The sequence below is a fragment of the Streptomyces sp. NPDC050743 genome (genome assembly GCF_044456925.1).
Lineage (GTDB): Bacteria > Actinomycetota > Actinomycetes > Streptomycetales > Streptomycetaceae > Streptomyces.
The window spans coordinates 1-56,481 of the sequence record NZ_JBITGJ010000038.1 but is presented as its reverse complement, the minus strand read 5'-3'; the positions used below and the strand labels follow the sequence as shown (position 1 = coordinate 56,481).

General features: G+C 70.9%; 51 protein-coding genes, 1 pseudogene and 2 riboswitches (1 of these 54 only partly in view). Of the genes and pseudogenes, 12 read left to right on the top strand and 40 right to left on the bottom strand.

What is annotated here, in order from left to right; all coding sequences use genetic code 11:
- From ACIBJF_RS30070 to ACIBJF_RS30050, 5 genes are all read right to left on the bottom strand, one after another.
- A protein-coding gene (locus ACIBJF_RS30070) for a putative bifunctional diguanylate cyclase/phosphodiesterase (RefSeq protein WP_399178364.1) crosses the window boundary here: on the bottom strand, positions 1-1,069 show its start. 1,172 nt of this gene lie to the left of the window's left edge; 1,069 of the gene's 2,241 nt are visible here — the first part of the coding sequence; it begins with the start codon at positions 1,067-1,069; its stop codon lies off the left edge, out of view.
- Positions 1,070-1,331: 262 nt separating this feature from the next.
- The gene (ligA, locus tag ACIBJF_RS30065) at positions 1,332-3,524 is read right to left on the bottom strand and encodes an NAD-dependent DNA ligase LigA (protein ID WP_399178363.1); all 2,193 of its coding nucleotides are present in this window, start codon (positions 3,522-3,524) and stop codon (positions 1,332-1,334) included.
- A 15-nt stretch (positions 3,525-3,539) separates the two neighbouring features.
- Positions 3,540-4,547, bottom strand: coding sequence for a methionine synthase (locus ACIBJF_RS30060; protein ID WP_399178361.1), 1,008 nt, complete (start codon positions 4,545-4,547; stop codon positions 3,540-3,542).
- Positions 4,548-4,578: 31 nt separating this feature from the next.
- Positions 4,579-5,277, bottom strand: a complete 699-nt coding sequence (locus tag ACIBJF_RS30055; RefSeq protein ID WP_399178359.1) for an SDR family oxidoreductase — start codon at positions 5,275-5,277, stop codon at positions 4,579-4,581.
- 7 nt (positions 5,278-5,284) lie between these two features.
- The gene (locus ACIBJF_RS30050; protein WP_399178357.1) at positions 5,285-5,824 is read right to left on the bottom strand and encodes a TIGR00730 family Rossman fold protein; all 540 of its coding nucleotides are present in this window, start codon (positions 5,822-5,824) and stop codon (positions 5,285-5,287) included.
- A 75-nt stretch (positions 5,825-5,899) separates the two neighbouring features.
- On the opposite strand from ACIBJF_RS30050, the gene ACIBJF_RS30045 reads away from it, so the two are divergent.
- Both ACIBJF_RS30045 and ACIBJF_RS30040 read left to right on the top strand, forming a co-directional pair.
- Positions 5,900-6,223 (top strand): DUF427 domain-containing protein, encoded by a 324-nt coding sequence (locus ACIBJF_RS30045; RefSeq protein ID WP_399178355.1) that lies wholly within the window; start codon positions 5,900-5,902, stop codon positions 6,221-6,223.
- A 37-nt stretch (positions 6,224-6,260) separates the two neighbouring features.
- Positions 6,261-7,043, top strand: a complete 783-nt coding sequence (locus ACIBJF_RS30040; RefSeq protein ID WP_399178353.1) for an alpha/beta fold hydrolase — start codon at positions 6,261-6,263, stop codon at positions 7,041-7,043.
- A 19-nt stretch (positions 7,044-7,062) separates the two neighbouring features.
- On the opposite strand, the gene mnmA is transcribed toward ACIBJF_RS30040, so the two are convergent.
- The gene (gene mnmA / locus ACIBJF_RS30035) at positions 7,063-8,187 is read right to left on the bottom strand and encodes a tRNA 2-thiouridine(34) synthase MnmA (RefSeq protein ID WP_399178351.1); all 1,125 of its coding nucleotides are present in this window, start codon (positions 8,185-8,187) and stop codon (positions 7,063-7,065) included.
- Between the two features lie 134 nt (positions 8,188-8,321).
- Between mnmA and ACIBJF_RS30030 the strand changes: the two genes are divergently transcribed.
- The gene (locus ACIBJF_RS30030) at positions 8,322-8,975 is read left to right on the top strand and encodes an N-acetylmuramoyl-L-alanine amidase (protein WP_399178349.1); all 654 of its coding nucleotides are present in this window, start codon (positions 8,322-8,324) and stop codon (positions 8,973-8,975) included.
- A 47-nt stretch (positions 8,976-9,022) separates the two neighbouring features.
- Positions 9,023-9,231: riboswitch (TPP riboswitch) on the top strand.
- A gap of 30 nt (positions 9,232-9,261) precedes the next feature.
- Here the strand turns inward: ACIBJF_RS30030 and ACIBJF_RS30025 are convergent.
- The 3 genes from ACIBJF_RS30025 to ACIBJF_RS30015 form a co-directional block, all read right to left on the bottom strand.
- Positions 9,262-10,431, bottom strand: a complete 1,170-nt coding sequence (locus ACIBJF_RS30025) for a cysteine desulfurase family protein (protein ID WP_399178348.1) — start codon at positions 10,429-10,431, stop codon at positions 9,262-9,264.
- A 376-nt stretch (positions 10,432-10,807) separates the two neighbouring features.
- Complete coding sequence (locus ACIBJF_RS30020; protein ID WP_399178346.1) at positions 10,808-11,086, bottom strand: DUF4190 domain-containing protein; 279 nt, start codon at positions 11,084-11,086, stop codon at positions 10,808-10,810.
- Between the two features lie 32 nt (positions 11,087-11,118).
- Positions 11,119-11,286, bottom strand: a complete 168-nt coding sequence (locus tag ACIBJF_RS30015; protein WP_351810329.1) for a hypothetical protein — start codon at positions 11,284-11,286, stop codon at positions 11,119-11,121.
- 145 nt (positions 11,287-11,431) lie between these two features.
- Between ACIBJF_RS30015 and ACIBJF_RS30010 the strand changes: the two genes are divergently transcribed.
- Positions 11,432-12,058, top strand: coding sequence for a TetR family transcriptional regulator (locus tag ACIBJF_RS30010; RefSeq protein ID WP_356315322.1), 627 nt, complete (start codon positions 11,432-11,434; stop codon positions 12,056-12,058).
- A gap of 121 nt (positions 12,059-12,179) precedes the next feature.
- On the opposite strand, the gene ACIBJF_RS30005 is transcribed toward ACIBJF_RS30010, so the two are convergent.
- Together ACIBJF_RS30005 and ACIBJF_RS30000 are read right to left on the bottom strand one after the other, a co-directional pair.
- Positions 12,180-12,560 (bottom strand): hypothetical protein, encoded by a 381-nt coding sequence (locus tag ACIBJF_RS30005; RefSeq protein WP_399178343.1) that lies wholly within the window; start codon positions 12,558-12,560, stop codon positions 12,180-12,182.
- 95 nt (positions 12,561-12,655) lie between these two features.
- Positions 12,656-13,636 (bottom strand): helix-turn-helix transcriptional regulator, encoded by a 981-nt coding sequence (locus ACIBJF_RS30000; protein WP_399178341.1) that lies wholly within the window; start codon positions 13,634-13,636, stop codon positions 12,656-12,658.
- Between the two features lie 131 nt (positions 13,637-13,767).
- Between ACIBJF_RS30000 and ACIBJF_RS29995 the strand changes: the two genes are divergently transcribed.
- Positions 13,768-14,367 carry a TIGR03086 family metal-binding protein gene (locus ACIBJF_RS29995; protein WP_399178339.1) on the top strand — a complete coding sequence of 200 codons (600 nt, stop codon included), beginning with the start codon at positions 13,768-13,770 and terminating at the stop codon, positions 14,365-14,367.
- 192 nt (positions 14,368-14,559) lie between these two features.
- On the opposite strand, the gene ACIBJF_RS29990 is transcribed toward ACIBJF_RS29995, so the two are convergent.
- Complete coding sequence (locus ACIBJF_RS29990; RefSeq protein ID WP_399178337.1) at positions 14,560-15,423, bottom strand: thioesterase family protein; 864 nt, start codon at positions 15,421-15,423, stop codon at positions 14,560-14,562.
- 161 nt (positions 15,424-15,584) lie between these two features.
- Between ACIBJF_RS29990 and ACIBJF_RS29985 the strand changes: the two genes are divergently transcribed.
- Positions 15,585-16,889: an alpha/beta hydrolase gene (locus tag ACIBJF_RS29985; RefSeq protein WP_399178336.1), complete on the top strand. Its 1,305-nt coding sequence runs from the start codon at positions 15,585-15,587 to the stop codon at positions 16,887-16,889.
- Here ACIBJF_RS29985 and ACIBJF_RS29980 read toward each other — a convergent pair.
- From ACIBJF_RS29980 to ACIBJF_RS29935, 10 genes are all read right to left on the bottom strand, one after another.
- Positions 16,798-17,457 carry a trimeric intracellular cation channel family protein gene (locus tag ACIBJF_RS29980; protein WP_399178334.1) on the bottom strand — a complete coding sequence of 220 codons (660 nt, stop codon included), beginning with the start codon at positions 17,455-17,457 and terminating at the stop codon, positions 16,798-16,800. The genes ACIBJF_RS29985 and ACIBJF_RS29980 overlap by 92 nt on opposite strands.
- A gap of 46 nt (positions 17,458-17,503) precedes the next feature.
- Complete coding sequence (locus ACIBJF_RS29975; protein ID WP_399178332.1) at positions 17,504-18,895, bottom strand: M1 family metallopeptidase; 1,392 nt, start codon at positions 18,893-18,895, stop codon at positions 17,504-17,506.
- Positions 18,896-18,993: 98 nt separating this feature from the next.
- A complete protein-coding gene (locus ACIBJF_RS29970) occupies positions 18,994-20,295 on the bottom strand; it encodes an ABC transporter ATP-binding protein (protein ID WP_399178330.1) in 1,302 nt (433 codons plus the stop codon).
- Between the two features lie 14 nt (positions 20,296-20,309).
- Positions 20,310-21,407 (bottom strand): ABC transporter ATP-binding protein, encoded by a 1,098-nt coding sequence (locus tag ACIBJF_RS29965; RefSeq protein ID WP_399178328.1) that lies wholly within the window; start codon positions 21,405-21,407, stop codon positions 20,310-20,312.
- Complete coding sequence (locus ACIBJF_RS29960) at positions 21,404-22,402, bottom strand: ABC transporter permease (protein WP_399178326.1); 999 nt, start codon at positions 22,400-22,402, stop codon at positions 21,404-21,406. The genes ACIBJF_RS29965 and ACIBJF_RS29960 overlap by 4 nt, the downstream gene beginning before the upstream one ends.
- Positions 22,403-22,511: 109 nt before the next feature.
- Complete coding sequence (locus ACIBJF_RS29955; protein WP_399178325.1) at positions 22,512-24,311, bottom strand: ABC transporter substrate-binding protein; 1,800 nt, start codon at positions 24,309-24,311, stop codon at positions 22,512-22,514.
- Between the two features lie 70 nt (positions 24,312-24,381).
- Entirely contained in the window at positions 24,382-25,389 is a 1,008-nt protein-coding gene (locus ACIBJF_RS29950) for an ABC transporter permease (protein ID WP_399178323.1), read from the bottom strand.
- A gap of 278 nt (positions 25,390-25,667) precedes the next feature.
- Complete coding sequence (locus ACIBJF_RS29945; RefSeq protein ID WP_399178321.1) at positions 25,668-26,486, bottom strand: enhanced serine sensitivity protein SseB C-terminal domain-containing protein; 819 nt, start codon at positions 26,484-26,486, stop codon at positions 25,668-25,670.
- A gap of 154 nt (positions 26,487-26,640) precedes the next feature.
- Positions 26,641-27,432: an enhanced serine sensitivity protein SseB gene (locus ACIBJF_RS29940; protein ID WP_399178319.1), complete on the bottom strand. Its 792-nt coding sequence runs from the start codon at positions 27,430-27,432 to the stop codon at positions 26,641-26,643.
- A 66-nt stretch (positions 27,433-27,498) separates the two neighbouring features.
- Positions 27,499-28,143, bottom strand: coding sequence for an AAA family ATPase (locus tag ACIBJF_RS29935; protein WP_399178317.1), 645 nt, complete (start codon positions 28,141-28,143; stop codon positions 27,499-27,501).
- A gap of 162 nt (positions 28,144-28,305) precedes the next feature.
- Positions 28,306-28,403, top strand: a riboswitch (glycine riboswitch).
- 184 nt (positions 28,404-28,587) lie between these two features.
- Here ACIBJF_RS29935 and gcvT point away from each other — a divergent pair.
- The 4 genes from gcvT to ACIBJF_RS29915 all read left to right on the top strand — a co-directional run bounded on the left by gcvT (position 28,588) and on the right by ACIBJF_RS29915 (position 33,103).
- Positions 28,588-29,706, top strand: a complete 1,119-nt coding sequence (gene gcvT, locus ACIBJF_RS29930; RefSeq protein WP_399178315.1) for a glycine cleavage system aminomethyltransferase GcvT — start codon at positions 28,588-28,590, stop codon at positions 29,704-29,706.
- 284 nt (positions 29,707-29,990) lie between these two features.
- Positions 29,991-30,368 (top strand): glycine cleavage system protein GcvH, encoded by a 378-nt coding sequence (gene gcvH / locus ACIBJF_RS29925; RefSeq protein WP_399178314.1) that lies wholly within the window; start codon positions 29,991-29,993, stop codon positions 30,366-30,368.
- A gap of 14 nt (positions 30,369-30,382) precedes the next feature.
- Positions 30,383-31,651, top strand: coding sequence for a serine hydroxymethyltransferase (gene glyA, locus ACIBJF_RS29920; protein ID WP_365718283.1), 1,269 nt, complete (start codon positions 30,383-30,385; stop codon positions 31,649-31,651).
- 84 nt (positions 31,652-31,735) lie between these two features.
- The gene (locus ACIBJF_RS29915) at positions 31,736-33,103 is read left to right on the top strand and encodes an L-serine ammonia-lyase (protein WP_399178312.1); all 1,368 of its coding nucleotides are present in this window, start codon (positions 31,736-31,738) and stop codon (positions 33,101-33,103) included.
- Between the two features lie 386 nt (positions 33,104-33,489).
- On the opposite strand, the gene ACIBJF_RS29910 is transcribed toward ACIBJF_RS29915, so the two are convergent.
- The 8 genes from ACIBJF_RS29910 to ACIBJF_RS29875 all read right to left on the bottom strand — a co-directional run bounded on the left by ACIBJF_RS29910 (position 33,490) and on the right by ACIBJF_RS29875 (position 45,224).
- Positions 33,490-33,723, bottom strand: coding sequence for a hypothetical protein (locus ACIBJF_RS29910; protein ID WP_399178310.1), 234 nt, complete (start codon positions 33,721-33,723; stop codon positions 33,490-33,492).
- A gap of 984 nt (positions 33,724-34,707) precedes the next feature.
- Complete coding sequence (locus ACIBJF_RS29905; RefSeq protein WP_399178308.1) at positions 34,708-35,985, bottom strand: TIGR02679 family protein; 1,278 nt, start codon at positions 35,983-35,985, stop codon at positions 34,708-34,710.
- Positions 35,975-40,084 carry a TIGR02680 family protein gene (locus ACIBJF_RS29900; protein WP_399178307.1) on the bottom strand — a complete coding sequence of 1,370 codons (4,110 nt, stop codon included), beginning with the start codon at positions 40,082-40,084 and terminating at the stop codon, positions 35,975-35,977. The genes ACIBJF_RS29905 and ACIBJF_RS29900 overlap by 11 nt, the downstream gene beginning before the upstream one ends.
- On the bottom strand, positions 40,081-41,523 hold the full coding sequence (locus tag ACIBJF_RS29895; protein WP_399178305.1) for a TIGR02678 family protein: 1,443 nt from the start codon (positions 41,521-41,523) through the stop codon (positions 40,081-40,083). Before ACIBJF_RS29895 ends, ACIBJF_RS29900 begins: the two co-directional genes overlap by 4 nt.
- 51 nt (positions 41,524-41,574) lie before the next feature.
- Positions 41,575-43,152, bottom strand: a complete 1,578-nt coding sequence (locus ACIBJF_RS29890) for a TIGR02677 family protein (protein ID WP_399178303.1) — start codon at positions 43,150-43,152, stop codon at positions 41,575-41,577.
- A 668-nt stretch (positions 43,153-43,820) separates the two neighbouring features.
- Positions 43,821-44,681 (bottom strand): class I SAM-dependent methyltransferase, encoded by an 861-nt coding sequence (locus ACIBJF_RS29885; RefSeq protein WP_399178301.1) that lies wholly within the window; start codon positions 44,679-44,681, stop codon positions 43,821-43,823.
- Between the two features lie 17 nt (positions 44,682-44,698).
- The gene (locus ACIBJF_RS29880; protein WP_399178299.1) at positions 44,699-45,043 is read right to left on the bottom strand and encodes a VOC family protein; all 345 of its coding nucleotides are present in this window, start codon (positions 45,041-45,043) and stop codon (positions 44,699-44,701) included.
- A 1-nt stretch (position 45,044) separates the two neighbouring features.
- The gene (locus tag ACIBJF_RS29875) at positions 45,045-45,224 is read right to left on the bottom strand and encodes a CopG family transcriptional regulator (RefSeq protein WP_351810396.1); all 180 of its coding nucleotides are present in this window, start codon (positions 45,222-45,224) and stop codon (positions 45,045-45,047) included.
- A 153-nt stretch (positions 45,225-45,377) separates the two neighbouring features.
- Between ACIBJF_RS29875 and ACIBJF_RS29870 the strand changes: the two genes are divergently transcribed.
- Both ACIBJF_RS29870 and ACIBJF_RS29865 read left to right on the top strand, forming a co-directional pair.
- A complete protein-coding gene (locus tag ACIBJF_RS29870) occupies positions 45,378-46,415 on the top strand; it encodes a phosphatidylinositol-specific phospholipase C domain-containing protein (RefSeq protein ID WP_399178298.1) in 1,038 nt (345 codons plus the stop codon).
- A 36-nt stretch (positions 46,416-46,451) separates the two neighbouring features.
- On the top strand, positions 46,452-47,009 hold the full coding sequence (locus ACIBJF_RS29865) for a glycoside hydrolase family 25 protein (RefSeq protein ID WP_399178296.1): 558 nt from the start codon (positions 46,452-46,454) through the stop codon (positions 47,007-47,009).
- Positions 47,010-47,013: 4 nt separating this feature from the next.
- On the opposite strand, the gene ACIBJF_RS29860 is transcribed toward ACIBJF_RS29865, so the two are convergent.
- The 10 genes and pseudogenes from ACIBJF_RS29860 to ACIBJF_RS29815 form a co-directional block, all read right to left on the bottom strand.
- Positions 47,014-47,460: an endonuclease domain-containing protein gene (locus ACIBJF_RS29860; RefSeq protein ID WP_399178393.1), complete on the bottom strand. Its 447-nt coding sequence runs from the start codon at positions 47,458-47,460 to the stop codon at positions 47,014-47,016.
- Between the two features lie 420 nt (positions 47,461-47,880).
- Entirely contained in the window at positions 47,881-48,543 is a 663-nt protein-coding gene (locus tag ACIBJF_RS29855) for an NADPH-dependent F420 reductase (protein WP_399178294.1), read from the bottom strand.
- Positions 48,544-49,008: 465 nt separating this feature from the next.
- Positions 49,009-49,221: an EF-hand domain-containing protein gene (locus ACIBJF_RS29850; RefSeq protein WP_399178392.1), complete on the bottom strand. Its 213-nt coding sequence runs from the start codon at positions 49,219-49,221 to the stop codon at positions 49,009-49,011.
- A 59-nt stretch (positions 49,222-49,280) separates the two neighbouring features.
- Positions 49,281-50,192 (bottom strand): MerR family transcriptional regulator, encoded by a 912-nt coding sequence (locus ACIBJF_RS29845; protein ID WP_399178292.1) that lies wholly within the window; start codon positions 50,190-50,192, stop codon positions 49,281-49,283.
- 130 nt (positions 50,193-50,322) lie between these two features.
- Complete coding sequence (locus ACIBJF_RS29840; protein WP_399178291.1) at positions 50,323-51,510, bottom strand: hypothetical protein; 1,188 nt, start codon at positions 51,508-51,510, stop codon at positions 50,323-50,325.
- Positions 51,510-52,304, bottom strand: coding sequence for a polysaccharide deacetylase family protein (locus tag ACIBJF_RS29835; protein ID WP_399178289.1), 795 nt, complete (start codon positions 52,302-52,304; stop codon positions 51,510-51,512). The genes ACIBJF_RS29840 and ACIBJF_RS29835 overlap by 1 nt, the downstream gene beginning before the upstream one ends.
- Before the next feature lie 84 nt (positions 52,305-52,388).
- A complete protein-coding gene (locus tag ACIBJF_RS29830; protein ID WP_399178287.1) occupies positions 52,389-52,892 on the bottom strand; it encodes an ATP-binding protein in 504 nt (167 codons plus the stop codon).
- Between the two features lie 297 nt (positions 52,893-53,189).
- On the bottom strand, positions 53,190-53,957 hold the full coding sequence (locus ACIBJF_RS29825) for an enoyl-CoA hydratase/isomerase family protein (RefSeq protein ID WP_399178286.1): 768 nt from the start codon (positions 53,955-53,957) through the stop codon (positions 53,190-53,192).
- 79 nt (positions 53,958-54,036) lie between these two features.
- Entirely contained in the window at positions 54,037-55,266 is a 1,230-nt protein-coding gene (locus ACIBJF_RS29820; protein WP_399178284.1) for an Ig-like domain-containing protein, read from the bottom strand.
- Between the two features lie 156 nt (positions 55,267-55,422).
- A pseudogene (locus ACIBJF_RS29815) lies at positions 55,423-56,382 on the bottom strand (Ig-like domain-containing protein); the annotation flags it as partial.
- Positions 56,383-56,481: the final 99 nt, after the last annotated feature.

Sequence of the window (56,481 nt, the reverse complement as noted above, 5' to 3'; positions counted from 1 at the left end):
GGGTGTCGTTCACCGACCGGAAACGGTCGAGGTCGATCAGCATGAGGGCGGAACGGGCGCCGATGCGTTCGGCGTCGTCGAGGGCCGTCCAGATCCGCTCCAGCAGCCACTGCCGGTTGGGCAGCCCGGTGAGCGGGTCGCGCAGCTGCTCCTCGGCACGCGCGCGTGCCATCCACAGGGTGGAGTCCAGCGCGATGAGCGGGATGGCGAACAGCGGGAGCAGGACCGGCTGGGCGTCGGCGACGACGCACAGCAGCGGTGCGATGCCGAGCAGCGCCACGCCGACCAGGCCCTGTCTCACCAGGGCGGTACGGGCCACAGTGGGCACTCCGCCGCCGCGCGGCGCGTACAGGTACCACTGCAGGCCGCGGCTGACCCCCAGGTAGGCGACGGCGGCGAGGACCACCTCGGGCGCGGTGGCGAAGCTCCAGGTGTCCGGCCGCCAGGGCGTCTCGACGCTGGGGACACGGCCGAACAGGCCGAGCAGCAGCGCGCCGGCGCCGATGCCGAGGATGTCCACCGCGCCGTGCAGCACGCCCTGCCGCCAGTGGTGGCGCCGGGCGATGCCGACCAGGACGACCACGGTGAGGCTGACCATGCCGGCTGGCACCCAGCCGTAGAGCAGCAGCACGGCGAGGGTGAGCGCGGCGCCGGAGCCGGTTCCGCGCCACCAGTGGGCGCGGCCCAGCATGACGAGGTGGCCGACGATCACACCGGTGAGCAGGGCGAGCGCCCAGCCGACCGTGCCGCTCGGGAAGAGGGCGTGGGGGCCGGAGAAGGCGCGGAAGAAGCCGGCGCCGAGGACGAACACGGCGGCGGCCACGACGGCCGCGGGCAGGGTGGGCCAGGACAGGTGCCGTTCGGGGTCGGCGCCGGTCAGTGCGGGGGCGGGCTCGATGGCCTGGGGTATCGGCGGGCGGGCGTCGGTGGCGGTGCCCGGTCCGGCCGCGCGGGCCCGGCCGCCCGTGCGCCCGCGGCCCCGCCCCGTCCACCGGGGCGCCCGCCAGGTGCACGCGCGCCGGCGCAGCCGCAGCCGTGAGTCCGGGGCGACACTCTCGGTCGGTTCCATTCCCGTCCCTCTCACAGCCGGCGGTGCCCACGCCACGCGGCCCGATGTCCGACAGCCATCAGCAGCTCCGCGTTGAAGAAACCTTCCCCGCACGCCGGAAGCGCACGGAGATGCCCCAACCGCAGCTGGGCACGGCAGGTGCACATCTCAACAGTAGGCCGCGGAAGGCTTCCACGGGCACCGGTCGTCGACGGTTGCCCGAATGCGCCCGAGCCACCCGTATGCAACTGATATGCACCGAACGGGTGGCCTTCAACCGCTCCTACTCGGCCGGAAGCGCGACTTCGGCCGCCGCTTCGGGGCCCTGCTCCAAAAGGACGCCGAAACCGTCCTCGTTCAGGACCGGAACCTTCAATTGCATTGCTTTGTCGTACTTTGATCCCGGATTGTCGCCCACAACGACGAACGAGGTCTTCTTCGAGACCGATCCGGTCACCTTCGCGCCCCGGCTCTGCAGTGCCTCCTTCGCGCCGTCGCGGGTGAAGTTCTCCAGCGTGCCGGTGACGACGACCGTGAGCCCCTCCAGCGGGCGCGGGCCCTCGTCCTCGCCGGTCGAGGCGTCCTCCAGCGGGACTCCGGCGGCCTTCCACTTGCGGACGATCTCGCGGTGCCAGTCCTCGGCGAACCACTCCTTGAGCGCGGCGGCGATGATCGGGCCGACGCCGTCGGTGGTCGCGAGCTCTTCCTCGGTGGCCTGTTCGATGCGGTCGATGGAGCGGAACTCGCGGGCGAGGGCCTGTGCGGCGACCGGTCCGACGTGCCGGATGGACAGTCCGTTCAGGAAGCGCGCGAGCGGGCGGGACTTGGCGGCCTCGATGTTCTCCAGCAGGGCGAGGGTGTTCTTCTTCGGCTCGCCCTTCTGGTTGGCGAAGACCGTGACGACCTTCTCCTCGCCCGTCTTGGGGTCCCGCTTGGGCAGACCGCTGTCGGGGTCGAGGACGTAGGCCTTGATGGGCAGCAGCTTCTCCACCGTCAGGTCGAACAGGTCGCCCTCGTCCACCAGCGGCGGGTCGGCCGGCTCCAGCGGGCGGGTGAGCGCGGCGGCGGCCACCGCGCCGAAGTGCTCGATGTCCAGGCACTCGCGGCCGGCGAGGTAGGAGACGCGCTCGCGCAACTGGGCCGGGCAGGTGCGGGCGTTGGGGCAGCGCAGGTCGACGTCGCCCTCCTTCATGGGCCTGAGCGGGGTGCCGCACTCGGGGCACTCGCCCGGCATCACGAACTCCCGCTCGCTGCCATCGCGCAGGTCGACCACCGGGCCGAGGATCTCCGGGATGACGTCACCGGCCTTGCGCAGGACGACCGTGTCCCCGATGAGGACGCCCTTGGCCTTGACGACCTCCTGGTTGTGCAGGGTGGCGAACTCGACCTCGCTGCCGGCGACCGTGACCGGCTCGACCTGGGCGTACGGCGTGACCCGGCCGGTGCGGCCGACGCCCACCTTGATGTCGATGAGCTTGGTGTTGACCTCTTCCGGCGCGTACTTGTAGGCGATCGCCCAGCGCGGGGCACGCGCGGTGGAGCCGAGCCGGCCCTGCAGGCGGATCTCGTCCAGCTTGACGACGACACCGTCGATCTCGTGCTCCACGGAGTGGCGGTTCTCGCCGTAGTGGGCGATGAACTCGCGTACGCCGTCGAGGTCGTCGACCACGCGGTTGTGCGGGGAGGTGGGCAGGCCCCACGTCTTCAGCAGGTCGTAGGCCTGGGACAGGCGGGTCAGGCCGGTGAAGCCCTCCAGGGCGCCGATGCCGTGGACGACCATGTGCAGCGGGCGGGTGGCGGTGACGCGCGGGTCCTTCTGGCGCAGCGAACCGGCGGCGGCGTTACGGGGGTTGGCGAACGGCTTGTCCCCGGCGGCGACCAGGCGTTCGTTCAGTTCAAGGAACTTCTCCATCGGGAAGTAGACCTCGCCGCGGATCTCCACGAGCTCGGGCACCTTGTCGCCCCCCAGGCGGTCCGGGATCTCCGCGATCGTCCGGACGTTCGGGGTGATGTCCTCGCCGGTGCGGCCGTCGCCGCGCGTTGCCGCGCGCGTGAGCCGGCCGTGCTCGTAGGTGAGGTTGACCGCGAGGCCGTCCACCTTCAGCTCGCACAGGAAGTGGTACTTCTGGTCGCCGAGTTCGCGCACGATGCGGTCGACCCAGGCGGCCAGTTCCTCGTCGTTGAAGGTGTTGTCGAGGGACAGCATCCGCTGGCGGTGCTCGACCGCGGTGAACTCCGTCTCGTACGACCCCGCGACCTTCTGGGTCGGCGAGTCCGGGGTGCGCAGCTCCGGATACTGCTCCTCCATGGCCTGAAGAGTCTTCAGGAGCTCGTCGAACTCCGCGTCACTGATGACGGGAGCGTCCTTCACGTAGTACCGGAAGCGGTGCTCCTCGATCTGCTCAGCGAGCTGCGCGTGCTTGTCACGTGCCTCGGCGGGCACTGCCGTCTCCGCCTGCTGCTTGTCGCCGGCCACCGTGTTGTCCTCCCGTTACTCTGGGTTGTCCGCGAGGGATCTCGCCGCCCGGACGCAGTGGGCGAGCGCCTGCCGTGCGTAGGCGGGGGAAGCGCCCGCCAGACCGCACGCCGGGGTGACCGTGACCGCCTGGGCGAGCAGCCCCGGATGCAGTCCCAGCCTGCGCCACAGCGTCCTGACACCCATGACGCTACCGGCAGGGTCTGACAATGGGCCGTCCGTGCCCGGCACGACGCCGGCGAACAGCCGGGTGCCGCCCTCGACGGCCTCGCCGATCGCGTCGTCGTCACGTTCGGTGAGCAGCGAGAAGTCGAAGGAGACGCCGGCCACGCCGGCCCGCCGCAGCAGGGCGAACGGCACGTCGGGCGCGCAGGAGTGCACGACAACGGGCCCGCCGCCGTGGGCCCCGATCACGTCGCGCAGGGTGGCCTCCACGATCTGCCGGTCCACGGCCCGGTGCGTGCGGTAGCCGCTCGCGGTGCGGACCTGTCCGCGCAGGACGGCGGTCAGTGAGGGCTCGTCGAGCTGGAGCACGAGCCGGGCGCCGGGGATCCGGCGCCCGACCTCGGCCAGGTGCAGCCGCAGCCCCTCGGCGAGGGAGGCGGCGAGATCACGGCAGGCACCGGGGTCGCAGAGCGCGGCCTCGCCGTTCTTCAGCTCCAGGGCGGCGGCCAGGGTCCACGGCCCGACCGCCTGCACCTTCAGGTCGCCCTCGTACCCCTGGGTGAACTCCTCCAGGGCGTCCAGGTCCTCCCCCAGCCAGGACCGCGCCCGCTTCGTGTCCCGGCCCGGCCGGTCCCCGATGCGCCAGCCGCTGGGCTCCACGCGCGCGTACAGCTCGACGAGCATCCCGGCGGTACGGCCGATCATGTCGGCGCCGGGTCCGCGCGCGGGCAGCTCTGCCAGATACGGAAAGTCCTCGAAGCTGCCGGTGACGGTCTTGGCGGCTTCCCTGGCGTCGCCGCCGGGCATGGACCCGATTCCGGTGGCGCCCGGGAACCTGAACTGGCTGTTTTCGCTCACCCCGGAAGCCTACGGAACCCTTCGGCCGGGGTCAGCGCCCCGGGCGCACCGTCAGGTCGTTGACCTCCGCGTCCCCGGGCAGGTCCAGGGCCATCAGGATCGTCGTGGCGACCGACTCGGGGTCGATCCACTTCGAGGCGTCGTAGTCCTTGCCCTCCTGCCGGTGGACCTTGGCCTGCATCGGGCTGGCCGTACGGCCGGGGTAGACCGAGGTGACCCGGACGCCGTTCGCGTGCTCCTCGTGGCGCAGGGAGTCGGCGAGGGCCTTCAGGCCGTGCTTGGAGGCGGCGTACGCGGACCAGCCCGCGTGGGCGCTCAGGCCGGCGCCGGAGTTGACGAAGATCACATGGCCGCGGGCCGCACGCAGCTGGGGCAGGAAGTGCCGGGTCAGCTCGGCGGGGGCGACCAGGTTGACGTTGAGCTGGTGGTGCCAGGACCTGGGGGTCAGGTCGCCGACCTCGCCCAGGTCGACGACACCGGCGATGTGCAGCAGCGAGTCCACACGGTCCGGGAGGGTCTGGTGGGAGAACGCCCAGGACAGCTTGTCCGGGTCCGCGAGGTCGCCCACCAGGGTGCGGGCGCCGGGGAACTCCGCCGCGAGTTCCTTCGCGCGGCCCGCGTCACGCGCGTGCAGGAAGAGTTCGTCCCCGCGCGCCTGCAGCCTGCGGGCGACGGCCGCGCCGATGCCGGACCCGGCACCGGTGATCACATGAGTAGCCATGCCCGCCATGCTCGCATCAGCGGATGCCGGACGAGTCCTCCAGGTAGGCCAGCGCGCCGACCGGCTCCTCGGCGAAGAACACCAGCTCGGACAGCGGCCGCGGCAGGAAGCCCTCGTCCTCCATGCGGCGGAACTGCTGCTCGAGGCCGTCGTAGAAGCCCGCGGTGTTCAGCAGGACGACCGGCTTGCCGGTGCGGCCGTGCTTCTTCAGCTCCAGGATCTCGGTGGCCTCGTCCAGCGTGCCGGTCCCGCCCACCATGATCACCACGGCGTCGGCCTTCTCCAGCAGCAGCCTCTTGCGTTCGGCGAGGTCGGCGGCGATGACCATCTCGTCGGCGCCGGGCCGCGCCTTGGCGGCGAGGAACTCCACGGACACGCCCAGCAGCCTGCCGCCCGCCTGGTGCACCCCGTCCGCGACGACCTTCATCAGACCGACGTCGGAACCGCCCCACACCAGGGTGTGGCCGGCCTTGCCGATCAGTTCCGCGAACTCGCGCGCGGGGCGCGTGTAACGCTCGTCGAGGTCGGCGGCGGACAGGAAGACGCAGATGTTCATGGCCCCTACCGTACGGCCCGCCGCACCGCCGGTACCGGGCGGGAAGATTCACGGGTCCGGCGGTGCTGTCCCTGTATGGCCCAAGGACACACGATCACCATCGACAAGAGCGAGCAGCACGTGCGCGTGGTGCACGGCGACCAGGTGCTCGCGGAGACCGACCGACCGCTGGTGCTGCGCGAGACGGGCTCTCCGGTGCGGTACTACATCCCCGCCGAGGACGTACGCCTCGATCTGCTGACCCCCTCCGAGACGCACACCGTGTGCCCCTTCAAGGGCACGGCGTCCTACTGGTCCCTGCCGGACGCGCCGGACCTGGTGTGGGCGTACCCGGAGCCGAAACCGGGGGTGGCGGAGATCAAGGATCACTTCTGCTTCTACGACGTCGACGTGTCGTGAGCGATGAGCCCGTGCCGGTACGGCAGTCTGCACCGACATGGACAAGAAGACGACTTCGCGGGACGGAACGGCCCTCGCGTACCAAGTGACCGGTCAGGGGCCGACGGTGATCCTGGTGAGCGGCGCGATGTCCACCGGCGGCACCGTGGCGCCCCTGGCGCAGCGGCTCGCGGGACGCTGCACGGCCGTCGTCTACGACCGGCGGGGCCGCGGCGAGAGCGGTGACACGAAGCCGTACGCGGTCGAGCGCGAGGTGGAGGACCTGGCCGCGCTGATCGACGCCGTGGGAGGCGAGGCGGCGCTGTTCGGGGTCTCCTCGGGCGGCGCGCTGGTGCTGCGGGCGGTGGCGAGCGGGCTGCCGGCCGGCCGGGCCGCCGTGTACGAGGTGCCCTACGCGGACTTTCTTCAGGGGGGCGCCGAGCGGGAGGCCACGTACAAGGAGCAGTTGAACAAGGCGCTCTCGGAGGACCGGCGCGGGGACGCGGTGGAGCTGTTCCTGCGGCTGACGGGCCTGGCCGAGGAGATGATCCAGCGCGCCCGCCAGTCGCCGATGTGGGTCGGCATGGAGGCCGTCGCGCCGAGTCTCGCCTACGACGACACGGTCATGGGCGACGGCCTGGTCCCCCGGGACCGGCTCGCCGCGATCTCCGTGCCGGTGCTGGCGGTCGCGGGCGGCGCGAGCCCGGAGTGGATGCGTGAGGCGTCCCGGGAGGTCTCCAGGGCCGTGCCCGACGGCGTCTACCGCGAGCTGGCGGGCCAGACGCACATGGTGGAGCCGGACGTCCTGGGGCCGGTGCTCGCGGAGTTCTTCGCGGGCTAGGCGGCTGTCGCCTTGTCGACTACACCGCCGCGGCCGTCGCGCGCGTGGTCGACGCGATCGTCGCCGAGCCGACCACGCGCGTGCCGTCGTACAGGACGATCGCCTGGCCGTGGGCGACGCCGCGGACCGGTTCGGTGAAGGTGACGCGCAGTTCTCCGTCGACCGGCTCGGCGGTGACCTCCGTCTCGCCGCCGTGGGCGCGCAGCTGGGCGGTGTAGGTGCCCGGGCCGTCGGGAGCGGTGCCGCACCAGCGGGGCTTGATCGCGGTGAGGGCGGTGACGTCCAGGGCGGCGGCGGGGCCGACGGTGACGGTGTTGCTGACCGGCGAGATGTCGAGGACGTAGCGGGGCTTGCCGTCGGGGGCCGGGGTGCCGATCCTGAGGCCCTTGCGCTGGCCGATGGTGAAGCCGTACGCGCCCTCGTGCGTGCCCAGCTTTGCGCCGGACTCGTCGACGATGTCGCCCTCCGCCTTGCCGAGCCGCTGGGCGAGGAAGCCCTGGGTGTCGCCGTCGGCGATGAAGCAGATGTCGTGCGAGTCGGGCTTCTTGGCGACCGCGAGACCGCGGCGCTCGGCCTCGGCGCGGATCTCCTCCTTGGTGGTGACCGTGTCGCCGAGCGGGAACATCGCGTGGGCGAGCTGCTTCTCGTCCAGCACACCGAGGACGTACGACTGGTCCTTCGCCATGTCGGAGGCGCGGTGCAGCTCGCGGGAGCCGTCCTCACGGACGATCACCTTGGCGTAGTGACCGGTGCAGACCGCGTCGAAGCCGAGGGCCAGCGCCTTGTCGAGCAGCGCGGCGAACTTGATCTTCTCGTTGCAGCGCAGGCACGGGTTGGGGGTGCGGCCGGCCTCGTACTCGGCGATGAAGTCCTCGACCACGTCCTCGCGGAAGCGGTCGGCGAGGTCCCAGACGTAGAAGGGGATGCCGATGACGTCGGCCGCCCGGCGGGCGTCACGCGAGTCCTCGATGGTGCAACAGCCCCGCGCGCCGGTACGGAACGACTGCGGGTTCGCGGAGAGCGCGAGGTGGACGCCGGTGACGTCGTGGCCGGCTTCCGCGGCACGCGCGGCGGCGACGGCGGAGTCGACTCCACCGGACATGGCGGCGAGGACGCGGAGGGGGCGCTGCGGGGTCTCAGTCATAACCCTTCCAGGGTACGGGGCCGTGGGAACCGGGACCGCCGGATATCCGTTGACGATCACGAGGGGCGGAACAGGGTGGAGCCGGGCGGCCAGGACGGACAGGCCGGGCAGGACGGACTGCGGAGGGGGCGGGCGTGAGTGCCACGGATCGACGGCTCGAGGGCGACACCGATCGGCGGCTGGGGCGGCGGGCCCTGCTCGTCGGCGGTGCGGCGGCCGCCATCGGCGCGGCCGCGCTGGCCCGCGAGGAGCTGACGCACCTGTGGTGGCGGCTGCCCGGCGTGGAGAAGCCCCGGGTGGCGGGTGCCGTGGACTTCCGGGGCGCGCGCTGGGTGCCGGCCTCCCCGGCCAACTACCGGCGGGCGGACCGGCCGGACGACTACACGGTCGACCGGGTCGTCATCCATGTCACGCAGGGCGGCTACGCGAGCGCGGTGAAGGTCTTCCAGGACCCTGCGCACGGCGCGGCGGCGCACTACATCGTGCGCAAGGACGGCCGCATCACCCAGCTGATACGGGAGCTGGACGTGGCCTTCCACGCGGGCAACCGGGAGTACAACGAGCGCAGTGTCGGTATCGAGCACGAGGGCTTCGTGGAGGACGCGTCCTCCTTCACGGACGCCATGTACGCGTCCTCGGCGCGGCTGACGGCGGCGATATGCGGGCGGTACGGCATACCCGTGGACCGTGAGCACATCGTCGGACATGTGGAGGTGCCGGGGACGGACCACACCGATCCCGGGCCGCACTGGGACTGGGAGAGATATCTCGAAAAAATCAAGAACTAGGCCCTTTTTGTCTGGTATGGGCCGCTCTATGCTGAAGGCAAGACCTACGAGACGAGTGAGGGAGCCCAAGCGGAGTAGCCGACTTCAGCGCGAGATATCTGTTCTCTTCAAGGAGAGGTACACCGTTTCCGCTGGTGCCGACATCGACGCTCGGGCTGAGAGGCCGGAAAGTCACAGTCATTAAGACTGGACCGGAAGGCGACCCCCAGAACCTGATCCGGACAATGCCGGCGAAGGGAACCCGCCTCGTAGGTCGCTTCCTTGTCCCGGCGCCTCGCTCGCGTCCTCAGCTGAGCCCCGCCGCCCGGGCACGCTCCACCGCCGGGCCGATCGCCTTGGCGACCGCCTCGACGTCCGCCTCCGTGGAGGTGTGGCCGAGGGAGAAGCGCAGGGTGCCGCGGGCCAGGTCCGGGTCGGTGCCGGTGGCGAGCAGGACATGGCTGGGCTGGGCGACGCCCGCGGTGCAGGCGGAACCGGTCGAGCACTCGATGCCCTGGGCGTCCAGCAGGAGCAGCAGGGAATCGCCCTCGCAGCCGGGGAAGGTGAAGTGCGCGTTGGCCGGCAGGCGGCCCTCCGCCGCCGGGTCGCCGCCGAGGATCGCGTCCGGGACGGCGCCGCGGACGGCCGCGATCAGCTGGTCGCGCAGCGCGCCGATCTCCCTGGCGAACCACTCCCGCCGCTCGGTGGCGAGCCGTCCGGCGACGGCGAAGGAGGCGATGGCGGGCACGTCGAGGGTGCCGGAGCGCACATGCCGCTCCTGACCGCCGCCGTGCAGGACGGGTACGGGGGTCTGGTCGCGGCCCAGCAGCAGGGCGCCGATGCCGTACGGGCCGCCGATCTTGTGGCCGGAGACGGTCATCGCGGCGAGGCCGGAGGCGGCGAAGTCGACCGGGACCTGACCGAAGGCCTGGACCGCGTCGGCGTGCATGGGGATGCCGAACTCGGCGGCCGCCTCGGCGAGTTCACGGACCGGCAGGATCGTGCCGATCTCGTTGTTGGCCCACATCACGGTGACCAGGGCGACGTCGTCGGGGTTGCGGGCGATGGCCTCGCGCAGGGCGTCGGGGTGGACGCGGCCGTAGGAGTCGACGGGGAGGTACTCGATCGTCGCGCCCTCGCGCTCGCCGAGCCAGTGGACGGCGTCGAGGACGGCGTGGTGTTCGACGGGGCTGGCCAGGACGCGGGTGCGGGCCGGGTGGGCGTCGCGGCGGGACCAGTACAGGCCCTTCACCGCGAGGTTGTCGGCCTCGGTGCCGCCCGAGGTGAAGACGACCTCGCTGGGGCGGGCGCCGAGCGCTTCGGCGAGGGTTTCGCGGGATTCCTCGACCGTGCGGCGCGCCTGCCGGCCGGATGCATGGAGTGAGGAGGCGTTGCCCGTGATGCTCAACTGGGCGGACAGGGCCTCTGCCGCCTCCGGGAGCATCGGGGTTGTCGCGGCGTGGTCGAGGTAAGCCATGGTGCCCTGATTCTACGGCCCCCTCGCAGTCGACTTCGGCCGTGCGCCCTTCGCCGGCCGCACCCGGGGGCCTGATGGCGAGGCGCCCCGCCCTGGGCTTGCCGTGCGCCCTGCCCACGGCGGTGGCGGGCCCCACGGCGAGCGCGACGGTGCCAGTGGCGGCGGGCCCAGTCTCCCACGGCGAGAACAGCGATGGCCGAGGCGGGGCGGCTACCCCACGGCGGTATCAGTGCTGGCCGGGGCGGCTGGCCGGCGGTGGGAACAGGGCCGCGGCGGCAAATCGCTGACTGGCGGCGTGAACCGCGTGGTGTTCGTGGTTCGGCCGGTGGCCCCGTCGTCCTCGGGGCCCTGGCCGGTCAGGGGGTGGTTCGGTGGGTCACAGGCTCCACGACAGGGTGTGGGAGACCTGCATGGCGATCACCAGGACGGCCAGGTCGGCCACGCCCAGGGTCAGGCCCAGGAGGGCCCGGCCACGGCGGGTGGTGCCGCGCCAGAGGGCGACGGCGGCCAGGACGATGGCGATCGGGCCGAGGAAGATGTTGAGGACGAGCAGGCCGAGAAGGCCCAGGATGAAGGACGCCACGGCCATGCCGTCGGCGTCGCGCGCGGCCGGGCGGGTGTCGCTGCCGCTCGTGACCGGTGCGGTGAGTTGCATGGTGCTCAGCTCCTGGAAGTCGTGGCGGACGGTCAGTTGGCCGGCGTACGGCGCCGGCGGCCGAGCCGCTCGCGGATCGCGAAAACGCCGAGCCAGACGGCGATGACGGCGGCGATGGCGGCGGTGACGGTCAGCGGTGCGTGGGCCACGGTGCCCAGCACGACACCGAGCAGCATGAGTGCGGCGACGAGGAACAGCATGGGATCGGATCCCCCCTCCTAGATACCTCGTATCGGGCCGGTGTGAAGTTTCGGTGAACAGTTGTAGTAACAGTTGTTCACTGACTTCTACTGTAGCGCGCTTCCCGGCTTCCCAATTCCAGAGAACAGTTGTTAACTGGATGACATGAGTCACACCCTCGGCATCCGGCAGGCGCAGAAGCAGAAGACCCGGCAGGCGTTCCTCGACGCCGCGCTCGCGCTGCTGGAGGAGCAGAGCCTGAGCAGCCTGGGTCTGCGTGAGGTCACCCGGGCCGTCGGCGTCGCGCCGACCGCGTTCTACCGGCACTTCCGCTCGACCGCCGACCTCGGTGTGGCGCTGGTCGACGAGGCGCTGGGCAGCCTGCACCCGATGGTGCGGACGACGGTGTCCACGGCGGGCGGCAGCGAGGAGCGCATCACGCGCGCCATCGAGCTGATCGCCCGTCACGTGGACGAGTACCCCGCACATGTCCGGTTCATCGCCCGGGAACGGCATGGCGGTGTGCAGCCGGTGCGGGAGGCCATCCGGGCCCAACTGGTCCGGTTCGCCGAGGAGGTGAAGGCCGAGCTGGCCAAGGACACCGAGGCCGCGGGCTGGAGCGACGACGACCTGCTGATGCTGGCGCACCTCTACGTCGACCAGATGCTGATCACGGCCTCGCTGTTCCTGGAGGCCCTGGAGGCGCCGGCGGAGGAGCGCGAGCGCGTCACCCAGCTCGCCACCCGGCAGCTGCGGCTCATCTCCATCGGCCGCGGCCACTGGCTGGACTGAGCCGCCCCGGGCAGAGGGCAGGGGCGGCACGCCCGGTGCGCGCCGCCCCTTTCGCCGTACGCCCCTGCCCTTTCGCCGTACGCCCCGCCCTTCGGGCGTACGACCCCGGTCCCGCCCTGACTCAGCCCTGCTGAGCCTGCCCGCCGGGCTGCCCCGCGACCTGTCCCCCGGCCTGTCCCCCGGCCGGACCGCCACAGCCGCCGCCGGGACCGCCCTGGCCGCCGGGCGCGCCGCTCGGCATGCCCAAGGGCGCACCGCTGGGTGTGCCGGTCGGCCGCACGGTGGACGCGCCCGACGGCGCACCCGAAGGCGCGCCGGACGGCATCCCGCTCGGCCGGCGGCCGGCACCGCCGGTGGGCATGCCGGACGGCGCCTGACAGGCCTGCTGCCGGCTGGAGTCGCCGCCGGAGGAGGTGGACGAGTCGCCCGAGCCGCAGGCGGTCAGCAGCAGCGGGGACAGCGCCAGCAGGGCGACGGCCGGGACGAGACGGGCACGCTTCATGAGGGTCAGCTCCGATGAGGATGAGGAAGTCCTGAGGAGCCGCACTCAACCAACGCCGCCTTGGCGGTACTTGGGCTCGTCCTGTCCGCCGGCTGTCAATCCCGGGGCAAGGGGCCCTCCTGGTACAAGGCCGTGACAGAACGGGCCGCCGCCAGCAGCTCCGCGCGGGCCTCGGGCGGGTCCAGCAGCTCCACCTGGTCCGAGAAGGCGAGGAGTTGGCGGACCGCGCGCCGCACCGGGAAGGTCAGCCGGGCCGTGACCCAGTCGCTCTCCCCGTCGTCGTCGGGGAGTTCGGTGAGCTGCGCCGCCATCACGCGCTGGAACATGTCGAGGCGCGCCCGCCGCACCCGGACCGTGACGTCGATCCCGTCCTCGGGCCGGTCCTCCACCTGGCGGCGCAGCACCTCCCAGACGTCGGCGAGTTCGACGCCCGGCCGGCGCCGCACCGGCTCGTCGAGCGGCCGGGCCGAACGGATCCGGTCGGCCCGGAACAGCCGGGGCGCTCCCCGCCGGTCGGCGACCAGGTACCAGACCCCGGCCTTGGCGACCAGGCCGTACGGGTCCACGGTGTACGTCCGCGGCTCCCGATCCCCGCTGTGCCGGTAGCGCAGCCTAAGACGCCGGTCGGCGAAGACCGCGTCCTGCAGGACCTCCAGGTCGACGGCCTGCCGGGGCCCGCTCTTCCAGCGGGTGGCGTCGACCAGGATCCGGCGGCTGGTCACCTCGGCGGCGGGCCGGTGCGGCGCGGGCAGCGCGGCCATCACCTTGCGCAGGGCGGAGCCTAGGGCCGCGTCGAGGCCGAGCGCGGCGTGGGCGCCCTGGGCGGCCAGGATGAACAGGGCGCGGGACTCGTCGGCGGTCAGTCCGGTGACGTCGGTGCGGAAGCCGGCGAGCAGTTCGATGCCGCCGTGCCGGCCGCGCTCGGCGTACACCGGGACGCCGGAGGCGGACAGCGCCTCGACGTCCCGGTAGATGGTGCGGACCGACACCTCCAGCCGGTCGGCGAGTTCGTGCGCGGGGACACGGCCCCGGGTCTGCAGGAGCAGCAGGATCGACAGCAGCCGGTCGGACTTCACGCGCTCAGAATCCCGCCCTCGGCGAGCTTCTCGCAAATGTTGACGGGGGATGTCAGGTTATCCCGCGATCCTCTTCCCACCGGCTCGCGAAGACGCCCTCCCGAGTCGCGTCATACACAGAGAGGCACACCATGACCACCACCGCTTTCACCGACCCGCGCCCCGTCTACGCCCGTGCCACCGAGCAGGCGGCGGCCCTCATCAAGACCGTGCGACCCGAGGACCTCACCGGTCCGACCCCCTGTTCCGAGTTCGACGTACGGGCCCTGCTGGGCCACATCGTCGGCGGCACCCGGCGGATCGCGGTGGTCGGGGAGGGCGGCGACGGAACGGCGGTGGAGCCGACCGCTCCCGGGGTCCCGGACGACGGCTGGGCGGCGGCCTACGACGAGGTACGCGTCCGCGTCCTGAAGGCCTGGGAGAGCGACGAGCGGATGACGTCCCCGGTGCGGGTGCCGTGGGGCGAGGTGCCGGGCCACGGGGCGCTCTCCGGCTATGTCATGGAGCTCGTGACCCACACCTGGGACCTCGCCGAGTCCCTCGGTCACCCGCTCGAACTCGACCCGGAGCTCGCCGAGTTCGCCCTCGCCACCGCGCGCAAGGTCCTGCCGGACTCCCGGCCGCGGGACGCCGAGACGCCCTTCGACACCCGCCGCGAGGCCCCCACGGGCGCCGACGCCTACGGGGAACTGGCGGCCTGGCTGGGCCGCACCCCGCTCAGCCGAGCCTGAGTGCGGCCCCGCACCACCGCAGTCGCGGGCGCGGGACTGTGTCGATGTGCGGCTCCGCCGCGTGGGCGCGACCAGCCACAACGCGCCCGGCACCCGGAAGACGGCCGGCGGCCGCACCCGCCTTCACGCGGGCGCCTGCGGCCGCCCGACGCGGACCCGGGCCCGATCCGGCCGAACCGCCGGTGACGTGCGTCAGCCGAGCCTCACCCTGGCGAGCTGGCGGGACTGGGCGACCAGGTGATCGTGGGTGTCCCAGACCTCGGCGTCCTCCTCCAGGAAGCCGCCGGCCAGGTTGCGGGTGGTGATGGACACCCGCAGCGGGCCGGGGGCCGGGCGGCGGCGGACGTGGACGGTGAGTTCCACGGTGGGGACCCAGCCCTTGAGGCCGAGTTCGAAGGCCGTGGGCGGCAGGGCGTCCACCGCCAGCAGCAGGGACAGGGGGTCGGGGTCGCGGCCGTCGGCCAGGCCGAACCAGGCGCGCATCTCTCCCTTGCCGGAGGGGGCGCCGAGGGCCCAGCCGAGGGTGGTCGGGTCCAGCTTGAGCATCAGGCGGCCGGCGATGGCCGAGCTGCCGTCGACCGGGGCGGGGCCGTCCTCGGGTCCGAAGCACTGGTCCACGGGAGGGATCGGCGGCGGTGTCGCCGTCGTACGGACGTCGTCGGGGAGGGCGGTGAGGTCGCCGTAGGAGGCGAGGACGCGGATGCGTTCGACCTCGTTGCCCTCGTCGTCGTACTGGTACAGGGACGCCTGGCCGGTGGACAGGGTGCGGCCGGTGCGGACCGTCTCGGTGCGGACGACCGCCGGGCCGGGCTGGGAGGCGGTCAGGTAGTGCGCGGAGATGGTGAAGGGGTCCGGGTGCGGGAGCGTGTCCGCGAGGGCCCGGCCCAGCACGGCCAGCAGATACCCGCCGTTGACGGCGTTGATGATGGTCCAGCCGGCGGAGAGGTCGATGTCGTAGACACCGGGTTCGCGCCGGCTGACCGCGGTGTCGCGGTCGAACTCGCTGTCGCCGATCACGGCCCGCGACGGGGAGGGTGCGGAAGCTGCTTCTGGCATGGATGAACGGTACAACAAGAAACTACTAAGCGGTAGCTTTTCTGCTTCCATCAGCCGTTCCGCCGGGATGGCTCCGCCTCCCGGGTGAGGTTCCGGCAATTTCTAAGTAAGTGTCCGGACACGTCCACAACCCAGGGTCGCGGTTCTCCCTCTATGGGGACATGAGCCTCACCGGGACTCCGTTCCTCTACACGACCATCGTGCTGGCCGTGGTCGCACTGATACTGCCGCTCGTCCTGTGGTCGCGGGTGCGCGGGCCCAAGCCCCTGCGCACCTCGGCCCGGCTGCTGATGCTCCTGTTCGCCCAGGGCACCGCCGTCACGCTGATCTTCGTGCTGGTCAACAACCAGAACAACCTGTACGACAACTGGGCCGACCTGCTCGGCACCGGCAACCACGTCCAGCAGGCCCAGGACCTGGGCAGCGACGGGACCGGCGGAATAGCGGTGAAACGGTTGCCCAAGGTCAGGCAGACCTTCACGGCGGCCGACGGTCCCGGCATGCACGCGGCCGGCGGAGTGCGGGTCACCCAGCTCAGGGGCCGGGTCTCCGGTGTGAACGCCGAGGTCTACGTCTGGCTGCCGCCGCAGTACGACGAGCCTGCCTACCGCAACAAGAGGTTCCCGGTGGTGGAACTGCTGCCCGGCTATCCCGGTTCGGCGAAGGCGTGGTTCGGGGCGATGAAGGCCCATGAGCAGCTGCTGCCGCTGATGAGGAGCGGGCAGGTGGCGCCCTTCATCCTGGTCGCCCCGCGCACCAACCTGCTGGCCGGCGTGGACACCGGCTGCGCGAACATCCCCGGACAGGTCAACGCCGACACCTGGCTCAGCATCGACGTGCCGAAGATGGTCATGGACAACTTCCGGGCCCAGCCGGCGCCGCAGGGCTGGGCCGTCGCCGGCTACTCGGCGGGGGCGCACTGCGCGGTCAAGCTGGCCGTGGCCCACCCGGACCGCTACCGGGCCGCCGTGAGCCTGTCCGGCTACAACGACCCGATCGGCGAGCGCAACTCCCTCGCCTCGCAGACCCCTGCCCTGCGCAGCGAGAACAACCCCTACCTGCTGCTGAAGAAGGCCGCGGTGCCGCCCCGGATCGCGCTCTACATCTCCGGTGAGTCCGGTGACGGCTATCAGGCGGGCGTGGCCCTGCAGGCCATCGCCAAGGCGCCCACGACCGTGCACGTGGTGTTCCTGCCGCGCAGCGCGGGCGGCCACAACATGGCGCTGTGGCGGCCCCAGGTCGACACGGTGTTCCGCTGGCTGACCCTGCAGATGGGCCAGAACCACGCCAGGGGCCAGGACCGGTCTCTTACCGGAACCACCGGTGCCCTTACCGGCGACGCCGCCGGAACCACCGGAACCGGAACCACCGGGACTACTCCTCGGTCACCGTTGACCGGCGGTTCCACGCGCGCGGCGCTCGCCAGTGGAACCGCATCGCGAGCAGGCGCAGCGCAAAAGCGGTGACGGCCGCGAGCCCACTGGTGAGGGGGGTCAGGACGTCGTAGCGGATGCACAGCACCACCATCGTGGCGCCGACGATCGCTGGGACCGCGTACAGGTCGCGGTCCCAGCGCAGCAGTGAGGGCACCTCGTTGGCGAGCACGTCCCGCAGGACACCGCCGCCGACGGCGGTGGCGAGGCCCAGGGTCGCCGACGCGGTCAGGTTGAGGCCGTAGCTGTACGCCTTCGTCGTACCGCTGACGCAGAACAGGCCGAGGCCGGCCGCGTCGAAGACCAGCACCGCCACCTGGATGCGTTCCACGTGCGGGTGCAGGAAGAAGACGACGAGCGCGGCGAGCAGCGGGGTCAGGAAGTACCCGAGGTCGGTGAAGGCGGCCGGGGGAACGGCCCCGATGACCACGTCGCGGAACAGTCCCCCGCCCAGCGCGGTGACCTCGGCGAGCACGGCGATGCCGAAGATGTCGAAGTTCTTCCGGACGGCCAGCAGCGCGCCGGAGATCGCGAACACGAAGATGCCGATGACATCGAGCGTGTGCTGGACGGAGGGACTGAAGAGTTGCTGGAGCTGCACCCCTACATTCTCGCCTGTCGAAGGGTGTGAACCTTACAAAGGCAGGTCACAGGGCGGGTTTCCCTGTGGTGAACAGCCAGGTGCGGAAGAGGTCGCCCAGTTTCTGTCCGCTGACGCGCTCGGCGAGGCGGATGAAGTCGGCGGTGTCCGCGTTGCCGTACCGGTGCAGCCCGGTCCAGGCGGGCAGCAGTCGGAAGAAGGCCCGGTCGCCGATCCGCTCCCGGAGCATCTGCAGCGTCATCGCGCCGCGCTGGTAGACGGCGGAGGCGAACATCGTGTCGCGCTGCGGGTCGGCGACCTCGGTCTGCCAGAAGGACGAGTCGGCGGGGCGGGCGTCGTAGGCGGCGCGGAAGGAGTCGTGCGCCGACCTGGTCCCCTGGTGCTCCGCCCACAGCCACTGGGCGTAGGTGGCGAAGCCCTCGTTGAGCCAGATGTCCTTCCACCGCGCCACGCTCACCGAGTCGCCGAACCACTGGTGGGCCAGCTCGTGCACGATGGTGGTCTCGCTGCGCACGGCCGAGTAGGCGGGCTTACTCTGCACCTCCAGCGAGAACCCGGCCTCGGGCATGTCGTCCACGATCGCGCCGGTCTCCTCGAACGGGTACGGCCCGAAGACCTGCGACCAGTAGTCGGTGGCGGCGGCGGTGACGGCGTACACGTCGACGCTGTTGCCGTCCTTCAGCACCGGGTCGATCGCGACGTAGACCGGGATACCGCCGGGGGTCCGTCCGGTGCGCACGTCGAACTTCCCGACGGTGGCCGAGGCGAGGTAGGTCGCCATCGGCCTCGACTCGCGCCAGTGGGTGTACGTCGAGCCGCCCTTGTCGTACGTCGAGACCAGCCGGCCGTTGGAGACGCCCGTCAGGCCCTTCGGCGCCTTGATCCGGATGTCGTAGGTGGCCTTGTCGGCGGGGTGGTCGCTGGAGGGGAACCAGGTAGAGGCGGCGTTGGGCTCACAGGCGACGAAGACCCCGTCGGGGGTCTTCATCCAGCCGTACTTGGAGCCGAACACGATGGGCCCGCCGAGAGGTTGGGGTATGCCGCCGTAGGTGACGCTCACCCGGAAGGTGCGGCCCCGGGCGAGGGTGTGGCGCGGGGTGATGACGAGTTCGTCCCCGGTGCGCGTGAACTCGGCGCGCATGCCGTCGACTTCGACGCCGCTGACGTCCAGCTGCTGGAGGTCCAGGTCGAAGGAGGAGAGGTTCTGGGTGGCGCGCGCGGTGAGGGTCGTACGGCCGTCCAGGCGGCCGGTGTCGGGGGCGTAGGCGACGTCGAGGTCGTAGTGGAGGGCGTCGAAGCCGCCGTTGCCGAGGTTCGGGAAGTAGGGGTCCTCGATGCCGGGGGCGCCGGGGGTGGGCGCGGGCGCGGCGGCGATGACGAGGAAGGAGACCGCCGCGGTCGCGAGGGTCCCCAGACGTGCCGAACGGGAGAGTGCCATCAGTCGTCCCTTTCGAGCGTTCCGATCAGTGGTCGGACACGGACGACTCTGCGCTCTCCCGTTCAGGCATGTACATGACTTTGCCCAGTTGTCATGTGCTACTTGTCGGTTGACTCCTGGGACTCGGTCGCGGAGGCCTCGGGCTCCTCGGCGGACGCTTCGGCGGTCTCCGCCGGGGTCTCTTCGGAGGCCGGCTCGGCGGACGCTTCGGTGGTCTCCTCGGCAGCCGGCTCGGCGGTCTCCTCGGCCAGCTCCGCCGCCACCGCCGCCGACGTCTCGGCCGACTCCGCGAGGACCTCGTCGGCGACCAATTCGGCCGCCTCCTTCGCGGCGGTCAGCAGAACCGTGTCCTGCGGGGCCTGGTCCTCGAAGTTCTCCGGGTGGTGACAGGCGACCCGCTGACCGGGCCTCAGCTCCAGCAGCTGCGGCTCGGTGGTCCGGCAGATCTCCGTGGCCTTCCAGCACCGGGTGTGGAAGCGGCAGCCCGAGGGCGGCGAGATCGGCGAGGGCACGTCACCCTTGAGCAGGATGCGCTCGCTCTTCGCGTTCTTCCGCGCCGGGTCCGGGATCGGCACCGCCGACATCAGCGCCTTGGTGTACGGGTGCATCGGCGCCCTGTACAGCGAGTCCCGGTCGGCCAGCTCGACGATCTTGCCGAGGTACATCACCGCGATGCGGTCCGAGACGTGCCGGACGACCGAGAGGTCGTGCGCGATGATCACGTACGTCAGGCCGAGCTCCTCCTGGAGGTCGTCCATGAGGTTCACGACCTGCGCCTGGATCGACACGTCCAGCGCGGAGACCGGCTCGTCCGCGACGACCAGCTTCGGCTTCAGCGCGAGCGCGCGGGCGATGCCGATGCGCTGGCGCTGGCCGCCGGAGAACTCGTGCGGATAGCGGTTGTAGTGCTCGGGGTTGAGACCGACCACCGACAGCAGCCGCTGCACTTCCTTCTTGATGCCGCCCTCCGGCTCGACGCCCTGGAGCCGGAAGGGGGCCCCGACGATCGTGCCGATGGTGTGGCGCGGGTTCAGCGACGAGTACGGGTCCTGGAAGATCATCTGCACGTCGCGGCGCATGGGGCGCATGCCGCCCACGCCGAGGTGCGTGATGTCCTTGCCCTCGAACTCGACCGTTCCGGCGGTCGGCTCGAGCAGCCTGGTGATCAGCCGGCCCATCGTCGACTTGCCGCAGCCCGACTCGCCCACGACGCCGAGGGTCTCACCGGCCCTGACCTCGAAATCGAGGCCGTCGACCGCGCGTACCGCGCCGACCTGCCGCTGGAGCAGGCCCTTGCGGATCGGGAAGTGCTTCTGGAGCCCGGTCACCTTCAGCAGGGTCTCGCCGGGGGCAGCGTCCTTGTTGAGGGTGGCACCGTCGCTCTGCGCAGGGATGCTCACTGCTTTTTCGTCGCTCACAGCTTCGGCGCAATCTCTTCGGTCCAGATACGCTCCCGCTGCTCCTGCGTCATATGGCAGGCGGCCCAGTGCCGGCCGCCGACCTCGGTCAGCTCGGGGCGGACCGTGCGGGTGACGTTGTCCTTCGGGATGTCCGCGTACGGGCACCGGGGGTTGAAGGCGCAGCCGGACGGGATGTTGATCAGGGACGGCGGAGAGCCCTTGACCGGGATGAGGCGCTCCTGCTGCTCACGGTCGAGGCGCGGCATCGAGCCGAGCAGGCCCCAGGTGTAGGGGTGCCGGGGCTCGTAGAACACCTTCTCGGCCGGACCCCGCTCGACGCAGCGGCCGCCGTACATCACCAGGATGTCGTCGGCCAGTTCGGCGACGACGCCCAGGTCGTGGGTGATGATGATGACCGCGGAGCCGAACTCGTTCTGCAGATCGCGGATGAGGTCGAGGATCTGCGCCTGGACGGTCACGTCGAGGGCGGTGGTCGGCTCGTCCGCGATGAGCAGCTCGGGGTTGTTGACCAGCGACATCGCGATCATCGCGCGCTGCCGCATACCGCCGGAGAACTCGTGCGGGTAGCCGTCGACCCGCTTGTCCGGCTGCGGGATGCCCACCCGGTCGAGCATCTCGATCGCCCGCTTGCGGGCGGTCTTCTTGTCGACGTCGTGGTGGATGCGGTACGCCTCCACGATCTGCTGGCCGATCGTGTAGTACGGGTGCAGCGCGGACAGCGGGTCCTGGAAGATCATCGCCATGTCCCGGCCCCGCAGCTTGCGCACGTGGTCGGGGTCGGCGGTCAGCAGCTCGGTGCCGTTCAGCCAGATCTCGCCGGAAATCTGTGCCTTGCGCTTGCCGTACTGGCCGGCGGTGTGCAGGCCCATGATGCCGAGCGAGGTCACCGACTTGCCCGAGCCCGATTCGCCCACGATGCCGAGGGTCTTGCCCTTCTCCAGCTGGAAGCTGAGCCCGTCGACGGACTTGACCAGACCGTCGTCGGTCGGGAAGTGCACCTTCAGGTCGCGCACTTCGAGGAAGGAGGTCGGCGCGGGCGAACCGCTGGTGGGCTCGCCCACAGCAGCTCCGCTCTTGCTGAGTTCGGTCATGCGAGCCTCACTCGGGGGTCGATCACGGCGTACAGGACGTCCACCACGAGGTTGGCGATGAGCACCGCGAGGGAGGTGATCAGGGTGACGCCCAGAATGATGGGCAGGTCCTGGTTCTTGATGGCGCCCAGCACGGCCTGGCCGAGGCCGGGGATGCTGAACGTAGTCTCGGTGAGGATGGCGCCGCCGATGAGGGCGCCGAGGTCCATACCGAGCATGGTCAGGATCGGCGTCATGGTGGAGCGCATGGCGTGCTTGCCGATGACGACCTGCTCCTTGAGGCCCTTGGCGCGGGCGGTGCGGATGTAGTCCTCGCCGAGGATCTCCAGCATGGTGGCGCGGGTGATCCGGGCGTACATCGCCGCGTAGAGGAAGGCGAGGGTGATCCACGGCAGGATCATGCCGCCGAGATAGCCGCCCACGCTCTGGCTGAGCGGGACGTACTTGCCGTCGATCCAGCCCAGTCCGTAGCTGAAGATCGCCAGCGAGAGCAGACCGGTGAAGTAGATCGGCAGGGACACACCGCCGAGGGCGACGACCATCGCGCTGCGGTCCCACAGGCTGCCCCGCTTGAGCGCGGAGAGCACACCCGCGGCGACACCGAGGACCAGCCACAGCACGGCGGCACCGAGCGCGAGACCCAGGGTCACCGGGAAGCGGTCGGTCAGCACCGGCCAGACGGCCTGCTCGCTGCGGAAGGAGTAGCCGAAGCACGGCGCGGCGCAGTGGGTGACGTCACCGCCGGCCGCGTAGGTGCGGCCCACGAAGATGCCCTTGAAGAAGTGCCAGACCTGCGAGTAGATCGGGTCGCTCAGACCCAGCTTCTCGCGCACCGCCTCGACGGCGTGCGGGTCGGCCTGCTTGCCCACGAAGCTCGTGGCGATGTCCACGCCCGCCCACTTGGGGACGAGGAAGAAGATGCTGAAGACCACCAGGATGATGACCACCAGCATCACTGCGGCGGCGAACAGCCGCCTGATGAGGTAAGTGAGCACAGCTAACGGCCCGCCGCGGACCGCGGGCCACCGGAGGTTTTCCGGTGGCCCGCGGTCTCGCTGCGCCGGCCTTCACCTGCCTTTCGTGCCGTACGGCGGGTGTGCCGGTTTACTTCGTGGACTTCAGGCCGAGGTTGACGAAGTCGTAGTAACCGCTGTACGCGTTCGTCGTGTACACGTTGGCCAGACGCGAGGAGCGGATGTTGAGCAGCCGCTCGAAGGTGAAGGGCAGGTAGTACGCGCCCTCCATGACCTTGTGGTTGATCTGAGTGGCGATCTGGGTCTTGCCCGACTCGTCCAGCGTCTTGTTGTACTGGGTGAACAGGCCGTCGATCGTCTTGTCCTTGATCAGGGCGTAGTTGTTGTTACCGCTCTGCAGGATGTAGCTGCTGTCCCACAGCGGGATGCCGTAGCCCTGGACGGTCGGGAAGTCGGGGCCCCAACCCATGATGATGATGCCGAGCTTCTTCTTCGCCACGTTCGCGGGGGCGCCGATGATGCCCGGGCTCTGCGAGCCGTCGTACTGGTAGATGTCGGCGTTGATGCCGACCTTCTTCAGCGCGGCCTGCATCGACTCGGCGGTGGCCACTTCCTGCTGCTTGTTGTTGCGGACCGCGATGGTGGTCGAGAAGCCGTTCGGCTGACCGCAGGCCTTCAGCTCCTGCTTGGCCAGGTCGGCGTTGCCGTTCTTGTTGGCACCGGCGATCTGGTACGGGTCGTACTTCTGGCCCTCGCCACCCGCGATGGACGGCGGCAGCATGTTGGTGCCGATGTCACCACCGGCGACCGGGCCGCCGCGCGCGGTCTGGATCGACACGTGGTCGGTGGCGTAGATCACGGCCTTGCGGCAGTGGATGTTGTCGAACGGCTTGACGCTCTGCGGGAAGACCGCGTAGCGGATGAAGCCGGAGACCGGGTTGTCCAGGTTGTCCTTGTGCTCCTTGAGAGCGATCTGGCGGCCCTGCGGGCCCAGGCCGGTCTGGCCGGCGTCCAGGTCGTAGTCGCCGTTGATCAGGCGCTGGTCCATGTCGGCCTGGTTGGTCGAGATGTCGAGCGTGATCTTGTCCGGGTAGGCCTTGCGGACCGGGTCCGAGGAGGCCTTCCAGTTGGTGTTGCGGACCAGAACCAGGTTCTTGCCCGGGGCGTACGACTCGAACTTGTACGGGCCGGAGGAGAAGGGGTGCAGGCCGTACTTGGACTTGGTGTCCATGTCCTGGCGGACCGGGGAGGCCGTGACCATCGCCAGCACCTGGATGAAGTCGGAGTTGGCCGCCGGCAGGTGGAAGACGATCGTCTTGTTGTCGGGCGTGTCGATCGCCTTCAGACCCAGGTGGTCCGCGGACGTGTCCTTGTACGGGCCCTTGTAGGTGTTCTTGGGGTCGAGCATCTGCTGGAGGTAGACCGGGCCGCCGGACAGGACGTCCTGCGCCCAGGAGCGCTCGATGCCGTACTTGATGTCCTTGGAGGTGATCGGCTTGCCGTCCTCCCAGGTGATCCCGTCGCGCAGCGTGAACGTGTACGTCTTGCCGCCGTCGGTGACCTTACCCATGTCCGTGGCGAGGTCGGGCGTGAGCCCGGCGCCTGCAGCACCCGGCTCGGTCTTGTAGGTGACCAGCTGGCGGCTGTAGTAGCGCGAGAAGTCCCACATGAAGCCGTAGTAGCCGCGCGTGGTGTCCCAAGAGTCGGCGTCCTGGGCGCTGGCGAACTTCAGCGTGCCGCCCTTCTTGACCATCGAGGCCTGGGCGACCTTGTTGTTCGCAGCGTCGAAGCCGGCCGCGCCGTCTTTCGAACCGCTGCCGCCGTTGCCGCCGTTGCCTCCGCCGCACGCCGCCAAGGTCAACAGCGACGCGACCGCGGCGGCAGCGGCCATAGCCTGCTTGCGCCGCCCTGAGGTGCGTTGGGTAGTCACGATCTCGGATCCTCCGGAATTGATGAGAGAGTCCCCGTGCAGGTGCCACGGGACGCTTGAGTACGGCAGTTCAGCGGGAACCCTTGGGGTCCAGCGCATCGCGCACGCCGTCGCCGAAGAGGTTGAAGGCAAGAACGGTGATGAAGATCGCCAGACCCGGGATCACCATGTACATGGGGTCCGAGTCGTAGTAGTCGATCGCGGTCGAGAGCATCTGTCCCCAGGAGGACGTGGGCGGCTTGACGCCCACGCCCAGGAAGCTGAGCGCCGCCTCGGTGAGGATGTTGGTCGGGATCATCATCGTCGTGTACACGATGATCGGGGCGACCAGGTTGGGCAGGAGTTCCTTGAAAAGGATGTAGAACCGCCCGGCGCCGAGCGAACGAGCCGCCTCGACGTACTCGCGCTCACGCAGGGAGAGAGTCTGGCCGCGCACCACACGGCCGATGTACGGCCAGCCGAAGAAGCCGATGACCAGGATCATCACGAACACGCGCACGGCAGAGCCGCTCAGCCCCAGCATCTCGTTCGGCATGACCGAGACCAGCGCGATGATGAACAGCAGCTGCGGGAAGGCGAGCAGGCCGTCCATGACGCGGCTGATGACCGAGTCCACCCAGCCGCCGAAGAAGCCGGCCAGGATGCCGAGGATCGTGCCGATCACGACGGCGACCACCGCGGACAGGAAGCCGACCAGCAGCGAGATCTGGGCGCCGTAGAGGACGCGGGCGAGGATGTCGCGCCCGTTGACCGGTTCGACGCCGAGAAGGTGGTCGCCGCTGATGCCCCCCAGCGACCCCTTGGGCGTGGAGAACAGCGGGTCGATCAGGTCCTCGTGGTAGACGTCCGGGTCCTGCCCGATCAGGTGGGAGAGCACGGGCGCGAGCAGCGCGATCACGATGAGGAGGAGCACGACTATGCCGCCCGTAAGGGCCAGTTTGTCCCGCTTGAGGCGTTCCCAGGCGATCCGGCCCAGGGACCGGCCCTGAACGGCCTTCGCGTCGGCGGCCGCGACCGCCGCTTCCTGGGCCGCACCCGGGGCCGCTTCCGCAGTCGGCTCGTGCAATGGTGCCGTCATCTGGCAGGGACCCCTCTCAACCGGCGGTGGCCGGCCCGCGCTTGCCGCTGGTAGCGGCCTCAATCAGTCCGTCGTACACAGGGGCGAACCCCTTGAAGGGGGAGTCTTCAACGCTTGCGCGATCAGCCGCCAGCCTTGACGGGGAATGGATGCGCAACCGTGATGCAAGCAGGTGTTTCCTGTTATGCGGACAGGAAGTCGCGGGGACCGGACGAAGCCGGGCCGGACATACGGGTGCGCCGGAGGTCTTTACGGGCGATATCCCCAGGTCAGCAGCGTCAGTAGCCGCCGTGCACCGGTGGATAGCCGTAGCCTGCGGCCGGCGGCTGGGGCGCGGTCTGGAGCTGGGGCTGGGGCGGGACCGCGTGGGCCTCGCGGTCGTAGAACGGGCGGGCGCCGACCCGCATCCACATCACGACCGGGTCGTAGTCGTCGGTCATCGCGACCGTCGACACCGGAAGGCCCTCCGGGACCGCCCCGATGGACTGCTGCATCATCGCGCGCACCGAGTCGACCGCGGCCGGGGAGGTGTCGTACACGTCCAGGCCGATGGCCAGGTACGGCGCGCCGAGCGCCGGCTGCACCCAGGCGCGGCGCAGGGAGCGCAGGGCCGGGGTGCGGTGCGCGTTCTGCGCGAGGAGGGCGTAGAACTGGGGGATCTCGATGCCGGGTTCCGTCAGCCGGAGGGGGCCCGCGGGCTGGCGGTCCAGGCCGGTGGCGATGCGGCGCAGATCCAGCCAGGGGATGCCGACGCCGCCGCCCGGGGCGTGCGGGTTGAGCCAGAGGCCGTAGTGGTCGGGGTAGAGGGTGCGGGCCACGTCGAGGCCGTCGACGACCTCGTACGAGCGGTTCCAGCCGCTGGCCGAGAGCTCCTGGGCGGAGGTGACGCAGGGGGCGTACTGGAAGCCGTCGACCTCCATGTTCCCGTACTGGGCGTCCGGGGAGCCGGCCTGGCCGTGCCACAGGAGCATCCAGATCTGGCCGGAGGAGGGGGCGGCGAGGGCGCGGAGCAGGGCCTCATAGGCGTCGTAGCGGCCGGGGGTGACCTGGCGCAGCGCGTGTTCCACGCTGACGCTGCCGCTGTGGCTCGCGCTCACCTGTCGTGCCCTTCTCTTTTTGTGCCCCGGTGTCGGGAGACAGCTTATGCGCCTACCGGCCCGGGACCCTGGGTGTGTGCGCGGGTGCGGGTCGTGTGTGGCCGCCCGCGCCCCGCGGCGCGGCCGCACACAGCCTCGCGCCCTTCGAGATGCTTCAGTGGCCGTACTGATAGAAGGGGCGGACGTTCGCCTTCAGCCATTCGGCCACCGGGTCGTCCGTCACGTCCAGAAGGACCAGGTTGACCGGCCACTGCACCGGGATCTTTCCGAGAGCTTTGCCGAGGGCCTGCAGGGGGAGGCTGCGCAGGTCGCCCTCCCACTGGGAGAGCTCGACGCCCACGAACATCACCGGGTCGTCCGTCTCGATGGCGGCCAGGCAGCGGCGGGCGGTGCGGACCACGCCGGTCCCGGCGAACTCGGCGGACGCGGCGGAGAGGAAGTCGACCGGGTCGTCCTGCCAGTCGGGCTCGAAGAGCCGGACCCGGGCGCCGGTGTTCGGGCCGTCCAGCGGGGTACGGCCGATCCGGCACAGCTCGGCCACCGCCGCGGGCGGGAGCGGGATGCCGACCAAAGCGTCGGGGTTCACCGCGATGCCGATCTGCGGGGGCAGGCCGCGGGCGAACTCCACGGCGGGGGCGATGGTGTACGGCATGTGGGGGCCGGCCGCCTGGCGCAGCTGCTCCTCGGAGCTGAACACCGGGACGTACGCCTGGCCCTCGATGTCCAGCGAGGGCAGGTCGAGCGGGCCGCTGTCCGGACCGCCGCCGTTGGGCAGCGGGATCCAGAGCAGGCTCCGGCCCAGCACCTCGATGATCCGGCCGGCCGCCGCGGGCATGCCGAGGGAGGCCGAGAGCACCTCCTCCAGCTCGTTGCCGGGCCAGCCGCCGTGCGGCTGGGGGTGCGCCTGTGCCGGGAAGTCCGCGGGAATGTCCGCCGGGAAGTCCATCTGCCTACCGCCTGCTGGGAACCACTGCTGTGTCCATGAAGGCTAGCGGGTGGCTGCGACAGGGCCTCACCTTGTGAAGGTGATCCGTTGCAGGGCGTCCGCCGCCGGCCGGTCCAGCAGCACCGCCGCGCCGCAGCCCGCGGGCAGCTCGCCGCGCTCGACCGCGGCGAGCAGCCGGGCGGTCGTACGGCGGTGGCGGCGGAAGGCGTAGGCCGAGACGCCCCGGCCGCGCTCGCGCTGGCCCTCGCGCGCGGCCTCGGGGGTGACGTCGAGCAGGAGCAGATGGAGGGTGCCGCCCCGGCGGCGGGCCTCGCGGGCGAGCCAGGCGCGCACCCAGGGCTGGGTGCCGCAGTCGTGCACGACGACGCCCTCGCCGGTGCGCAGGGCGCGGCGCAGGCCGGCGTAGTGGGCGAGGCGGACCAGGGGGCGGTACAGGGCGTAGGGCAGGAGGCGGGGGGCGCGGGTGTCCCAGCGGTCGCGGGTGTCCTGGGAGTCGATGCGGCGGCCGGCTACCGCGCGGTGCATCAGGGTGGACTTGCCGCTGCCGGGCAGGCCGGTGATCACGACCAGGTCGCGGGGGCCGAAGAGCAGGGCGCGCGGGCCGCGGCCGGCCCGGTCGCGCAGGTCCCGGACGACCGCGGCCGGGGCACGGCGTTGCCTCGGCACCGCGATGCCGGTGGTGACGGTGGCGTACACCGGGGTCCTGTTCACCGTGATCGTCCTCCCCTGCCTGCTCGGTAATCTTCGTTCCCGCTGTGCGTAAAGAGAAGGTAATGGACGATGTCGCCGACGGGGTCCGGGTCGTGCCACAGGTCGGTTACAAAAGCCCGCTCGCCGTGCAATGATGTGGCCGCCAACTGCATACCGGCCGCTTGAATCCGCGCGGGAGAGTCCCCAGCAGCCTTCGCTGGGGCGCCGAAGGAGCAAGTCCCTCCCTTGAATCTCTCAGGCCCCGTTACCGCGCGGGCGAGGCACATCTGAAAAGCGGGCTGCGTCAGTGGCTCCACCCAAGGTGCAAGCCGTGATCGTCCCGGTGGCGGTCGTGGCGAACCTCTCAGGTTCCGATGACAGATGGGGAGGAAGTTCCTCGCCCTCCCCCACGCTCGGCTTCGCTCGTGCGGGGGGACCCCATGCTTCCTGGGAGACGACCGACCGATGAGCAGTACCGAACTCCGTCACACCGCGCTCGATGCCGTGCATCGCTCGCTCGGTGCGACGATGACCGACTTCGCCGGCTGGGACATGCCGCTGCGCTACGCCTCCGAGCGCGACGAGCACCTCGCCGTGCGCACGAAAGCGGGCCTCTTCGACCTCTCCCACATGGGCGAGATCACCGTCACCGGCGCCGAGGCCGCCGCCCTCCTCGACTACGCCCTGGTCGGCAACATCGCCTCCGTCGGCGTGGGCCGCGCCCGCTACACCATGATCTGCCAGGCCGACGGCGGCATCCTGGACGACCTGATCGTCTACCGGCTCGCCGAGACCGAGTACATGGTCGTCGCCAACGCCTCCAACGCACAGGTGGTGCTGGACGCGCTGACCGAGCGCGCCGCCGGCTTCGACGCCGAGGTGCGCGACGACCGGGACGCCTACGCGCTGATCGCCGTCCAGGGCCCGGAGTCCCCCGGCATCCTGAAGTCCCTCACCGACGCCGACCTGGACGGCCTGAAGTACTACGCCGGCCTGCCCGGCACGGTCGCCGGCGTCCCGGCCCTGATCGCCCGCACCGGATACACCGGCGAGGACGGCTTCGAGCTGTTCGTGAAGCCCGAGCACGCGGTCGAGCTGTGGCAGGCGCTGACCAAGGCCGGCGAGGGCGCCGGCCTGGTCCCGTGCGGCCTGTCCTGCCGGGACACCCTGCGCCTGGAGGCGGGCATGCCGCTGTACGGGCACGAGCTGACCACCTCGCTCACCCCGTTCGACGCCGGGCTCGGCCGGGTGGTGAAGTTCGAGAAGGAGGGCGACTTCGTCGGGCGCGAGGCGCTCACCGAGGCCGCCGCCAAGGCCGAGCAGAACCCGCCGCGCGTCCTCGTCGGCCTGATCGCCGAGGGCCGCCGGGTGCCGCGCGCCGGGTACGCCGTCGTCGCCGGCGGCGAGGTGATCGGCGAGGTCACCTCCGGCGCCCCCTCCCCCACCCTGGGCAAGCCGATCGCCATGGCCTACGTCGACGCGGCGCACGCGGCCGTGGGCACCCCGGGTGTCGGTGTGGACATTCGGGGTAGCCACGAGCCGTACCGCGTTGTGGCGCTGCCGTTCTACAAGCGCCAGAATTGAAGTTCTCTCCCTGCCGAAGCCGGGAGACTCTCCCCTGGATCGCTCCGGGGAGTTTGACAGGTCATGCCCGTCCGGCGACGACCCTCCCGGCCGCCGGAGCAAGTACGGGACTCGCTCAGGTCGTTGGGGACTTGGCTGTCGTCCCCGACGATGCGCTGAGCGTACCAAACACCGAGCGCGTTCCGTACCGGGATCGTAACCCTGTGCACATGACCTGTGCCCACCAGCACTTCCAGCAGTCCCCCCTTCATCAGCACTCCCGCGCGTACAGGAGAATTCAGGCCATGAGCAACCCCCAGCAGCTGCGCTACAGCAAGGAGCACGAGTGGCTGTCGGCCGCCGAGGACGGCGTCTCGACGGTCGGCATCACCGAGTTCGCGGCCAACGCGCTCGGCGATGTCGTCTACGCCCAGCTCCCCGAGGTCGGCTCCACGGTGACCGCGGGCGAGACCTGCGGCGAGCTGGAGTCCACCAAGTCGGTCTCCGACCTGTACTCGCCGGTCACCGGTGAGGTCACCGAGGTCAACGAGGACGTCGTCAACGACCCGTCGCTGGTGAACTCCGCCCCCTTCGAGGGCGGCTGGCTGTTCAAGGTGCGCGTCGCGGAGGAGCCGGCCGACCTGCTCTCCGCCGACGAGTACGCCGCCGAGACCGCCGGCTGAGGAGTCGTAGCCGTATGACCGTCCTGAACACGTCCCTGCACGAGCTGGACCCGGAGATCGCCGCCGCGGTCGACGCCGAGCTCGGCCGCCAGCAGTCCACGCTGGAGATGATCGCCTCCGAGAACTTCGCGCCGCTCGCGGTGATGGAGGCGCAGGGCTCCGTCCTCACCAACAAGTACGCCGAGGGCTACCCGGGCCGCCGCTACTACGGCGGCTGCGAGCACGTCGACGTCGCCGAGCAGATCGCCATCGACCGGGTCAAGGAGCTGTTCGGCGCCGAGTACGCCAACGTCCAGCCCCACTCCGGCGCCTCCGCCAACCAGGCGGCCCTGTTCGCGCTGGCCCAGCCCGGGGACACCATCCTCGGCCTGGACCTCGCCCACGGCGGCCACCTGACCCACGGCATGCGCCTGAACTTCTCCGGCAAGCAGTTCAACGTGGTCGCCTACCACGTGGACGCCGAGACCGGCCTGGTCGACATGGCCGAGGTCGAGCGGCTCGCCAAGGAACACCGCCCGAAGGTGATCATCGCCGGCTGGTCGGCGTACCCGCGTGAGCTGGACTTCGCCGCCTTCCGCCGGATCGCGGACGAGGTCGAGGCCTATCTGTGGGTCGACATGGCGCACTTCGCGGGCCTGGTCGCGGCCGGTCTGCACGCCAACCCGGTGCCCTACGCCGACGTGGTCACCTCCACCACGCACAAGACGCTGGGCGGTCCGCGCGGCGGCATCATCCTCGCCCGCGGCAAGGACTTCGCGAAGAAGCTGAACTCCGCCGTCTTCCCGGGCTTCCAGGGCGGCCCCCTGGAGCACGTGATCGCGGCCAAGGCCGTCTCCTTCAAGGTCGCCGCGAGCGAGGACTTCAAGGAGCGCCAGCGTCGTACAGTGGAGGGCGCCCGCATCCTGGCCGAGCGTCTGACGGCGGCCGACGCCCGCGAGGCCGGCGTGAACGTCCTGTCGGGCGGCACGGACGTGCACCTGATCCTGGTGGACCTGCGCGAGTCCGAGCTGGACGGGCAGCAGGCCGAGGACCGCCTCCACGAGGTCGGCATCACGGTCAACCGCAACGCGGTCCCGAACGACCCTCGCCCGCCGATGGTCACCTCGGGCCTCAGGATCGGTACGCCCGCCCTCGCCACCCGCGGCTTCACGGCCGAGGACTTCGCCGAGGTCGCGGACGTGATCGCCGAGGCGCTGAAGCCGTCCTACGACGCCGAGGCCCTCAAGGCGCGCGTGAAGGCGCTCGCCGACAAGCACCCGCTGTACCCGGGCCTGAACAAGTAGGTCCGGACAAGTAAGCCCCTGGTGGGGTACCCGACGGCAGACCGCCGGAGGGTGCCCCGCCACCCCCCGTCTTGAGGAGTGACCGTGGCCATCTCGGTCTTCGACCTGTTCTCGATCGGCATCGGCCCGTCCAGCTCCCACACGGTCGGCCCGATGCGCGCGGCGCGGATGTTCGCCCGCCGCCTGCGCAACGAAGGGCTGCTGGAAAAGACCGCCACCGTCCGGACGGAGCTGTACGGCTCCCTCGGCGCGACCGGGCACGGGCACGGCACCCCGAAGGCCGTCCTGCTCGGCCTGACCGGCGACTCGCCGCGCACGGTGGACGTGGAGACGGCGGACGCGCGCGTGGAGGCGATCAAGGCCGAGGGCCGGATCGGTCTCCTGGGCGAGCACCAGATCGCGTTCGACTTCGACAAGGATCTCGTGCTGCACCGCCGCAAGGCGCTGCCGTACCACGCCAACGGCATGACGCTCTGGGCGTACGACGCCTCGGGCGCGGAGCTGCTGTCGAAGACGTACTACTCGGTCGGCGGCGGCTTCGTCGTGGACGAGGACGCGGTCGGCGCGGACCGGATCAAGCTGGACGACACGGTCCTGAAGTACCCCTTCCGCACCGGCGACGAGCTCCTGCGCCTGACGAAGGAGACGGGCCTGTCGATCTCCTCCCTGATGCTGGAGAACGAGCGGGCCTGGCGCACGGAGGAGGAGATCCGCAGGGGTCTGCTGGAGATCTGGCGGGTGATGCGCGAGTGCGTCGGGCGCGGCATGTCCCGCGAGGGCATCCTGCCCGGCGGCCTGAAGGTGCGCCGCCGCGCGGCCGTCTCCGCCCGCCAGCTGCGCGCCGAGGGCGACGCGCTGGCCCACGCCATGGAGTGGATCACCCTCTACGCGATGGCGGTCAACGAGGAGAACGCGGCCGGCGGCCGGGTGGTGACCGCCCCCACGAACGGCGCGGCCGGCATCATCCCCGCCGTCCTGCACTACTACATCAACTTCGTCCCCGGCGCCGACGAGGACGGAGTGGTCCGCTTCCTGCTGGCCGCCGGCGCGATCGGCATGCTCTTCAAGGAGAACGCCTCCATCTCCGGCGCCGAGGTCGGCTGCCAGGGCGAGGTCGGCTCCGCCTGCTCGATGGCTGCGGGCGCGCTGGCCGAGGTCCTCGGCGGCTCCCCGGAGCAGGTCGAGAACGCGGCCGAGATCGGCATGGAGCACAACCTCGGCCTGACCTGCGACCCGGTCGGCGGCCTGGTCCAGATCCCGTGCATCGAGCGCAACGGCATGGCCGCGGTGAAGGCGGTCACCGCGGCCAAGATGGCCATGCGCGGCGACGGCTCCCACAAGGTGTCCCTGGACAAGGTCATCAAGACCATGAAGGACACCGGCGCGGACATGTCCGTCAAGTACAAGGAGACGGCCCGGGGCGGGCTGGCGGTGAACATCATCGAGTGCTAAGGGAGTCGATCCTGACCAGCGCGTTCTTTCGGCGCTGTCGGGCCTTCCCTGCTTACGCGGCGGAAAGTCCCCGGAAAGTCCCTGGGACAGGCTTGAGAGTCCCCAGGATGTCCCCACCAAGCGCCCTTCATCAGGGTTGGTCACGGGCGGCTTCAGGGCCGGCCCTGCGGTCCTTGGACCGTCTCGGAGCACGTGCGGCAGGTCGGCGGCCAGTGCCGTCCTGTGTTGCACCGTCCAAAGGCGTCTGCCCATCGGCTGGATGGCGTCCCGCTTGGTGGTGTAGCCGATCAAGGCTGAGACGTACGCCTGGGGGCGTGCGCCGATAGGGATTCCGCTCCCTGCCCAGCAGGCGGGCCACCTCCAACTCTCCTTGGTGAACGGCCAGTTCAACCCAGGAGGTGCATGGTGGCCCTGTCCCGGTCTGACCTATTCCGCCTGCTGGAGTGCGCGTCCGCTGCGGCGAACCGGCTGGGGGCGTATCCGGGCTGATGGCCGTGGTCCTCCAGGACCCGGCGGGTCTCGGCGACGAGGTGGCCGATGCATTCGGGGGTGACCTCCAGCATGTCGGACAGCAGCTTCATCGAGCACACCTGCCGCTGGTAGAGGAGCGTGAGCATCACACGGGCGATCGTCGTCGAACAGCGGCTTGGCCCGCTGATCGCCGGTGGCGCGCCTGGCCCGGCCACGCGCTGCTCGCTGTAGCGTTCCTGGGACCGGGCGGCCTGCAGCGGGGCCGACTCTGCGCATGGATTCCCGAGTTCCGCGCTACTCAGTCCGGTCGGCCACCCCGCTTCGGCGTCCGGTCCGGCAGCAACGGTTCGATCCGCGCCCACTGCGCATCAGTCAACGGCACACCTGAACCAACGACCGACCGATCCAAACGAAACTGCCAGGGCGATCAGGGCCGCACGTGGCGCGGGAAGGCGCCGGCACCGCGTCCCGATCTCCTGCCGCCGACTGTGAGTTGCCCGGTCAGGAACCGCCGGGTATGGCTGGACAGATGAATCGAGGACGGGTAGACAAGCACCCGAGGCCCCTGGCGAACACGCGGAATCTGTCCGGTCGTTCACTGGACAGATGTTGTTTGCAATTTGTCCCGACGTCACAGATGGGATTGATGTTGCATACAGGATGACCTTCTTCGTACTGCTGCTCGATTCGAACGAGTGCGCCCGTCGCTGAATCGGTTGTGGAATTTCACATTCCGAACCGGCCGGGACGTGGAGTACCTGTTACTCAACGGGTCTGTCCGATCCGCAATGGGAGATCTTCTGACCGCTGGTTCCGGCGGTCAAGCCCGGTGGGCGACCGGCGAAACATACGCGGCGGGAGATCCCCGATGCGCTGTCGCAATGGCTGCGGGCCGGCTGTGCACGGCGACTGTTGTGTGCGCCTGATCATGGCAAATGTGCAGTTCAAGCACGTGGTCAACAGCCGCGGACCTGTCCGTCAAGTACAAGGAGACGGCCCGGCGCGGGCTGGCGGTGAACATCATCGAGTGCTGACGCCGGATACGCCGCTCACGCACCATGGATGCAGGGTGTGTCTAAGGCGCGCCGTGCAGCGCGGTGCACAGATCGATCCGACCGCCACCGGACGCCGGGTCAGGTGCCGGTGAGGTCGGACAGGAGCGCGGGCAGGAGGCGTTCCTCCATGACCGCGCTGCCCGACGCCTCCATCGCGAGGGCCAGTCCAGGGTCCCAGGGGCTGGCCGCGGGCGGTCCCGCGAGCGGTGTGGACTCGCCCTCGCCGAGTGCCGCCGTGTAGTCGGCGGCGGTCATCCGCCAGGGGCGGGCATCGTGGCGGGCCACGGCGCCCGCGGTGATGCGCAGGCCGGCCCAGTCGAAGTCGGCGCGCCAGTGCAGCCGGGCTCCCGCGCGTACGGCGTCACCGAGCAGCTTGTGGCAGGCGGCGGACGGGACACCCTCGGTGCACACGAGGGCCGCGGCGGTGTCCTGGAGTTCTCCGGCGGCAGCGCGTAGCACGGCCGGGTTCTCGCAGACGAAGACGATGCGGGCGGCGGGGACGACGGGGTCGGTGGCGAGCTGGTGGAGGGTGAGCCGGAAGGGGATGCCGAAGTCCGCGGCGTCGCGCAGCCAGTCGCAGACCACGGTGTCGCCCTCGGCCCCGATGTTGAGGACGAGTACCTGGCTGGCGAGGTCGTCGGCGATGGCCCCGGCGCTCTCCCACAAGGCGCGCCGCCCGGCCCGGTCGCGCGGTACGGCCGCATCGTCGCCGGCACGCCGCGCGAGGGCGCGCAGGACGAGTTGTTCGAGCGGGGTCCCGGGGACGAGGGCCTTGGTGTCACCGGTGGCCCACTCGGCGAGGACCGGCAGCGGCAGGGCGCCGACCGCAGGTCCGGGGATCCGTTCCCCGTCGTCGGCCATCCTTTCGAGGACACGTACCGCCGCGTCGAGGAGCGGCGCGTCCCCACGCCGTACGAGACGGGTGAGGGTGCCGTCGGCGGCGATCCGGTCCAGCCAGGCGGCGAACCATCCCTGCCCGGCGAGCCGGCTGGAGTGGGCCGACGTCAGAGCCTGCTCCCGGCGGGCCTGCTCGTCGGCCCGTTCGGCCGGCCGGTCCCGCAGCGGGCCGTGCAGCCGGCCGAGGGTCTGGAGGAGACCGGTGCCGTAGCGGTCGTACAGATACCCGTCCAGGTCGCGCAGGGGTATGGCGAGACGCTTGACGGTCTCGGGCCGGTAGCGGCCGGTGATGCCGATGACGGTGCGGCGTTCGGCCTCGCCGGGCGCCGTGAGCCCGATGTCGCCGTCGAGCGCGCCGCCGGTGCGCTCCAGTCTGCGGCGGGCGGCGGCGAGCAGCCGGGTCCATCCCTCGCCCCGCAACTCGTCGTATCCATGGCCTTCCCGCCGCTCAGCCGACAACCTCGGCCTCCTCGGGAGTCGGGACGCGCCGGGTGCCCGGAGAGCCGAGAGCCGCGGTCAGATCACCGGTGTCGTCGGCCAGGAGCCGGTCGCCGTCCCAGACGAGCAGCAGGGCGGAGACGGTGTGGTCGACGGCGGTGTGCGCGAGGTCGTAGTGGGCGGCGGCCGGCACGGAGGCGTGGGCGGCCCACAGGTCGTAGCCGGTCATGAACAGGTCGAGGTCGAACTGGGCGGCCAGCGACATGAGTTCGCCGCGCCCGGTGTCATCCACTCCGGCGAAGGCCTCATCGAGGGCGAGCAGGCGCGGGGCGTGCGGGTCGGCGGAGTTGAGCATGGCGTGCGCGGCGGCGAACAGCGGCAGATGCAGCGACACCGACTGCTCACCGCCCGACAGCCGGCTGTGCCGGGCGCGGGTGAGCCGCTCCTCGCTCTTGTCGGGACGTACGAGCTGGAAGGCGAAGTGCCGCCAGCTCCGGTAGTCGAGGACCTCGGCGAGCAGTTCGCGGTAGGGCTGGTCGCGGTGGCGGGCGCGGGCGGTCTTGATCTGCGCGGCGAAGTGCGTGCGCACCCGGGCGAGACCCTCGGGCCCGAGGCGGGCGGCGTCGGCGTCGAGGAGGGCGCAGACGCCGCGCTGTTCGTCGTCGAGGTGGTCGGCGAGCAGCCAGCTCACCCCGACCGTCGTCCCCGAGGACATCGTCCGCCTGCGCATGTCGGTGTTCATGCGCCGGATCAGGTCACGGGCGTCGACCGTACGGTCGTGGATCTGCTGGGCGAGCCGGGTGAGCAGGGCGTCCTCCAGGATGCGCTGCTCGGACTCGGAGAGCAGTTCGGCCTGGTCACGGCGGTGGGAGGAGATCTTCTGCGCGAAGGCCGCCACGGGCAGCGGCCCCTCCTCGTCGGCCACACGCACGAGGATGACCCCGTCGGAGCCGTCCCATTCGGGCCGGTAGTCCTGGCCGGCGGCGGCGAGCTGCGCCTGCAGGTCCTCCAGCGCCTTGGTGAGCCGGGTGACGGACTGCTTGACGCTGCTCTCGGTAGGGGTCAGGTCGCGCGTCGCGGTCAGGACCGCCTCGTGTACGGCGACCACGGCCGGCGGAAGTGCTTCCCCAGCCCAGTCGGCCTCCTGAGCGGGCCAGGCGAGGTGGAGCGGGCAGCGCAGGATGTCGAGGAGTTCCCGGGCGGCGTACGGGCGAAGGCCGCGGGCGGTGTCCTTCTCCTCCGCCGCGGCGACCACCCCGGCCTCGGCGGCGGCCGTACGGCGGGCCCCGGCCGCCGCGGTGTGGGCGATCGCGGTGTGCTGGGCGGTGCGGGCCGCCTCGGCCTCCCGGACCAGGGCGTCGATCCCGTCCTCGGTCTCCCGCACCTGGCGCATCACCTCCTGGGCCTCGGCCCCGACGGCCTCCTGGAGGGCCTCAAGGCCCGCGGCCTCCTCGGCGTGCCGGCGGCGCGCCGCGCGTTCGGCGTCCGCCGCCGCCTCCTCGTCCTCGGCCGCGGCGCCGAGCCGGTCGGCGGCGGCCTCGGCCGCCTCGCGCTGGCGGGCGTGTTCTCGGCGGCGGGCAGCGAGTTCACGGACCGCCGCTTCGAAGGCGCGGGTGGCGGTCTCGACGGCGTCGACACGTTCGGTCTCGATGGCGTGCTCGGCCGCGGTACGGCGCAGGACGCGCTCGGCGACCGAGCAGGCGGCCACCGACTCGTCGTACGAGCCCTGCGCGGCGTCGGCGGCGTCGCGGGTGGCGCGCAGCCTCGCCGCGGCCCGGTCGAGCTCGCGCAGCGCCTGCGTGATGCCGGTGGTGCGAGGCAGGGCGGCGCGGGCGGCGGCGTACGCGTCGAGGGCGACGTCCGTACGGGCCTCGGCGCGTGCCGACTCGTCCAGTTGAGCGAAGAGTTCGGCCAACAGCGCCTCGCAGGACGCGATCCGGGCGGCACGCCTGCGGGCGCGGGCGGAGGCGCCGACGTACTCCGCGTGCTCCTTGGTGTGGGCGCCGACCAGGACACCGGCCGCGTACCGGCCGTCGGGGCCGATCTGCGGGGTCCCGGTGTCGAGGTCGCCGGTGACGGCGACGGAGCTCAGCACGGCGGTGATCCGGGCGGCCGGGATCGCCGCGCCGCCCTCCGGGTTCACGGGGTCGTCGGGCCTCAGGAGATCGGCCAGACTCGGGCCGCTCACCGGGGTGCCGGCGCGGAGGTAACCCTCGCTGTACCCGGCCGCGACGGGGTCGTCGTCGGCGGTGACGAGTGCGTCGAGGAGGCCCGACGCCTCCAGAGCGGCCTCCAGATCAGCTCGTTGACGTTCCGTCAGTTCGTCGTCGAAGTCGACGAGTTGCCACAGCGGAACGCCGTCACCGGACGACCGGTCGGCGGTGCGACCCCGGGCCGGGGGCGGAGCGTCGTCGTGTTCGGCTGCGATCCGGTCGCGTTCGGCCTCCGTCTCGGCGCGGCGGCGCTCGACGTCGGCGCGCCGGGCGCGCAGGGAGGCGAGGGTGTCCCGCAGTTCCTGAACCGCGGTCGCGGCCGCCTCGGTGAAGGCGTCGGCAAGCGTGACCGCCTCCGCCTCACCGGTCAGTTCGAGGGCATGGGCCAGCAGGCCGCGCCCCTCCTCCGGCAGCAGCCCGCCGTGCGTCTGCACCCACTGGCCGAGCGCCGTACGGGCCTGTTCGCGGGCGGATTCGAGATCCGACTCGGCGGCGGTCTCCGCGGTCTCGGCCGCGGTGACGGCTTCCTGCGCGCGGTCCAGGGAGATCCGGGCGAGGTCACGGGTCTGCTCGGCGCCGCGTGCCGTCTGCTGGGCGGCACGGACCGCCCGGACGCCCTCGTGGCGGGCGGCGGCGAGCGCGGCGGAGCGGTCGGTGAGCCGGGCGGGCTCGGCGTCGGCCGGGGTCCAGGGGAGGCCGGCGGTGTGGGCGTGGTCGGCGACGGCGGCGGCGTCCCGGGAGACGGCGGCGTCGAGTTCGGCGGCGAGCCGGGCGGCGTGTTCGGCCTCGGCGCGGGCGCGGCCGGTGGCGGCTGTACGGCGTTCGCGTTCGGCGGTGGCCTGCCGGGCGGTCTGCTCGCAGGTGCGCACCAGGCGTTCCAGGTCGGCCAGTTGCTCGACGGCCTGGTAGGCGGCGGAGGAGCGCAGCTGGTCGAGACGGGCGCGCTGGGCGGCGAGCGCGGCGTCGGCCGACTCGGCGCGCTTCTCGGCGGCGGCCTGCTGTTCCCGGGCCGCCGCCAGGTCCGCGGTGGCGGTGCGGAGCGCGGCGGCGCGCTCGGCGGTCTCGGTACGGCGGGCGGTGAGCCGGTCCGCGGCGCTGCGGGCGTGAACCCGCAGATAGGTGGAGTAGCTCGCGAGGAAGGCGCGGGTGGCGTCGTCGGCGGCGGCCAGCCCCTCCAGGGTGCGCTGCACGGACTCCATGTCGTCGAAAGAGCGCGCCGCCTCGGCGATCAGGTCGTCGTCGAGGGGGCGCAGACCGGCGGTGAGGGTGTCGGAGAGCTTGGCCGGGTCGAGGTTCTTGGCGAGCTGCGGGCGGCGCAGGGTGAGGATCAGGGTGAGCAGTTGCTCGTACCGCTCGGGCCCGAGGCCGAACAGGCGCCGGTCGACGGCGGCGCGGTAGTCGGCCGTGGAGGTGATCGGCTCGCGTCCGAGTTCGGCGGCGAGCTGCTTCCTCGTCATCGGCCGGTCGTCGTGGGTGAGGAGGGAGAAGTCCTCCCCGACGCGGCCTTCGGCGACGAAGTGCCAGCGGGCCGGTGTCTCGCGGTGGCGCTGGGCGTGCAGCCCGATGCCGCAGGTGACGGCCTCGCCGGTCTCCCGGTGGGTGAACTCGATCCAGACGTAGCCGAGCGCGCTGTCCTGCCCGCGGAAGAGCAGGTTGGACTTCATCGTGCGGTCCTCGGCGGCGAACGGGTTGAGCCGCTTGGGATCGATACGGCCGTCGAGAACGAAGGGGAAGAGGACTTCCAGGGCCTTGGTCTTCCCCGACCCGTTGGGCCCGCGCAGCACCAGCCAGCCGCCCGCGAAGGAGAACTCCTCGTCCCGGTAGTCCCACAGGTTGACGATCCCGGCACGGGTGGGGACGAACCGGGCGGAGGGGATGGGGGCCTGGGTGGGAGCGGGGGTGCTCACGGAGTCGGGTCCTCGGCGGTTTCGTTGACGGTGTCGTCGGCGAACAGGGCGGATCGGGACGGCGGTTGTGCTGCCGTACGGGTCTTCACGCGGGCCGTGACCCCCCGGTAGCGGGCCAGCAGCGGAAGGGCGAGGGCCCCGCCGTCGACCCGGGCGATCAGCGACATGGCGGCCAGCAGGTCGAGGACCTGGCCGAGCAGCCGGTCCGGATCGCCGCGCAGATCGGCGGCGAAACCCGCGCCGTACTCGGCGATGATCTCCTTGAGTCTGCCCCGGAGCCAGGAGTCCGTGACGAAGGGATACCTGGTCTCCCCCGGTACCCGCCCCTCGTCACCGGACGCCTCGTACGCCGGCTCCTCGTTCACCGGTTCCTGGTCCCGCTCCGCGAGTTCGGCGACCAGCCCGCGCGACGGCAGGGCCGCGTCGATACGCAGGGCGCGGGCCGCGAGGCGTTCGGCCGCGGTGGGCGCGGGCAGTAGTTCGAGGGCGTGCCGTCCCGGGCGCTGGGCGGCGGCGCTGATCCGGGCGGCCAGGAGCAGCGCGGCCTGCGCGACCGTCCCGCCGCCGGGAAAGCGGATGTCGGACAGCCTGCCGGAGGTGTCGACGAGGGCCACGCCCTCGGCCCGCCGCTCCACCGTCAGCCCGGTCAGCCGCTCCAGGTCCTCGGCGAGGGCGGGGGCCCGCAGCTGGCCCAGGAGTTCGCTGTCCGCGTCGGCGTAATACGCGACCGGGTTCTCCAGCACCAGCCGACGGGCCCGGCGGGCCTGGTCACGGCGCTGCGCGGCCCGCCCCGCGGACAGGCCTAGCGCGCTGCCGGAGTCGAGGAGCGCGGTGACCGAGGTCAGGTGCTGCAGGACGCGGGTCGGGTGGTGGACGGCGAGGAGGATCTCCCGGTCGATGTCGTACAGGGCCTCGGCACGCTCGGGGTCGCCGGCCCAGGCGGTGGCGGAGCCGTCGGCGAGGGTGAGCGCGCCACGTTCGGTGAGCCAGGTGACGGCGTCGACGAAGGCGTCCCGGTCGGGCTTGCGCGCGGTGTCGAGCCCGAGCCCGTCGATGCGTACGGCGTCGGCGGCGACCGCGTCGGCCAGCTCGCCGAGCGCCACCTGGGCCCCGTGGCGGCCGAGGGCGGCGAGGGTGAGGACGAGGTAGGCGTAGCGGCGGCGGTCGAAGGGGCGGCCCGCGCGGGTGAGGGCCGGGCGGGTGGCGTCCAGACTGTCCTGGGCGCGCTGGAGCCGGGCGGTGTCGGCGGTGGTGACGAGCCGGTGGCCGAACGCCTCCATCAGGTCGGTGCGCAGCTGCTCGGTCCAGCGCCGCACGGTTGCCAGCGCCGCCTTGTCCGGGTACCCCGGCGTGATCAGCGGGTGCCGCAGGACGAGCCGTACCGCCTTCTGGTAGTCGCCGAGTTCGAGCGGGGAGACGCCTTCGGCGACGCGGCTCATGCGGCGCCCCCGCCCATGACGCGGCTCATGCGCCTCATACGACGACCTCGCTCATGCGGTGACCTCCAGGCGCAGCCCGTCGAGATGGAGACGCCCCCGCACGGTGTCCACGGTCGTGGAACCCTCGGTGGGGGTGAGGGTGAGCCGCACCCCGTGGGCGGAACCGGAGGCGGCGGTGACCCGTCGGCTGGCGGGGACGCGGGCGGCGAGGGCCACGTCCAGCAGGGCCAGCAGGGCCCGTGTCTCGGGCTCGTCGAGGGTCCGCCCGTACACCCCGTCCGAGGCGAGGGAGTGCGCGGCGCCCCGCCGCTCGGCCTGCTCCCTGAGCTGCTGGGCGCGCAGCAACGCCCGCCGGTCGTCGTCGCGTTCGATGCGGCCGGGGCCGTGCAGGGCGGGGGTGCGGCCGGACTGGACCAGGGTGCGGGCGAGTTCGACCGGTTCGGCCTCCCACCAGGACGTACGGGACGGAATCTGCTCGGGGTCGGCGTACGGGACGGCGATGTGGCGGGGTGCGCCGAGCCCGAAGACCGCCTGGAACAGGGCGTGCGCGTCCTCGTCGCTCTCGCAGGAGGTGAACCACTGGGCGAGATGGCGAAGTTGGCTCTCCCGGCTCACCCCGCCACGGCGCGCCTCGGTGACCCGGCGCAGCAGGGCGAGGACGGAGCGGATCGCGGTGACGGTGGCGTCCTGCAGCCGCTCGGTCTCGCTGTGCTCGCGCTCCGCGAACCAGTGGACGATGCCGTCCCACCGGTGCCGCCAGTCCGCGAGCCGCTCGGCGGGGCTGCGGAAGAGCCGCTCGTCGGCCTCGGCCGCGTACTCGATCATGCGTTCCACACCGGTGGCCGCCGCCTTCTCGACCGCCTCGGCGAGCAGCGGTGCGTAGCGCCCGAGTTCGGCGGTGAACTCCCGCATGTGCGCGAGGAGGGTGTCCTTGTGGGCCAGGAAGACCTCGGGCCGGGTGTCGTTGGTGCGCGCCAGGTCGCCCAGCATGAGGTAGAAACGGGCGGCGCGCTGCGCCATCTCGTTCAGCACGGAGTCGAGACGGCCGAGCTTGCGGTACACCTCCTCGCCGTCGCCCGCGGTGTTGGCCTCGGCCAGGGCGCGCAGGTCGCCGAGGATGTCGGGGAAGACGAGACGTGAGAGCTGGGCGTCCTCCAGGCTCGCCCCGAGCACGTCCTCCACCGCCCGGTACGCCCGGTATCCGGCCTGGGTGAACTGGTACACATAGTGCCGGTTGCGGTACTCGGCGAGATTCGCGGCGCGCGTCCCGTCGTACGACCGGTCCAGGACCTGCCAATCCGCGAGCGCGTCGAGCAGCGGCTGCACACCGGCCGCCCCGCCCACGGCGCCCGCCGCGGGATGGTCGGCGGCGAGCCGCTCCAGCAGCCCCACCAGGTCCGACGCGTGCAGCAGCACCTGGTAGTTGGCACGCCCGCGGTCGAAGGCCCGCAGCAGCCACAGATACTCGTGCCGCTTCTCGGCGGCGGCGAAGTGGAACAGCCGCAGCCGGTCGTCGACGGAGAACGCGTCGATACCGAACGCGCCCTCGTCGACGGACTCCGGGGCGTCGGGCGCCTGGGCATATGCCTCCAGGGAGTCGCGCCCCGGGGCGTCGGGCTCGTCGCTCACGGATCCGGCTGCTTCTTCCTCGCTGCGGCTCGACACACGCTCGTCCTCGTCCCGGCCCGACCGCCGGGACTCGCACCAGTCTGCCGCACTCACGGCGGTGCGGGTAAACCGCTCCCCCGGCCCGCACCCCTTGTGCTACTTTGCGCGCTTCGCGCTCCCCCCGAAGGGGACCGCCGACCGATGTATCCAGGAGGCGGACCGCCCCTCACACGGGCATGCCCGTCCGCCGGCGAACGCGCGATCCGGACGCCCAGCTGCCGTCCCCGCGGCACGGGCACCCGCAGCGCGTCGGTCACCAGCTCGGAGAGCACCAACTCAGCCGACTCCAGGGCGCCTTGGCAGACGCCCCAGCCTCCGAGTACGGCATGTAAGGCGGCCCGGGACCTCGGCGCGCTTCGACGGGACCGGGACAGCCGGAAGGTGACTTCGTCCGCGCTGGGGTCAAGCGTCTTCCACCACTACGGGGTTCCACCGCTGAGCGGCTTCATGGGAGTCGCCAGACTTCCGGCCACGTCTGCTGGTCCGAGCCTGATTGCAACGGCCGGTGGCCCCTAGACATGCCAAAGTCCCAGGCCAACATCGTGATCAACAGCCGTCCGCTTGTCCGTCAAGCACAAGGAGACGGCCCGGGGCGGGCTGGCGGTGAACATCATCGAGTGCTGACGCTGTCAGGTCCGGGCCAGCAGCACGTCCTCCCCGGTTGACGGGCGCAGGCCGTCGGTGCGGCCGGTGAAATAGCGCTCGGCGTGTGAGGCGCCCGGGATGTGGTGGGCCTCCTCGAAGCCGGCCTCGTGGGCCAGGGTCAGCATCTCGTCGGGGGTGTAGAAGCTGAGGAACGGCGTGCCGGATGCCCGGGCGCCCGCCTCGCTCGCCCTGAGGCCGGCGCGGTCGCGCCGGTCCACCAGGTGTTCCGGCAGCAGGAAGGTCAGGGCGAGGGTCGAGCCGGGTGCCAGCCGGGCGAGCCGGCGCAGGGTGGCCGCCGTGGCCTCCTTGGTGAGGTACATGCTGACGCCGGCGGAGGCGACCACCGCCGGCCGGCCGTGGTCGAATCCGGCCGCGGCGAGCTGCTCCGGCCAGGTTCCCGCGCTCGTGTCGAAGTCGACCGGCACCAGGTGCAGCCGGTCGGGGACGCCGTAGCCGAGTTCGGTGAGGCGCCGGCGCTTGAAGTTCTGCGTGCCGGGCTGGTCGACCTCGAAGACGTGCACCCGTGACGCGGTCTCCGGTCTGCGCTGGGCGAAGGTGTCGAGGCCGGCGCCGAGGAGGACGTACTGGTCGACGCCCCGGTCCGCCTGCTCGGCGACCAGGTCCTCGATGAAGCGGGCGCGGGCCACCATGGCGGCCCGGAATCCGCGGGTGGCCTCCGGGTCCATGTCCGGGCGGTCGCGCCAGCCGTCGCCGGGGTCCACGAGCCGCAGACCGATCTCGTCCTCCAGGACGTGGGGCGGTGGATCGACCTGGACATGCATCGCCCGCCACAGGGCGCACCGCACGGCGGTGTTGCCCGGGGTCCCGGTTCGCTCGTCGGTCACGGCGCTTCCCGTCCCCGTCACTTCGCCGCGAGGGCCTGGAGGCTCCACAGCCGCCCGTCGGGGTCGCGGACCGTCATCATCCGGGTCCCGAAGTGCGTGTCCTCGAACGGCGTGACCACCTCGACGACGGGATCGGCGCGGAACGCGTCCGCGTCCGGCACCTTCAGCACGATCTGTGTCTGCGGCTCGCGGTCCTCGGGGACCTCGGCGATGAACACGTACGGCCCGTCGCCGTTGCGGAACTGGCCGGAGTTGTGGTCGGTCGCGAACTCCAGCTCGTAACCGAGCGCCTGGAAGAACTTCGCCGCCCTGCCCCAGTTGTGGGTCTCCAGGAACACGGCCTCGATGCCTTCGGTCGCCATGTCAGCTCTCCTTCTCGGTCGACTGCTGTTCCTGTCCATGGGCGTCGTCGAGGTAGGCGCGCAGCGCTTCTGCGACCAGCGCCGACAAGGACATGCCCGACTCGATGGCGCGGTACTTGACCTGCTTGATCAGTCCGATCGGCAGGTACACGTTGAACTGCTTGACATCCTCATCACCCACCCTTCGAGGCTAGCATGCTAGCAATCTAGCCGCCAGCGACGACGGACCGCTCGACGGCCGGAAAGTGGCTGATGTTCCTCCGGGGGCTACCGCGCAGTAACCGCTCGCTCCTACGCTGCCGCCAACTCGGCGACAGCAAAGGGGAGTTGAGCAATGGGTGTGGTGAGACGGCTGGCGGCGCTCGTGGGCGCCGGCGCTCTGCTGATCATGGTGCCGGGCAACGCCCACGCGGCGGCGCCGAAGTTCTCCGAGACGACGGCGATCGGGACGCACAACGCGTACGACAAGGCCAAGTACACCTACTTCGCACAGGCGCTGGACTCCGGCGCCTCACTGCTGGAGCTGGACGTGTACGTGGACAGCATCAGTCACCGCTGGCGGGTCAGCCACAGCAATCCGCTGGGCAACGACAACAACTGCGAGGCGGCGAAGACCCCGGGCGAGCTGTACAGCAAGAGCCGCAACCAGGACTTCGGCAGCTGCCTGGACAACATCGCGGCCTGGAACCAGCTCCACCCCGACCACCCGCCGATCGTCTTCAAGATCGAGATGAAGGTCGGCTTCAACAACAACGCCGGGCTCGGTCCGGACGAGTTCGACACGCTGGTCCGCCAGAAGCTCGGCAGCAGCGTCTACAAGCCGTCCGACCTGCTGGGTTCGTCGTACTCCACGCTGGACGCGGCGGCCAAGGCCAACGCCTGGCCCAGCCGCGACTCCCTCAAGGGCAAGTTCCTCTTCGAGGTGATCCCCGGCACCGTGGAGATGAACAACCCCTTCGACCACTACTGGACGGACCAGGAGTACGGCGACCACCTGCGCGACCTGTACACGGCCCGGAACATCGACCAGGCCGAGGCCTTCCCGGCGGTGCTGGGCGCGGCGGGCAGAGACCCGCGCTCGACCCGCTGGACCTCCGACACCTCGATCCGCCCCTGGTTCGTGTTCTTCGACGGTGACGCGGCAACGTACGTCAACAACGGCTACGACACGTCGTTCTACTCCACGAACCACTACATCTCGATCATGACCGACGCCTCCAACGTCTCCCCCGCGATCTCCTCCACCAACCCCACTGACGCCGAAGTCGCCGCCCGCCTGGCCCTGTTGGCGAAGAACCACGCGAGCCTCATCACCTCCGACTGGTCGGCGAAGCCGGCCTCGGTGCTCAGCGAGGTGACCACCCGAAGCTGAGGTTCCGGATGCCGGCGCAGGGGGCACAACCCCTACATGCTGCACGGCATTGACGTAAGCGCCTTCCAGTCCTCCGCGTACGACACGGACGGCCTCTCCTTCGTCTTCATCAAGGCGACGGAGGGCCGTTCGTACGTCAATCCCCGGCTCACCGCCCAGACCAAGAGGGGCCGCGACGCCGGACTGGTCGTCGGCTTCTACCACTTCCTGTGGCCCGGCAACATCACCGCCCAGGCCGAGTACTTCGTCCAGCACGCCCCGGAACGCGCTGGCGACCTCCTCGCGGTCGACTGGGAGACCACCGGCGACGGCACCCACGCGAGCAACGCGGAGAAGGACCACTTCATCCGTAAACTGAAGGAACTACGGCCGCACAACCGGGTCGTGCTCTACACGAATCGCGATTTCTGGCTGAACATCGACAGGACCTCCTACGCGGGCGACGGCCTCTGGATCGCCGACTACGTCACGGCCGGCCACCCCCGCATCAAGGCCAAATGGCGGTTCCACCAGTACACCAGCACGCCGCACGACAAGGACGTGGCCGCCTTCTCCAGCAAGGCCGCGCTGAAGGAGTGGGCTGGCAGCACATGACAGTTCACCGACTCGCCGAGTCCTCGTACCTCGCGTGAAGGCGCTTCGCCGGTGGATCCTCGAGGTACTGATTCAGCACGTCGAAGGTCTGTAACTCCGGCGGAAGACGCTCGTACCAGGCGAGGCCGTACGCGTTGCAGTTGGAGCAGACCAGCCCACGCACACACTTGCCGCAGCTTCGCCTACCCGGACAACATGCGTGGTCATGGTCGATGTGCAGCGTGCGCACGCCGGAGTCGGCCACTCTGCAAATCGCGCATCTTGCCTGCTGGAAGTCCAGGAGTAGATCGACGAACTCCCTTGTCGCGTTGTAGTGGCTGAGCCGGACGCGCTCGGCGTTGCACGGTTTGCAGTACGGCCGTGGGACCCCTGAGGCATTGAGCGTCGAGTACGCGGATACGGGCTTGGCCGCGCCGCATCCGCGACACTCGACAATTCCGCGTCGCACCATCTCCTGCACGACGCCGTTACCCCTCTTGTGTCGGAGTGGGGAGAGCGGCTGCCCCTTCTTGTACTGCCGATAGTGCCCTGTGCAGAATCCGTAGGCAGATACCGCTCGTACACAGCCGTCGAACGCACACGTCCGGACCTCGGACGGTGCCCGATCACCGTTGATGGCGGTGAAGGTTCTGCCCCTCCGACGCTGTGCGTAATGGGTCCTGCACAAACCTTTGGTCATCGGGAAACGGTCGGAGGACCGGTCACAGGACCAGCCATCTCCACGTGCCTTGCACGTCTCCACACTGCCCTCCCCAGGCACAGCCGCAGATTGCCACCGTGCCTGTCAACGAGGCAGCCGAACGCTCGTTACGCGCACAAACGGACGAATCTCTGGCCGGCAGGCGTGTGCAGGAGGGCCAGCGTGGTCGTCTCAGCCCCGGAAGTCCGCCGGGCGTTCCGGGGAGGCTGCCGTGAGGGCCTTCTTCACTCCCTCCACGTCTGCGCGGAGGCCGTAGACGGGGGTGCCGGGCTGCTGGCGCCAGGAGTCGTCGAGGCCGCCCGCGTCGACCGTGTCGAAGCCGAGCTCGTCGATCAGGGCGCGGACCTTCGCCTTGGCCGCCTCGTCGTCGCCGGCCACCGGCAGGGCGATGCGCTCGGGGTCGCCCGCGGGGCGGGGGCGGTCCAGGATGTCCTGGGCGTAGGTGCCGTTGAAGGCCTTGATCACCGGGTGGCCGAGGTGCTGCTCGGTCCAGCGGCTCTCGGTGCGGCCCTCGTCCTCGATGCCGGCGATCCGGCCGTCGCGCTCGCGTGGGTAGTAGTTGCCGGTGTCGATCACCGCCGCGCCCTCGGCGGCGCCGTCCAGCAGGCCGGAGGGAAGGTTCGGGACCGCCTTGAGAGGGACGGTGACGACCACGACCTCGGCGCCCTTGGCCGCGTCCTCGGCCCGGACCGCGGTCGCTCCGGTCTCCTCGGCCACTGCTTTGAGCGTCTCGGGGCCTCGGGAGTTGGCCACGGACACGTCATGACCGAGGGCGGTGAGCCGCCGGGTGAGGTTGCCGCCGATGTTCCCCGCGCCGATGATGCCGATCTTCATGACAGGCCCTCCGGGATGATTGTATGCGTGTGCATGCGTCTGTGGCAGGCGACAACTCCTTGGGCGCGGGCGCTATTCCGTCGTTGCGCCGATCAGGTGAACGCGTGCGATCATCGGGCGCAGGGTGCATTCGGTGGCCGGGGACCCGATGGTGGGGGGCGCGGCGGCGGCCGTCGATCGTGCATCTGCCCGCCACCGGCGGCCGTCACCGCTCGCCGCGGGTGGCCGTGGAGCTGCTCGGGGTGGAGCTGGAGGGGCGGCGGCCGGGGCGGACGCGATCGTCACCTCGCTGCCGGACACCCTGATGCCGTACATCTGCGGGGCGGCGGCGCTGCGCGCGCTCCACGGCGGCCGGGGCGCGCCTGGACGGTGGCGCCGCCGGTGGCCGCCGGCGGGCTGTCCCGCGTGGCCTTCGCGCATGACGAAGGGGGCCCTCCCCCGGCGGGAGGGCCCCCTCTCGGCGCGTCACCTGTTCAGGTAGGTCCAGAACTCGTCGAAGGACAGAACCTTGTCGCCGTTGAGGTCCCGCTGCTTGATGATGGCCTCGGCGACCGACTCCGTGACGTTCCAGTCACCCTCCTGAGCCAGCGCGGACTTGAACTCGGCGGCGGTGATGAATCCGTCACCGTCCGCGTCGATCCGCTGGAACTGCTTGCGTGCTTCCTCGATGTCCGCCACCGATCCGCCCCTTTTGGTCGTGTTTCTCATGCCGTGCTGGCGTACTGACGCTGGTCAGATTAACGGCCCGGCCAGGCCTTCAGTGCCGCGACCACCCAGCCGAACTCCTCCTGGAACCTCGGGGGCTCCTGCTCGCCCTTGATCGCGGCGGCCAGCTGCCGGTAGCGGGCGACCTCGTTGCCGAGGTCGATACGGCGGAGCACGGCCGCGCGGTCGGTGTCCGCGCCGAGCAGTTCGGTCAGTACGGCGTCCGCCTCGGGTGACTGCGGGGTCACCCCGCGTTCCCGCGCGGCGCCGACCAGCTCCACCAGCCGCTTGAAGAACATCGCCGAGGCGCCCGCCGGGGTGTCCGGGGTGCGGTCGGCGGCGTTGAACTCGATCATCCGGCGCATCGCGGCCCGGAAGTCCGGGTTCTGCAGCAGTTCCGCCAGCTCCACCCAGGCGTCGACCTGCTCCGGGGTGGGGTCGTCCGGCAGGCTCACGCCGATGCCGCGGGTTCGCTCGCGGATCCAGGGGTCGGCCGTGTCGAGCCCGTGGAAGATCTCCTCCACGAAGTCGTCCACGATCCGCTGCCGCTCCGCGGCCGACAGCCGCGCCAGTTTGTTCATCAGGGTCATCTCCTCCGCCGTCGAGCCTCGTCGGGCGACCGTCGACAGCACCGCGCGGGTCACCCTCAGGGACCGGATCTGCGCGTCCAGGGCCGCGACGTGCGTGGCCGCGACCTCGGCGACCGTCCGCTCCCCGGCCAGCACCTCGCGTACGTCGTCCAGGCCGAGCCCCAGCTCGCGCAGGGTGCGGATCAGCTCCAGGCGGGCCACGGCGGCGCTGTCGTAGAGCCGGTAGCCGCCGGAGGACCGGGTCACCGGGGTGAGGACGCCCTCGTCGGACCAGTAGCGGATGGTGCGCACGGTCAGCCCGGTGGCCCGGGCCAGCTCGCCGATGGTGAGAAGTCCGGTGCCGTCTTCGGTCATGTGGGCGAGTCTGGGCCTTCCAGTGGGTGGAGACTCAAGGAGTCACGCGCCGCGCGATGCCGGCTGACCGGGCGTGGCGCGTGGCGTGTGGATCACCGCCCGATCGTCGGCGTGGCCAACGGCCCCGGCCTCAGCGGAAGATGCCGGTGTGGCCGAGCGAGTAGCGGCCGGGCTGCGGGTAGACGGCGAGGCCGTGCGGGCCGTTGCCGACCTTGATGCGGGCCAGTTCCTTACCGGTCTGCGTGTCGATGGCGTACACCTCGGCGTTGTAGCGGCCGGACAGCCACAGCACCTTGCCGTCGGCGGAGACGCCGCCCATGTCGGGGCTGCCGCCGCCGGGCAGGTGCCACTTCTTGGTGAGCCTCTTCTTGGTGAAGTCGAACAGGGAGATGGTGCCCTCGCCCCGGTTGGAGATGTACATCTCGCGGGAGTCGCGGCTGACGTAGAGGCCGTGGGCGCCCTTGCCGGTGTAGAGGAAGCGGGGCTTGGTGAACTTGTCGCCGTCGAGGATCCACAGGCCGTTCGCGACCATGTCGGCGATGTAGAACAGCTTGCCGTCCGGGGAGATCTTGACGTCCTGCGGCATGGCGCCCTCGTACGGCAGCCGTTCCTCGCGGACGACCTTCATCTTCGCGGTGTCGACCTTGAGGATCTCGCCGCTGAACTCGCAGGAGACGATGAAGTAGCGTCCGTCCGGGGAGAAGTCGGCGTGGTTGACGCCGTAGCAGCTGACCGGCACGGCCTTGACGACCTTCATGGTGTGCGCGTCGCGGAAGACCAGTTGGCGGTCCCTGGAGGCCATGACGACGGCGTACTTGCCGTCGGGCGTGAAGTACAGGTTGTACGGGTCGTGCACGGCGACCGGCTTTCCGGCCTTGCCGGTCTTCGGGTCGATGGGGGTGAGGCTGTTGCCGAGGTCGTTGTTGACCCAGAGGGTCTTCAGGTCCCAGGAGGGCACGACGTGCTGGGGCTGGTGGCCGACCGGGATCGTGTCAATGACCTGGTAGGTCTTCGGGTCGATGACGGTGACGGTGTCGGAGTTGGTGTTGGGGACGTACACCCGGGAGGGGAAGTCCCTGACGACCGGGGAGAGCTGGTTCGGACGGTCGGCGGAGTAGAGGTCCTTGGGGTTCTCGACCGGGGGCATCCCGGGCAGCACGTTCACCTGCCGCTTGCCGTTGCCCGGCTGGGCCGGCGCCTTGCTGACCAGGGCCTCGTTCCGGTCGTGCTGAGGCCCCGAACTGCACGCGGAGAGCAGTGTCAGGGCGGTGAGGGCGGCACCGGCGGCCAGCAGGCGCGCGGGTTTCGTGGTTCGCATCAGCTCAGCAGCTCCGTGGTGGTGACCGCGCGCAGTCCGCGACGGTCGAGTTCGGGGAGGAGGTCGGGCAGGGCGGCGGCCGTGTCCGGGTACCCGAAGTGCAGGCTCACGACCGACCCGTTCCGCACCTCGGCGAGAACCTTGCGGGTGACGGCGGCGGCGCCAGGGCGGGTGTAGTCGAGCGAGTCGACGTCGTACGAGAGCACATGCGGGTAGCCGGCGGCGCGGGCGAGCCGGGCGACCAGCGGGGAGGCGGTCGGCGAGCGGGAGGGGCGGAACCAGGTGCCGATGGAGCCGGTGAGCCGCTTCAGCCGGTACGCGCAGTCGCTGATCTCCTTGCGGGCGTCGGCCTCGGCCATGCCGTTGATGGAGATGTGCCGCTGGGTGTGGTTGCCGAGGTCGTGACCGCCGTCGAGGATCCGGCGGGCGATGTCCGGGTGTTCGTCGAGCCAGGTGCCGACTGCGAGCACGGTGAGGCGGGCGCCGTGCCGCTCGGCCGTGCCGAGCAGGGAGTGGGCGAGGCCGGGGTCGCCCTGGCCGTGGAAGGTGAGAGCGATCCGGGGGCGGGTGCGCGGGCCGTGGGTGATCTGGGCGGGCTGACCGGGGTAGGCGCGGGGGGCGGGGGCCGGGTGGGTGCCGGACGGGGACGGGGACGCGGAAGGGGACGCGGAGTCCGGGGCGTTGGGCGGGGCGGCCTGGCCTGCGCCGCAACCGGCGGCGAGCGCACCGCCGGCGACGAGCCCGGCGCCCGCGCGCAGCACCCCGCGTCGGTTGGTCGTGGTCACCCGCACCATTTAAGGGGCGTTAGGTAAGAAAACCGCCGATTAGCCCGAAAGGGGTACGACTTCGGGTCGCCGCGGGTGAATGCCGTTCTCTCGCTAGCGGTCCACGACCCGCATCTCGAACCACGTCGTCTTGCCCCTCGGCAGCAGGTCCACGCCCCACCGGTCCGACAGCCTGTCCACGAGGAAGAGGCCCCGGCCGCTGACGTCCATCTCCTGGACCGGCATCAGGCAGGGCAGGCCGCGCGAGGGGTCGCGGACCTCCACCCGGATCCAGCCGGGGCGGCGGCGCATCCGGAGGCCGAAGACCCGGGCGCCGGTGTGCCGTACGGCGTTGCCGACGAGTTCAGACACGAGTAAGACGGCGTCCTCGGTCAGCTTGGGGGTGAGCCGCCAGGTGCGCAGCACCACGACCTGGGCGAGCCGGCGGGCGGTCGCCGCGGACTCCGGGCGGGACGGCAGCGGTACCTCCGCCTCCGTCGGGTTGCCGAACAGTTCGAGCGCTTTGAGCGCCTGTTCGTCCTCGACCGCGGGCGACCAGCGAGCCGCGGCCGCACGGCTGTGTCCCCGCGGCTGTTCGATGCCCTCCAGCCCCGCCATGCCCCCATGATGGCGGTCCGGAGCCGTCTTGGGGGCCGTTCCGGAGGAATACGCCCCCTGTACGCCCCTGTTCTCCGCCGATCGAACGGCATATGCCGACGTCATGTCACCGGCCGGTACAGCCCGGTGACCTGCGAAGACGGCTCACTTTCGGCAACCGTCAGGCTCCCTCGACGAGGCAGGCTTAAGGTTGCCTTAAGGCTCCCATAAACCGCCCCATCGAGGGACCCGGATGAGACGACGCGTCAATTGCAAGTTCCCCCGCGGGAGTTACGGGGAAGTTCACACCGCTGACGCTCAGCGGAACTTGGCCTTGCCGGGGCCCTCCTCCACGAAGCTGCGCATGCCGATCTCGCGGTCCTCGGTGGCGAACAGGCCCGCGAACCAGTTCCGTTCGACGGCGAGGCCGGTGTCGATGTCGGTCTCCAGGCCGGTGTCGACGGACTCCTTCGCCGCGCGCAGGGCGATCGCCGGGCCCTGGGCGAGCTTCGCGGCCCAGGCGTGCGCCTGCTCGTACACCTCGGCGGCCGGGACGACCCGGTCCACCAGGCCGATGGCGAGGGCCTCGTCGGCCTTGACCTGACGCCCCGTGAAGATGAGGTCCTTGGCCTTGGACGGTCCGACCAGCCGGGGCAGCCGCTGGGTGCCGCCGGCGCCCGGGATCAGGCCGAGCAGGATCTCGGGCTGGCCGAGCTTGGCGTTCTCGGCGGCGATGCGGTAGTCGGCGCACAGGGCCAGCTCGCAGCCGCCGCCGAGGGCGTAGCCGGTGATGGCGGCGACGACGGGCTTGGGGATGCGGGCCACGGCCGTGAAGGAGTCCTGCAGGGCGCGGGCGCGCAGGACCATCGCGGTGTGGTCCATGTTCTGCATTTCCTTGATGTCCGCGCCCGCCGCGAACACCCGCTCGCCGCCGTAGATCACCACGGCGCGCACGTCGTCGCGGCGCGTGGCCTCCTCGGCGAGCTCCTTCAGCCGGTCCTGGGTGGCGACGTCCAGCGCGTTCATCGGCGGGCGGTCCAGGCGCAGGGTTCCGACGCCTTCGGCGACTTCGAGATTCACGGTCATGGAGGCAGGTTAACGGGCACTAACGGCAACGGACCCGGTGCCGTACCTCACAGCGCCGGGTCCGTACGTCGGTCAGGGTCTACTTCGTCCAGTCCGCCCACGACATGTTCCACCCGTTGAACCCGTTGGCCGGGTCCACCGTGCGGTCGTGGGAGTTCTTCACGACCACCACGTCGCCGATGATCGAGTGGTTGAACATCCAGGCGGCCGGGGTGGAGCTGTCGTAGCCGCCGCGCACGTCGCGCAGGCCGACGCAGCCGTGACTGGCGTTGTAGTTGCCGAAGGCGCCGCCGCCCCAGTAGTTGCCGTGCAGGAAGGTGCCGGAGGTGGTCAGGCGCATGGCGTGCGGGACGTCCTTGATGTCGTACTCGCCGCCGTAGCCGACCGTCTCGCCGTTCATACGGGTGACGGTCAGCTTCTCGCTGATGACCATCTGGCCGTTCCAGGTGTCGTAGCCGGGCTTGCCGGTGGTGACCGGGATGGTCCTGATGACCTTGCCGTCCTGGGTGACCTTCATCGTGTGCTTCTTGGCGTCCACGATGGAGACCTGGTTGCGGCCGATGGTGAACTTGACGGTCTTGTGCTGCTTGCCGTAGACGCCGTCGCGGCCCTCGACCCCGTCGAGGTTCAGGTCCACGGTGACCTTGGTGCCTTCCTTCCAGTACTGCTGGGGGCGGAAGTCCAGGCGGTCGTTGCCGAACCAGTGGCCCTCGACGTCGAGGGCGGGCTCGGTCCTGATCTTGACGGCCTTCTCGACGGCGTCGGGGTGGGTGATGCCCCGGGTGAAGTTGATGGAGAACGGCATCCCGACGCCGACGGTGGAGCCGTCCTCGGGGGTGAAGTAGCCGAGGAAGGAGTTCTTCGGGGTCAGGGTGGTGAACGTGGAGTCCTCGGCGGCCTCGCGGCCCTGGGAGTCCTTGGCGACCGCGTGCACGGTGTACTTGGTGGACGCGGCCAGGTGGGTCGACGGCGTCCAGGAGGTGCCGCCGCCGGTCATGGTGCCGTCGACCGTGGCGCCCTTGGCGTTCTTGACGGTGACCTCGGTCAGCTTGCCCTTGGCGACACTCACCTTGAGCGCGCCGCTGGTGTCGACGCCGGTGGCACCGGACTTGGGCGAGACGGTGACGGCGGCGGTGGACTGCTGCTTGCCCTGCTGGGTGCTGGAGTCCTTGCCCTTGCCGTCCGAAACCTTGTCACCGCCCCCGCCGCACGCCGCGAGGGAGAGCACCAGGGCGCCGACTATGAGCGCCAGCCCCTTGCGGCCTCGCCGCCCCGCCACCGACGCCCCCGATATTGGCCGCGTTTTCAAGTTGTTCTCCCCTCGCCGGGCCAGGTCAGGCCCGCTCCCCGCCACACTGGTGCGCGCATATTAACCGCCTGGTTTTGAGCGAGGTGTCAGGCGAATGTCACCGTTCCGTCGCAACTTCCGCCCGCACCGCCGCCCGAACCCGGGCCCCTCACCTGGTTACTTCACCGCGCTACCGGCTTTCCACTCCTTCCAGGTCATGTTCCACCCGCCGAGGCCGTTGTCGGGTGCGACGGTCTTCTCCGTGCTGCCCATCACTTCGACGACGTCGCCGACGAGACTGCGGTCGAAGAACCAGCCGGCGGGGGTGGCCGAACTGCCGCCCTTGACGTCCCTGAGGCCCACGCAGCCGTGGCTGACGTTGATCCGCCCGGGGGCGTCCGGCGACCAGTAGTTGCCGTGCACGAAGGTGCCGGAGTCGGTGAGCTTCATGGCGTGCGGCACGTCGGGGATGTCGTACTCGCCGCCGAAGCCGACCGTGCGGCCGTTCATGCGGGTGACGTCCAGCATGTCCATCACCACCATCTTGCCGTTGTACGTGGGGTTCTGCGGGGCGCCCGCGGTGATCGGCACGGTGGCGAGCAGCCGGCCGTCCCGGCGTACCCGCATGGTGTGCGTGGCGGCGTCGACCAGCGAGGTCTGGCTGCGGCCGACGGTGAAGGCGAAGGTCTTGTCCTGCAACCCGTAGACGCCGGGCGCCCCTTGGACGTCCCGCAGGTCCAGGTCGACGGTGACCTCGGTGCCGGGCTTCCAGTACCGCTCGGAGCGGAAGTCGAGACGGCCGGCGCCGAACCAGTGCGGGCGGATCTCGACGGGGGGCCGCGCGCTGACCCGGACGGCACGTTCGACGGCGGCCCGGTCGGTGATCCTTCGGCTGAAGTCGATCGAGACGATCATGCCGGTGCCGACGACGGCACGGCTCTCGGGGGTGACGTAGCCGATGAACCGCTGGTCGGGGGCGAACGTGGTGAAGGTCGTGTGCCGGGCGGAGCGCCGGCCGTCGGAGTCCAGCGCCACGACGTCGACGGTGTACTTGGCGGCGAGCGCCAGCCGGTCCTCGTCCGGCCGCCAGGTCCGGCCGTCGGCGCCGATGTGCCCGGGCACCGGGGAGTCCTGCGCGCCCCAGGGCCCCGGCGTTTGCCTCGGATGTCTGGTTGATCATGTGATGCCGTAGAGGGCGAGGACGCGGTGGCGTTCGGTGTGGGCTCGGCGTCCGGC

What these genes read in the sequence shown, in the direction of transcription:
- ACIBJF_RS30005 (WP_399178343.1), bottom strand. Translation starts at nt 12,560, where the DNA reads ATGAAGCGTGCCCGTCTCGTCCCGGCCGTCGCCCTGCTGGCGCTGTCC.
- ACIBJF_RS30015 (WP_351810329.1), bottom strand. Translation starts at nt 11,286, where the DNA reads ATGCTGTTCCTCGTCGCCGCACTCATGCTGCTCGGTGTCGTGCTGGGC.
- ACIBJF_RS30045 (WP_399178355.1), top strand. Translation starts at nt 5,900, where the DNA reads ATGGCCCAAGGACACACGATCACCATCGACAAGAGCGAGCAGCACGTG.
- ACIBJF_RS29965 (WP_399178328.1), bottom strand. Translation starts at nt 21,407, where the DNA reads ATGACCGAACTCAGCAAGAGCGGAGCTGCTGTGGGCGAGCCCACCAGC.
- ACIBJF_RS29840 (WP_399178291.1), bottom strand. Translation starts at nt 51,510, where the DNA reads ATGCGAACCACGAAACCCGCGCGCCTGCTGGCCGCCGGTGCCGCCCTC.
- ACIBJF_RS29835 (WP_399178289.1), bottom strand. Translation starts at nt 52,304, where the DNA reads ATGGTGCGGGTGACCACGACCAACCGACGCGGGGTGCTGCGCGCGGGC.
- gcvH (WP_399178314.1), top strand. Translation starts at nt 29,991, where the DNA reads ATGAGCAACCCCCAGCAGCTGCGCTACAGCAAGGAGCACGAGTGGCTG.
- ACIBJF_RS29830 (WP_399178287.1), bottom strand. Translation starts at nt 52,892, where the DNA reads ATGGCGGGGCTGGAGGGCATCGAACAGCCGCGGGGACACAGCCGTGCG.
- ACIBJF_RS29865 (WP_399178296.1), top strand. Translation starts at nt 46,452, where the DNA reads ATGCTGCACGGCATTGACGTAAGCGCCTTCCAGTCCTCCGCGTACGAC.
- ACIBJF_RS30025 (WP_399178348.1), bottom strand. Translation starts at nt 10,431, where the DNA reads ATGGCTTACCTCGACCACGCCGCGACAACCCCGATGCTCCCGGAGGCG.
- ACIBJF_RS29855 (WP_399178294.1), bottom strand. Translation starts at nt 48,543, where the DNA reads ATGAAGATCGGCATCATCGGCGCGGGGAACATCGGCGGCAACCTCACC.
- ACIBJF_RS29995 (WP_399178339.1), top strand. Translation starts at nt 13,768, where the DNA reads ATGACCACCACCGCTTTCACCGACCCGCGCCCCGTCTACGCCCGTGCC.
- ACIBJF_RS29950 (WP_399178323.1), bottom strand. Translation starts at nt 25,389, where the DNA reads ATGACGGCACCATTGCACGAGCCGACTGCGGAAGCGGCCCCGGGTGCG.
- ACIBJF_RS29860 (WP_399178393.1), bottom strand. Translation starts at nt 47,460, where the DNA reads ATGGTGCGACGCGGAATTGTCGAGTGTCGCGGATGCGGCGCGGCCAAG.
- gcvT (WP_399178315.1), top strand. Translation starts at nt 28,588, where the DNA reads ATGAGCAGTACCGAACTCCGTCACACCGCGCTCGATGCCGTGCATCGC.
- ACIBJF_RS29940 (WP_399178319.1), bottom strand. Translation starts at nt 27,432, where the DNA reads ATGGACTTCCCGGCGGACATTCCCGCGGACTTCCCGGCACAGGCGCAC.
- ACIBJF_RS29880 (WP_399178299.1), bottom strand. Translation starts at nt 45,043, where the DNA reads ATGGCGACCGAAGGCATCGAGGCCGTGTTCCTGGAGACCCACAACTGG.
- ACIBJF_RS29895 (WP_399178305.1), bottom strand. Translation starts at nt 41,523, where the DNA reads ATGAGCCGCGTCGCCGAAGGCGTCTCCCCGCTCGAACTCGGCGACTAC.
- ACIBJF_RS29990 (WP_399178337.1), bottom strand. Translation starts at nt 15,423, where the DNA reads ATGCCAGAAGCAGCTTCCGCACCCTCCCCGTCGCGGGCCGTGATCGGC.
- ACIBJF_RS29845 (WP_399178292.1), bottom strand. Translation starts at nt 50,192, where the DNA reads ATGACCGAAGACGGCACCGGACTTCTCACCATCGGCGAGCTGGCCCGG.
- ACIBJF_RS29825 (WP_399178286.1), bottom strand. Translation starts at nt 53,957, where the DNA reads ATGACCGTGAATCTCGAAGTCGCCGAAGGCGTCGGAACCCTGCGCCTG.
- ACIBJF_RS29985 (WP_399178336.1), top strand. Translation starts at nt 15,585, where the DNA reads ATGAGCCTCACCGGGACTCCGTTCCTCTACACGACCATCGTGCTGGCC.
- ACIBJF_RS29870 (WP_399178298.1), top strand. Translation starts at nt 45,378, where the DNA reads ATGGGTGTGGTGAGACGGCTGGCGGCGCTCGTGGGCGCCGGCGCTCTG.
- ACIBJF_RS30010 (WP_356315322.1), top strand. Translation starts at nt 11,432, where the DNA reads ATGAGTCACACCCTCGGCATCCGGCAGGCGCAGAAGCAGAAGACCCGG.
- ACIBJF_RS30050 (WP_399178357.1), bottom strand. Translation starts at nt 5,824, where the DNA reads ATGAACATCTGCGTCTTCCTGTCCGCCGCCGACCTCGACGAGCGTTAC.
- mnmA (WP_399178351.1), bottom strand. Translation starts at nt 8,187, where the DNA reads ATGACTGAGACCCCGCAGCGCCCCCTCCGCGTCCTCGCCGCCATGTCC.
- ACIBJF_RS30020 (WP_399178346.1), bottom strand. Translation starts at nt 11,086, where the DNA reads ATGCAACTCACCGCACCGGTCACGAGCGGCAGCGACACCCGCCCGGCC.
- ACIBJF_RS30040 (WP_399178353.1), top strand. Translation starts at nt 6,261, where the DNA reads ATGGACAAGAAGACGACTTCGCGGGACGGAACGGCCCTCGCGTACCAA.
- ACIBJF_RS29975 (WP_399178332.1), bottom strand. Translation starts at nt 18,895, where the DNA reads ATGGCACTCTCCCGTTCGGCACGTCTGGGGACCCTCGCGACCGCGGCG.
- glyA (WP_365718283.1), top strand. Translation starts at nt 30,383, where the DNA reads ATGACCGTCCTGAACACGTCCCTGCACGAGCTGGACCCGGAGATCGCC.
- ACIBJF_RS30055 (WP_399178359.1), bottom strand. Translation starts at nt 5,277, where the DNA reads ATGGCGGGCATGGCTACTCATGTGATCACCGGTGCCGGGTCCGGCATC.